Below are 57076 nucleotides of genomic sequence, written 5' to 3' on the forward strand. Positions count from 1 at the left end.
TCGAGCGATGACCCGGCGCCGCCGCCGGTTGTTCGGGGTCTTCGGAGAACCTGCGACTAGCGAACCGCCTGCGCCTGCGGTTGCGACTGTTCGACGACGCCGTCGGAGACCTGCGAGTCGAAGTCACCGTGGTACCGCTTCTTGACGATCACATAGAGGCAGAGCAATGACGCGGCGGCCAGGAGGGTGAGGAAGAGCCCCACGCGCCAGGCGTTGTCCGGGTTGCCGTTGATGATCGCGACCATCACGAACGGTGCGAACCCGCCGACGATCGCCGAGATCTGATAGCCCAGGGACGCGCCCGAGAAGCGGATCTCGGGCGGGAACAGCTCGGCGAAAAGGGTTCCCTGCGTGCCGGTTTGAAGAGCCATCGCCACGACTCCGACGAGCACGGCCACCGCGAACGGCCAGATGGACGACGGTGAGGATGCGCCGATCAGCAGCCACATCGGGATGGCCCAGATCATCATGGCCGCCGAGCCGATGGCGAAGACCAGCTTCCGGCCGATGCGGTCCGACAGCCAGCCGAAGGCCGGCACCAGCGGCACCATCACGACGCAGGAGATCAGAATCCAGGTGAGGACGGTGGATCTCGCGACGTCGAGATAGGTCGTCACGAACTGCACCGACCCGGTGATCATGATGTAGAAGAAGACGATTCCGATCGTGTTCGCACCGGCGGCCATCAGGATCGTCCCCGGGTTGCGGCGGATGACGTCGAGCATCGGTGACCGTTGCACTTCCGGCCCCTGGGCGATCTTGGCTGCCACGGCCTTGAATTCCGGTGTCTCCTCCAGGAAGCGATGGATGGCGAAGGCGACCGGGAGCATGATCAGGCTGATCCAGAACGGGATTCGCCAGACCCAGGACAAGAACGCGTCCGAGCTCGACAGGCCGGTGGCGAGCAGGAAGGCCACATTGCCCAGCACCAGGCCGATCGGCACACCGAGCTGCGCGAAACTGCCGTAGAAGCCGCGGAGATGAGCCGGTGCATTCTCGGTGGCGATCAACACGGCGCCTCCCCACTGGCCGCCGACGGCCAGACCCTGGCAGATGCGGAGGATCACGAGGAGAGTGGGTGCGAGCCAGACGGTCTGGGTGTTGGGCACGCAACCGATCAGGAAGGTGGCGACGGCCATCAGGCAGACGGCGCCGACCAGAACGGGTTTGCGTCCGTAGCGATCACCCAGCTGGCCGGCCAGTATCCCGCCTATCGGACGGGCGATGAAGCCGACGGCGACCGTGGCGAAGGAGTTCAGCGCGGACACGACGGTGCTGTCGGTGGCGAAGAACGTCACGTTGAACACCAGCGCCGCGGCGGTGGAGTAGATGAAGAAGTCGTACCACTCGAGTGAGGTCGAGATCGCGGCGGCGATCGACGCTCGAGCCGAACGTTGGGCCGGCCGTTCGCCGGTGTGATCTGTGGGCACGGACATGCTCCTGGCTCAAGGGGGGTGTCCGGCCGACGGGAATCCGAGCCACGGTCGTCTTCCAGGGGTCACCGTGCGGTTGTCGAAGATGCGGCCGTCGGGCCGGATGGGGTGTCCCCGGACACAGTCGGCGCCGAGTGTCGATCACGTCCTAGCTCCGGGTAGCAGGAGATTAGCCAACACAGATCGAAACAGTCAACCCGTACTCTTACGTCGGCGAGGAGGCGATCAGGCCTCGAGGAGGATGAGGGCGGTGTCCGTCCACTGGGGCAGGTGTGGGTCGCGACGTGGATCACGGCGATCGAAGGCGTATGCCAGCGCGACTCCCCGCATGCTCGTGAAGAGGATCTCGCGCAGCTGCGCGTAGCGAGGGTGGCCCACCAGCTCAGGTCCCCACATCCGGTCGATACTCGAGCGGATCACACCCCCGAGGTGTCGTTCCACCGGAAGCAGGGCGCCGGCGATCCACTCGTTGGTGCGTGCTGCCGTCCACAGTTCGACCGCAGCCCAGAAATGTGGCTCGTGAAACGACATCCACATCATCTCAACAACATTCGTGACCCGTGCGGCGCCCGTCACGCCGTTGTCGACCTCGGCGACCACGCGCGCGGTCGTCGCCTCGACTCGTTCGGCGGCGAGGTGCCGGGCGGCGGCCACGAGCAGATCCTCCCGGGAAGGGAAGTGGTGCAGCAACCGGCCGCGGGAGACCCCCGCCCGTGCCTGGATGGCCGACGTCGTCGCCCCGGCGAAGCCGTGCTCGATCAAGCAGTCGACCGCCGCCTCGAGGATGCGTCGCTGACTGGTGATGGTTCGCTGCTCGCGGCGGGTGGGCATCGCCTCGGTGGGTGCGGCCTCGGTGGGTGCGGCCTCGGTGGGTGCAGCCTCGGTGGGTGCTGCCGGGTCGGCCGGCGGCTCGGGTGGACTCACGCTGTCAATATACAAGTCAGTATTGACTTGTTCACGGTGATTGCGGTTGGTACCGCATGATGCCCAATGCATAGTCGACGTATTCGGCCGCCAGTTGTTCGGGAGTGAGCCGGCCGTCCGGCTGCCACCACGTGGGGAGCGCCGTGCACATCGTGACGACGGCGCGCGCCGCGTCCTCGGGATGCGGCGGACGGAAATGTCCGAGGGCGCCCGCGGCCTGGACCTGCTCGTCGACCAGCGCCTGCTGACGGTTTCGACGGCGGCTGACAACTCGCTGGTTCGACGCTTCGAGCGCTCGTACCTCGCTGGAGCCGAGGAACCCGAGCCGGCGCCGGTGGGTGTGGTAGAGCGCGAGGTTCTCGACGAGCGCGCAGAACTTGCCGACGGCGTCGTCCTCGCTCGCCGCCGCGGCCTCGGCCCGCCACTCCAGGTCCGCCATGGTGCGATCGAGGATGTCGACCAGGATGAGCTGCTTGCTCGGGTAGTAGTTGTAGATCCCCGGCACCGACATCCCGCACCGTGTGGAGATCCGCCGCATCGTCGTCCCGTGGTAGCCGACCGCGAGGAACTCGTCGACGGCCGCCAGCAGGATGGGGGAGAAGTCGAGCGGACCGTAGTGTCGCCAACGCTTCGGTGACTGCGCCGCAGCGGCGGAGTTCGGGGGTTTTCCCGCCGCCCGGCGTGGCACCGTCCCCTCGATGATCTCCGTGACGCCGACCCCGAGGGCAGCTGCGATCGCCTCGAGCCGATCGACGCGCAGGCCCGTCTTCCCGTTCTCGATCTGGCTCAACGTCGCGGGACTGACGCCGATCGACGAGGACAACGACCGCAGACTCACACCCGCGGCCTCCCGCGCCCGACGGACCCGCACCCCGGCGGCGGACGGGGCCGAACCGTCGGATGCGTGGACGTCGATCGACTCTGGCCTGGGCACGCACCGCAGTTTAGTTTCTCCGGACGAGCGCGGTGGACGGTCGTTCGCGGTTGTTCTGAGGCGTATCGGGTCCGGCGACGACACGTTCGCTCTCGGCGTAGCCGTGGGGGAACACAGCCCCGGCCAGCGCAGTTGTACTGTGCACATCCCCGCCGCAGCGGTGGATTGATGCACTCTGCGCAGGCGTTAACTGCAGGTGCACCCGAGACGACCTCTAGAGTGGAAGCAGGCTGGTCGTCGTCTATCCGCACCGGTTGTCCTCCGGGACCTCCGAGGTGGTCTCCGCGGCGGCCGGGGCGCTAGCAATGTGAGGGAGAACAATGTTCGAACGGTTCACCGACCGCGCGCGTCGGGTTGTGGTTCTGGCCCAAGAAGAAGCGCGCATGCTCAACCACAACTACATCGGTACCGAGCACATCCTCCTCGGCCTCATCCACGAGGGCGAGGGCGTGGCCGCCAAGGCACTCGAGTCGCTCGGGATCTCCCTGGAAGGGGTCCGCAGCCAGGTCGAGGAGATCATCGGCCAGGGCCAGCAGGCACCGTCGGGACACATCCCGTTCACCCCGCGCGCCAAGAAGGTGCTGGAGCTCTCCCTGCGTGAGGCCCTGCAGCTCGGCCACAACTACATCGGTACCGAGCACATCCTGCTCGGCCTGATCCGCGAGGGCGAGGGCGTCGCCGCGCAGGTGCTGGTGAAGCTCGGCGCCGACCTCAACCGGGTCCGCCAGCAGGTCATCCAGCTCCTCAGCGGATACCAGGGCAAGGAGCCGCAGGAGGCGGGTACCGGCGGCCGCAGCAGCGAGTCCGGCACACCGTCCACCTCGCTGGTCCTCGACCAGTTCGGGCGCAACCTGACCGCTGCCGCCTCCGAGGGCAAGCTCGACCCGGTCATCGGCCGGGAAAAGGAAATCGAGCGTGTCATGCAGGTGCTGTCGCGCCGCACCAAGAACAACCCGGTGCTGATCGGCGAGCCCGGCGTCGGCAAGACCGCCGTGGTCGAGGGCCTCGCGCAGGCCATCGTCAACGGCAAGGTCCCCGAGACGCTCAAGGACAAGCAGCTCTACACCCTCGACCTCGGTTCGCTGGTCGCGGGCAGCCGCTACCGCGGTGACTTCGAGGAACGCCTCAAGAAGGTGCTCAAGGAGATCAACACCCGCGGCGACATCATCCTGTTCATCGACGAGCTGCACACGCTCGTCGGCGCGGGTGCCGCCGAGGGCGCGATCGATGCCGCCAGCATCCTCAAGCCGAAGCTGGCCCGTGGCGAGCTGCAGACCATCGGTGCGACGACCCTCGACGAGTACCGCAAGTACATCGAGAAGGACGCCGCCCTCGAGCGCCGGTTCCAGCCGGTCCAGGTCGGCGAGCCGTCGGTCGAACACACCATCGAGATCCTCAAGGGTCTGCGCGACCGCTACGAGTCGCACCACCGCGTCTCGATCACCGACGGCGCGCTGGTCGCCGCCGCGACGCTGGCCGACCGCTACATCAACGACCGGTTCCTGCCGGACAAGGCGATCGACCTCATCGACGAGGCCGGTGCGCGCATGCGCATCCGCCGGATGACCGCGCCGCCAGACCTGCGCGAGTTCGACGACCGCATCGCCGATGCGCGCAAGGAGAAGGAAAGCGCGATCGACGCGCAGGACTTCGAGAAGGCCGCCAGCCTCCGCGACAAGGAGAAGCAGCTGGTCGCCGAGCGCGCTGAGCGTGAGAAGCAGTGGCGCAGCGGTGACATGGACGTCGTGGCCGAGGTCGACGACGAGCAGATCGCCGAGGTCCTGGGCAACTGGACCGGCATCCCGGTGTTCAAGCTCACCGAGGAGGAGACCACCCGGCTGCTCCGCATGGAGGACGAGCTGCACAAGCGGATCATCGGCCAGGAGGATGCCGTCAAGGCGGTGTCGAAGGCGATCCGTCGTACGCGTGCCGGCCTGAAGGATCCGAAGCGTCCGTCGGGCTCGTTCATCTTCGCCGGCCCGTCCGGTGTCGGTAAGACCGAGCTCTCCAAGGCGCTGGCGAACTTCCTGTTCGGCGAGGACGACGCCCTGATCCAGATCGACATGGGCGAGTTCCACGACCGCTTCACCGCATCGCGCCTGTTCGGTGCCCCTCCCGGGTACGTCGGCTACGAAGAGGGCGGTCAGCTCACCGAGAAGGTGCGCCGCAAGCCGTTCTCGGTGGTGCTGTTCGACGAGATCGAGAAGGCGCACTCGGAGATCTACAACACGCTGTTGCAGGTCCTCGAAGACGGTCGCCTGACCGATGGCCAGGGACGTACGGTCGACTTCAAGAACACCGTGCTGATCTTCACCTCGAACCTCGGTACGTCGGACATCTCCAAGGCCGTGGGCATGGGCTTCTCGTCGAGCGACGGCACCAAGTCGAACTACGACCGGATGAAGCAGAAGGTCAACGACGAGCTCAAGAAGCACTTCCGCCCCGAGTTCCTCAACCGTATCGACGACATCGTCGTGTTCCACCAGCTCACGCGTGAAGAGATCATCCAGATGGTCGACCTCATGCTCAACCGGGTGGAAGGTGCTCTGAAGAACAAGGACATGGCTCTCGAGGTGACCGACCGTGCGAAGTCGCTGCTGGCCAAGCGCGGTTTCGACCCGGTGCTGGGTGCGCGTCCGCTGCGTCGCACCATCCAGCGCGAGATCGAGGACCAACTGTCCGAGAAGATCCTTTTCGGCGACATCGCTCCCGGCCAGATCGTCCTCGTGGACGTGGAGAACTGGGACGGCGAGGGCGAGGGCGACGAGGCCCGTTTCGTCTTCACCGGCTCGGAGAAGCCGCGCATGGTTCCCGACGCACCGGTCGAGCTCACCAAGGCCGGCGACGCCGACGCGAGCTGAGGCCAGGCCCGTCTGAGCTGATCTGACACAATCGACGGCGGCGTCACCCGACAAGGGTGGCGCCGCCGTTGTGTTGTTGCAGGTCTCGGGGGGGGGGGGCATGTCCACAGAAATCGCGTCCACAAGAATCGTGACAAGGGGAATGACGGCCTACTTCATGGTGGTGCTTGCACTTACTGGGATGACTCTCATGCTGGCTCTGCTGGTCGTCCCGCCGATGCTCGAGGAGCCGGTGCACAAGGGCCAGCACTGCGCTGCGGTCCTGGCATTCGGTGACCAGAGCGACGCGGTCGACAACCTCTGTGTCCGGAAGAGGGACGAACGGGTCGGCTGGGCAGTCTTGCTGGCGATCCCGGTTAGCGCACTTGCTGGCGGTGCGATCGGCGTCGGCGTCGCCGGTTCTAGGCGGGCTCGCCCTACAGCGGATTGACACAGCCGGCGCGGAGTGTCCCAGCCCCGGATAGCATCGACCCTGTGACGAGCGATACATCAGAGGTCGGGCGCAAGTCCCGACAGGACCAGCCCACCATCACCGTCGAGCGGGACGGGGAGATCGCGATCTTCCGGCTCAACCGGCCCGACAGACTCAACGCCTTCACCATGCAGATGGGGGAGGAGCTCCGGGCCGCATTCGACGACACCGACGCCGACGACTCCGTGCGCGCCGTGGTGATCACGGGCAATGGACGCGCGTTCTGTGCGGGCGCTGATCTCGAGGCGGGCGGGTCGTCGTTCGATGCCTCGTCTGCAGTCACCTCCGGTGAGGTGCCGGCCGATGAGGGCGGCAAGCTCACGTTGCGGATGTTCGCGTCGCTCAAGCCGATCGTGGTGGCCGTCAACGGTCCGTCCGCGGGTGTCGGGGTCACCATGACGCTGCCCGCCGACGTCCGGATCGCCTCCGAGGATGCGAAGTTCGGGTTCGTCTTCGCGGCTCGCGGCCTGGTCCCCGAGGCCGCGTCGAGCTGGTTCCTTCCCCGGCTCGTCGGACTGCCCACCGCATTGCAGTGGACGGTAGGCGCCAAGATGGTGCCGGTCGCCGAAGCCTACGAACGCGGGCTGATCCAGCAGGTCGTCCCGAAGGATCAGGTTCTCGAGACCGCGATCGCCGTCGCCCGCGAGATGACCGCGAACAGCGCGCCCGTGTCGGCGGCACTGACCCGGCAACTGCTCTGGCGAATGGCCGGTGCGCCCAGCCCGCTCGACGCCCACCATGCCGATTCCAAGGCGGTCTTCTACCGTGGGCAGTCCGGAGACGTCTACGAAGGCGTCATGTCGTTCTTGGAGAAGCGTCCGGCGACCTACCCCAACACGGTGTCGGCGGATCTGCCCGAGATCTTCTGATCCGCCTCAGCCGAGGGTTCCGGCCTGACGACCGATCTCGAGCACCACCGGGATCATGATCAGCTGGATCGCGCAGCACCAGAGCGCGGCCGGCCAGGCCGGGGTCCGTCGGCGGACCTTCCGGACGACCAAGGTCACCGATGTGACCAGCAGAATCACGGCTGTGACGATGGCCGTGCCGACGGCGACCTCGACCCACACGGGATTCCCGCAGGCCTGGTAGCCGCAGGGATCGGTGACGAAGGCGGTGAGGATCGCGGTCAGGAACGCGATCAGTGCCAGGACCGCCTGGATCAGCCACAGCATGATCGACACGGAGAGATCGACGGACCGCAGAGGTGGCCGAACCGCGGGGCGGTCGGGTGGTGTCTCCTCGGTGGGCACCCGCCGACGATAGCGCCGACAGCTGCTCCCGCGGAGCCGGCGCGCGGAGTGAAAAAGTCCTGCAAACAACCCATGTGAACTGGGTGAACATCCGAACACGCCGGACATAAACGGTGGCAGTGCCCATCGACCACGGTTATCGTGGCGACAGAGCAGGCCAGACCAACGAAGGAGGTGACGCAGATGTCGATGGGTGACAAGGCTTTCGCCGGCGAGTGGCGAACGACCCCATCCGACCGTCCGTGCGGACTGAAATCCGCCGGTAGGCCGGGACCGATCACATCTCGCGTCACCAGTTCCTGAGGTCATGAACCTCGGTGGTCGGCGCAACACTCGCCCACGCATCGAGGAGCTGTCATGACCATCTTCGTCACCAATGCCGGACTGCAGATCCTGGCGCGCGTCACCTGGCGCCGCGCCGCGGTCTTGTTGACCACCGAGGTCGCGCGGAACGTCGAGGGCACGCCGTTGGTTCGCGTCGTCCATTCCCCGACGCTGTCCTTGCCCATCCACAAGGTGGTGGCGATCAGGCGGGACGCTTATCGTCCGTTCGCGGGAAAGACGATGGACTCCTACGCGTCGAACGCGACCATCCTGCGGCGCGATCAATGGATCTGTGCCTACTGCGACGGTCCCGCCGACACCGTCGACCACATCGTCCCGGTGTCCCAGGGCGGCCCGAGCACTTTCGGCAACCAGGTCGCGGCGTGCAAGTCGTGCAACGGATTCAAGGCCAACCGGACGCCTCGCAAGGCGGGGATGGGTCTTCGGCACGCGCCGTTCGTCTACGACCCGTGGGCCGCGGACCAGAAAGAGGTGTGGGAGATGTTCACCCTGCATCCCAAGACCGATTGAGGCGTGGCGCCGATCCGTTCCGACCGACGGTCAGGTCGGCAACGGATCGGCCCCGCGCTCTTTGAGCAGCATCGTCATCTGACCGATCTCGTCGCCCTGGTCGCCGATCATCATGAGCGCCAGGTCCTTCGTCGCAGACGTGGTACGCACGTCGTTGTACGCCGCCTGGGCCATGGACATCCCACCGCGGTGATGTCGGATCATCAACTGCAGGAACAAGATCTCTGCCTGCTGCGGTGGCTGGAGGCTCAGGCGGCCGATCTCGTCGACGCTCGCCATGCCCGGCATCGGCGGTTGAGCGTCGTCGTGCCCGTCGTCATGGTGGGCGCCGTGCTGGTCGTCCTCGCCGGACATCCAGGACATCGGTTCCGTTGCGGTCAACGGGTGGCCGAACCACTGCAGCCAGCCGCGCATCGTCGCGGTCTCGGCGGTCTGTGTGTGCACTATCCGGTCGGCGACACCGCGTACCTGCGGTGCGACGCCGGGTGCCGCGCTGATCGTCCTCGACATGAGGATCGCCTGGTCGTGGTGTGCCGACATGTCCTGCGCGAAACCGATGTCGGACAGGCTCATCGATGATGCGTCCTGGTCGCGTCCCGACCACACCGCACCGACGACGATGCCCATGGTGAGCAGCAGCGCGGCGGCCGTGGCCAGGACCACCGCCCGCACCAGCGGCGAACCGGGCCGGAGTGCGCTCATCCGATCGAGGAGTCCTGGTCCGGCGGCGGGGTGTACACCGCGGAACTCAGCCGTAGAACCTGAAAACCGCCGTCGGAACAGGTGACCCGCAGCTCGTTTCCCCGGAATTCGGGTGGGGACATGCACCAGTCGGTCGACATGTCACCCCCGACGACCATTCCGCTTCGGGGACCGACCATCTCGTTCAGCCGCACCTTGCCGTTCGCGATGGACATTCCGAGACTGAGGAATTCGACGGCAGGAACGCCCAGCAGTGAACCGACGACGTGCGGCGAGTTGGGCGTCTCCAGGAGCGTGGTGCCCTTGCGGGCGGGCGGGTTGTAGTACGCGATCTCGCGAATCCGGTCGAGGTCGCGGATGTCGAAGACCCGGATGCCCGACGACTCCCAGCCGCAGGCGAGCGCGGTGGGGTCGTTCGGCCGGTCGACCGCGCAGTAGTGCGGATTGCTGCTGAACAACGAGCCGCCACTCGACGACCGTAGGTTGGTGTCGAGGTGCTCCGGAAGGTTGATCTCGAGCTTGATCTGTGCGCTGTACCGGGGCTTGTTCACCCTCGTCACATCGAAGATCTTGACCCCGCCGGAGCCCCCCTCGTCCGCGGTGACGATGTGGGGTCGGCCCCGATAGGTGATGGGGATCGAGTGCTGGTTGAGCTGACCATCGGGCCACAGGTACGCGGCGATGTGGGGGACCTGCGGGTGTGGGCGTCGCCGCTGGACGTCGCTGATGTCGAGCACGGTCACCCCCGCCATGTTCGACAGGAACATCCGGTTCCCGTCCGGGGAGATCCCGAAGCCGTGCCCGAGGAACGAGTGCAGCCCCTGCCAGATCACGCGGGGCGACCGCGGGTCGGAGATGTCGATGGCGCTGAGATGTCCGGGGAAGACCCCCGACGCCCAGTAGGTGCGGCCGTCGGGCGAGAAGCCGCCCTCATGCGAGGTGAACGGCAGGGGTGTCGAGGTGCCTGGACCCTTGTTCAGGAGTTTGGGCCGGGTGCAGTCGGAGATGTCGTACACGGCGAAGAATCCACCGCCCCACAGCAGCGGCACCGATGTGGCGGCGAGGAGCTTGCGTTCCTTGTTGACCTTCAGGGTCTCCCACGTGCCGCCGCGCATGGCCGGGTCGGTCAGTGACCCGACCACCCGCGGCGCGCGCGGGTTCGAGGCGTCGATCACCTGAACCCCGGGCGGGTTCACCCAGTTGTTCCCGGGAAAGAGGCTGCCCGTGTAGCTGCAGTGCTCGAAGGTCGCCGACACGATGCCGCCGCCGGCGCCGCGAACACCGCCGAGCCGGGTGATGTTGCAGCGGTAGCCGCGCATGCTCCGCCCGGACAGGCGATCTTCGGCGCTGACGTCGCCCTGCAGACCCGGTTCGGGGAGCGAGCCGGGCCCGCAGTCCGCCTCGGGAACCGAGACCTCGGAGATGTCGGGGAAGAGATGATTGGCCGCGTCGGCGGGTGCGGCCACGAGCATCGTGGAGAGAAGCGTCGCGCCGGCGACAAGACAGGTGACGGGACGGAACCGTCGGCGCCACCGCGCTCGCGAACGGACCGCACGTCGCGCGTCGAACTCAACTGGCATCATCGCATCCCCCGATCGTGATCTGAGCCACGCTAGCGGGCGACGTGGGGCGACACGGCGAAATCGTCGATTTCATCTCCACGGCAGTGGCCGGCCCGAAAAGCGCCCCGGGGGTGCACCCGCCACAACGCCGGCGACGTCATACCGTCGCCGCCGGCAATACAGAGGGCGCATCCCTGGGGCGCTTGGCGATGAGGACACCGGATCCGTGCCGTACCGACGACCGACTACCGTTTGTCGTACCAAACGACTTCGGAGGTTCACTGTGCAGCAGATCGGCGTCATCGGCGGAGGCACCATGGGTGCGGGCATCGCGGAGGTGTGCGCCAAGTCGGGCAGCGATGTCGTGATCGTGGAGGTCAAGCAGGAGTTCGCCGACGCCGCGCGTGCGCGGGTGGAGAAGTCGCTGGCCAAGGCGGTCAGCCGGAACAAGCTGGCCCAGGACGACGCCGATGCCGCGCTCGCGCGTCTGCGGGTGACGACCGACTACGCCGACCTCGCCGACCGCGAACTCGTGATCGAGGCGGCTCCCGAGATCGAGGAGCTCAAGCGCGAGATCTTCGCGAACCTCGACGAGGCGACCGGCGCGGACACCATCCTCGCCACCAACACGTCGTCGATCCCGATCATCAAGGTCGCGACGGCGACGAAGACCCCTGAGCGGGTCGTCGGGGTGCACTTCTTCAATCCGGTGCCGGTGATGCCGCTCGTCGAGATCATCTCCACGCTGACCACCGCACCCGAGACGGCCGACGCCGTGAGCGCATACGTCACGGACACCCTCGGCAAGACCGCGGTCCGCGCGGGTGACCGATCCGGATTCATCGTCAACGCGCTGCTCATCCCGTACCTGTGCCAGGCCATCCGGATGTTCGATTCGGGATACGCCTCGGCCGAGGACATCGACCTCGCCATGAAGGGCGGCTGCGGCTACCCGATGGGCCCGCTGACGCTGCTCGACACCATCGGCCTCGACGTCACCCTGTCCGCCGCGGAGTCGCTGTACGAGGAGTTCGCTGAGCCGCACTACGCGCCGCCGGCGCTGCTGCGTCGCATGGTCGACGCCGGCCGCCTCGGACGGAAGACCGGGCGAGGGTTCTACACCTACTGATCCGGGAGAAGACCGACTACGAACCCCGGCTCACACACTGTGAGCCGGGGTTCGGCGCGTTCGGGGCGGGTCGCCCGTGCGGTGTCGTCGACCGACGAGCCGGCAGGCGCTAAGCTGTCAACCAATTAGACAACGCGTGTTATCAGAATGGGTGGCCCATGACGTACGGCGATCAACGCATGTCGCGTGTGGAGATGGACAACATCGACAGCAGTTTCTTCGCGCAATCGCTGCTGTCGATGGGGCAGACGATGAGCACGACGAACGTCATCATGCAGCTCGCCAATCCGGCGGTCGGATACGGCGTCGCGCACAGCAAGGTCGAGAACGGGCGGCTCGACCGCCATCCGATCAAGCGCGCGCGGACGACCGCGTCCTATCTCGCGGTGGCGATGCTCGGCAACGCCGACGACCGCCGCAGATATCGGCATGCCGTCAACCGGCAGCACGCGCAGGTGCGCTCGGACGAGAACAGTCCGGTGGAGTACAACGCGATGAACACCGACCTGCAGCTCTGGGTCGCGGCGTGCCTCTACGTCGGCTGGGAGGACATCTACGAACGGGTGCACGGTCGGCTGCAGGGCGAGGATCGAGAGAAGTTCTATCAGCAGGGCAAGGTCTGCGGGACGACGCTGCAGATGCCCGCGGAGGCCTGGCCCGCCACGCGTGACGAGTTCACGACGTACTGGGACGACCAGGTCTCGCGCATCGAGATCAGCGACGAGATCCGTGACTTCCTGCTCGACATCGCCAACTTCGGCTACGCGCCCAACCGGATCCAGGAGAAGTACGGTCCGGTCAAACTTCGTCGGACGATCGGATACCTGCCCGAGCCGTTCCGGGTCGCGCTGCGCGTGGATTGGTCCGAGGAGGACCAGGAATGGTTCGACGACTACGTCGGTCGCCTCGTCGAGGAGGAGCGGCGCAAGCCCCTGTGGTTGTCGCAGTTGAGCTTTCGACTACTGCTGGCCGATGTGCGGCTTCGGGTCCGGATGGGACGGCCGCTCGTCTAGGGCAGCGCGGCGCCGCTCCGGCGTGCGGCGACAAAGGCGAGTGTGCCGGCAACCAGACACGCGACGGCTCCGACCGCGAGACCGACCCGGGCATCGAAGGTCTCGATGATCGCGCCGACGATCGGCCCCCCGATCGGTGTGGAACCCATGAACGCCACGGACCACAAGGCCATCACTCGTCCGCGCATCTGCGGTTCGGAGTTGAGTTGCAGCGTGGCGTTTCCGGTCGACATGAACGTGACGCTCAGCCAGCCGACGAGGAAGAGAGCACCTATCGCGGTCGGGAGATCGGGTGCGAGGGCGGTCGCCCCGACCGCGATGCCGAAGCCGAAGGCGGCCAGGGTGAGTGGGCGTAGCCCGGTGGTCCCGCGGGCCGCGACCACGAGTCCGCCGACCACCGCGCCCACTCCCATCGCCGACGTCATGAAGCCGAGAGCCTCCGGCCCGCCGTCGAACACGAAGTCCGCGACGGCCGGCAAGGTCACGGGGAAGTTGTACGTCAGCGTGCCGACAAGAGCCATCGTTGCCAACGGAATCCACAGCGAGGGGCTGCCTCGTACGTATCGAAGCCCCTCGCGCAGCTGGCCTTTCGCGCGCGGGATCGGCGTCTCCGCGGTGATCTTCGACGAGTCGAGCGCGAGCAGCGACGCCACCACGGCGATGAAGCTCACCGCGTTGACCGCGAAGCACAGACCCGAACCGACGAGTCCCAGGACGACGCCTGCCACCGCAGGCCCCACCGCTCGGGCCGCGTTGACCATGACCGAGTTCAGGGTGACCGCGTTGCGGATCAGGTCCTTACCGACGATCTGGTGGATGAACGCCTGCCGTGCCGGCTGTTCGAAGGCGTGCCCGAGCCCGAGCATCACCGCGAGCACGCCCACGTGCCAGACCTGCACCACGCCGGTGAGCGTGATGGCGGCGAGCACGGCTGCCAGCAGCCCCATCATCGACTGCAGCACGATGAGCAGCCGGCGGCGATCGACGCGGTCGGCGATGACCCCTGCGTACGGCCCGACGAGCAGGACGGGTAGCGCCTGGAGCGCGACGATGAGTCCCAGTACCGAGGCTGAGCCGCTCAAGGTCAGGACGAGCCACGCCTGGGCCGTCGCCTGCATCCACGAACCCGTCATCGAGACGGCCATCCCCGAATAGAACAGGCGATAGTTGGGGATGCGCAACGACGCGAACATGCTCGTGCGGTCGTCGGTCATCGACGACCATCGTAGGCGCGTGGCCGGTCAGTCCCGGTCGGGGTCGGGGTGACCGGAACGGATGGGACCGGGACGGTATGTCAGGGCGTCGTCGATGACGTCCATCAACTCCAGTGGCTTCTCCAGCGGAATGTGGTGACCCGCACCCGGTAGCTCGACGATCCGTGCCGGCGACTCCAGTCCGGCACTCACGCGGCGGGCCATCTCGGCGGTCATCACACCGCGCTCGCCGTGCACCACGGTGAGACGGCAGGTGGAGGGCGGCATCGGTGGGAGGTCCAGCAGGTCGTCGGCGAACCCGCGATCGAACTTCCAGCGCCAACCGTGGTCGTCCTCGACGACCGACTGGCGCGCGACGTGCGCTCGCACATAGTCGAGGCTCGGATGGTCGGGGACCAGCCGGTATCGCTGGATCGCCGCGTCGATGGTCGGGTAATGCCTGCTTGCGCGCGGGATGCCGTTCTCGGCGGCGTCGGCCCGGATGCGGTCCAGGTTCTCGGCGTCGATGAGCCGCGAGTCGATGAGCATGAGGTCACCCACCAGATCGGGGTGCCGACGGGACGCCTCGATGCCGGCGAGGCCGCCGAGGCTGTGGCCCACGAGGACGGCGTCCCGCTCCGCGCCGGCCGCTCGGGCGACGGCGGCGATCTCGTCTGCCCAGGTCCGGAAGCTGTAGGTGTTCCGCCACTCACTGTCGCCGTGGCCCGACAGGTCCAGCGCGACGACGCGGCGGTCACGTGCGTACCTGGGTGCGATGTGATCCCACCAGCCCGCGTGCGCGGCCCCGCCGTGTACGAGGAGCAGACCGGGCGACCCCGGATCGCCCCAGGTCCGATAGGCGACACGTGCGCCGTCGACGGTGAGCGAGCTGCGATCGGGGCAGGTGGCCACGGCGTCGCGGAACCACAGGGGGACGTCGGTGGCTGTGGTCATCGGGCCTCGGTCTCTCAGTGGGAACGACAAGGACATCCGTACCACCTCCAGTAGGGTCGGCGACACCACGCGACGATGTCGTGTCGGTACTTCGGGTGACGAGGGACAGGTGGGATCGGATGACGCAGACGGTGATCGTGTCGGGTGGAACGGGCGGCCTCGGGTCGGCGGTCACCCGTAAGTTGCTCGACGACGGTCGGCGCGTGGTGGTGCCCTGGATCGCCGAAGCAGAGTTGTCGCGTCTCCCCGAGTCGGACCGGTTGATCGGGGTTCGGGCCGATCTCTTCGACGAGGCGTCGGTGGCCGAGGTGGTGGAGATCGCCGCGGGTGACGCGTCGGCGCCGGTGACCGCGGTGGTGAACCTGGTCGGCGGGTTCGCGATGGGCGACCGGGTCGACGCGACGCCTGTCGACGAGTTCGAGCGACTTCTGCGGCTCAACCTGCGGCCGCTGTATCTGCTGTCCGCGGCGGCGATCCCGAAGCTCGTCGAGGCCGGCGGCGGGTCCATCGTCGGGGTGTCGGCGAAGGCCGCGTTCGCGCCCTTTTCCGGTGCGGCAGGCTACATCACGTCGAAGGCGGCGGTGTGGGCGTTCATCAGTGCGCTCGCCGCGGAGTACAAGACCGACGGCATCCGCGCGAATGCGATCCTGCCGTCGGTGATCGACACCCCGGGCAACCGGGCGAGTCAGCCGGACTCGTCGCGATCCGGCTGGGTGTCGCCGGAGTCGATCGCGGAGACGATCGCGTTCCTGGTCTCCGACGCGTCGAGCGCCATCACCGGCGCGCAGGTGCCGGTGCCGGGGGTCGGCTGAGCCCGGACGCACGGTCGACGGGAACGGACGCACAGTCGACGGGAACGGACGCACAGTCGACGGGCTGCGAAAGCTGTTGCAGTGCCGTGGATCAGATGTCAGTCGTGCGTCCGGTCGGGTCGCGCGTGCACATACGCTTCGACGACGGTCCGCATCACCGGTTTGTCGTCGGCGTTGCGGAGCTCAGCCGACGAGGTGATTAATGCACGGGCGCGGTCGTCGAACTCGATCGCGTCGATGACGGTCGATCCGGTGAGGGTGTCACCGGGGCGGACCGGGCGGAGGAACTCCACGTCGCCGAGCCTCTTGCCCGCGATGACCCGCCAATTGTCCAGCACCCCGGTGACATTGAGCCGCTGGTAGATCGACATGGTGTGCAGCCCACTGGCGATGAGTCCGCCGTAGGGGCCGCGCTCGGCAACATCTTTGTCCACGTGGAAATCCTGCGGATCCCACGCGCGGGCGAAGTCGAGCAACTCGTCCTCGCTGACGAAATGCGTACCGAACGCGAAGATCTGACCCACGGAGAGGTCATCGGCCCACAGACGGTCCGATCCGTCGCTCACCTCAGGTCTGCCGCGATCTTCGGCCAGGTGGTCTCCAGGTCGCGTTCCCAGTAGCCCCACGAGTGGGTGCCGCCCGGCCGGAAGGTGACCTCGTACGGCACCTTGAGGGCGCGCATGCGCGAGACCATCTGCTTGGTGCACTCGTTGACCGCGGCCTCGATGATCCCGCCGATGACCATCTGGTTGGCCAACGTCAGCGGATCGCCTGCCACCAGCGGGGCTTCGAGTCGATCGAACTGGCCGGGCAGGCCGGTGCCGCTGGTCATGTAGACCTTGGTGCCGCGCAGCTTGTCCGCGTGGATGTACGGATCGTTGTCACGCCACCCGGCCGAATTGACCGGCCCCCACATGTTGTTCAGGTTGCCCTGTCCGCGGTCGGCGACGACCATCCGGATGTAGGCCTGTCCCACGGGATCACTGGTGCGGGCGCAACCGCTGTAGGCGGCGGCCGACCGGTAGAGCTTCGGTGCGGCGATCGCGAGATTGAGGACCGACGTGCCCGCCATCGAGATGCCGGCGATCGCGTTGACGCGGGTGGTGTCGAATTCCTTGTCCACCAAGGGCGGGAGCTCTTTGGTGAGGAAGGTCGTCCACTTGTTGCGGCCGAGCACCGGATCGTCGTTCTGCCAGTCGGTGTAGTACGAGAACGCGCCACCGATCGGCGTGACCACGTTGACCTCTTTGTCGGAGAAGAACTTCGCGTACTGGGTCTTGGCCGCCCAGGTCGCCGAGTCCTCGCCGCCGCCTGCACCGTTGAGGAGGTAGAGAGTGGGCCGCGACTTCGTGGTGTCCTTGGGACGCAGCACGTTGACGGGGATGAGTTTGCGCATCGCGGCCGAGTAGACGATCAGGGTCGACTGCTGGGCCGAGTCGTGGACCACGGTGTCGATGCGGGCGCGATCGGGATCGGGTGTGGGCTCGGCGAGCGCGGCCGGGGCCCATCCGGCGGTCGCGACCGCCACGGCACATCCGCCGACGCACAGTCGTCGCAACCAGGAGGATCGCACCACTAGCCCCTTCTGTTAACAAATTTCTCAGACGTAACAAAGGTAGCGGAGAACATCGAGGGGTCCCAACCCGAGAAGGTCCTCGTCACCCAGTTGTGACGTCAGTTTCGAGGGGAGTGGGGAGTTGCTACTTGACTCGATCTTTGAGCAGCAACCGGACGGTCAGCTCGAGTCGATTGGTGACGTCGGTGGCCGACGCGCGACGGGTGAGCCACTGCACCAGGTTCGACATCCACACGTCGGAGAGGACGCGGGCGATCGCGAGGTCTTCTTCGGTGGGTTCGCCGTCGTCGACGATGGCCCCCGCGAGGAGTCGGTCGATGATGCCGGCGACCTGGTCGACCTCGGCGGTCGCCGACGCATCGGCGAACATGAACGCGCGCGTCATCGCCTCGGTGAGAAGCGGATCGCGCTGCATGGCGAAGGTGATCATGTCCAGGACGTGACGGAGGCGGTCGATCGCGGTGTCGCCCCGCAACTGTGAGCGGTCCACCTTCGACTCGACGCGCTCGAACTCGCGGGCCAGCGCGGTGACCAGGAGGTGAACCTTCGACGGAAAGTAGCGATACAGCGTGCCGACGGCGACATCGGCCTTGTCGGCGACGGTGCGCATCTGCACGGCGTCGTATCCGCCCTTGGATGCCAGCGCGAGGGTGGCGTCGAGGATGCGGCGACGGCGTTCGCGCTGTGCGGTGGAGCCGGCTTCGGGCGAGGCGGCAGATGCCGCGGCCCCGTTGGGAGCGTCGACCGTGGCGTTGCCGGGTGCAGAACGTGCCATGTGCTCTCGAACATCCTCACGTGATCAAACGTCTCTTCGGGTGGATCGTGGGTGGCTACCCGATCCGAGTACACCCATGGCATATTAGAACAGGTTCTAATTATTCGTCACAACTCGACATACAGGGATTGCCAGTGACAATCGCCACGTCCTCCGAGCAGATCGCGGTGCGTGACAGCATCGCGTCCTGGGCACGCTCCTCCAGTGTGACCGACCTCGTCCGTTCCGACATCGACAAGCCTCGCGACCAGTGGACGCAGCTGCTTTCCCAGATCGCGGATCTGGGCGTGTTCGCCGCAGCGGTTCCGGAGGCGTCCGATGGCCTCGGCGCGGGCTTCCTCGATGTGGCCGCCATGCTCGAGCAGTGTGGGGTCGATCTGGTTCCCGGGCCGCTCGGGCCGACGGTGACCGCAGCGATCGCGCTCGCGGGTGTGGCGGGTGGGGGTGACACCGACCGGGCAGCCGCCCTCCTCCAGGACGTGCTGGTCGGTTCGGTGCCGGTGACGACCCCGGCGTCGAGTTACGTCGGGTCGGTTCTCGAACTGTCCGGCGGCGGCCTCGACCTCGGGCTCGTCGGCGGTTACGTCGAGGGCTGCGCCGTTCTGGCCAGGTTCGGAATCGCCGATCGGGAACGGTCGTGGTGGATCATCCCGCCGGGTGCCGGTGTCGCCGACGTCGCGCCGCAGACCCCGCTCGACGGCACCGCGTCGGTCAGCCGCGTGCGCGTGTCGGAGCTCGCGGTCGAGGATCTGATCGAACTCGGGGACGGGCCCCTCGTCGCGGGTCTGTTGTCGGCGACGCTCGCCGCGTATCAGAGCGGCGTCGCACGATGGGCCCTCGACACCGCCGTCGACTACGCGAAGGTCCGCACCCAGTTCGGTGTGCCGATCGGATCGTTCCAGGCGATCAAGCACATCTGCGCCGAGATGCTGTGCCGTAGCGAGCGGGTCACCGCGGTCGCCTGGGACGTGGCCTGCGCGGTCGACGACGTGCTCTCGGCCGGGGCGGACGAGCTCGCCACCGCCCGGGAACAACTCGAGATCAGCAGGCTGGCCGCCGACGTCGTCGTGGGCCGCGACCCGGTTGCCAACGCCAAGGACTGTGTCCAGGTCCTCGGCGGGATCGGCTTCACCTTCGAGCACGACGCCCACCTCTATCTCCGCGCGGCGCTCGCCGCCGCGGCGACACTGGCGAACGCCTCCGAACACGCCGCCGCACTCGCCGGACTCGGACTCGCGGGGGCGCGGCGCCGCTTCGGTCTCGACCTCTCGCAGGTCGAGGACCGACGCGACGAGGTCCGGGCCACCGTCGCCAGGATCGCCGACGCCGACCCGGATGATCGCCGCCGGCTCCTCGCCGAGACCGGCTACCTGACCCCGCATTGGCCGGCTCCGCACGGCCTGGGCGCGGACGCGGCCCTGCAGCTCCTGATCGACCTCGAACTCGACTCGGCGGGCATCGAGCGGCCCGACCTGGTGATCGGCGCGTGGGCGATCCCGACGATCCTGGAGCACGGCACCGACGCCCAGCGCGAACGGTTCGTCGCCCCGACCCTGGCCGGCGACATCGTGTGGTGCCAGCTGTTCTCCGAGCCCGAGGCGGGTTCTGACCTGGCCGCGCTACGGACCCGGGCCGAGCGCGTCGACGGGGGCTGGCGGCTGGACGGGCAGAAGATCTGGACATCGCAGGCCCACAACGCGCAGTGGGCGATCTGTCTCGCGCGCACCGACCCCGGCGCGCCGAAGAACAAGGGCATCACGTACTTCCTCGTCGACATGAGTTCGTCCGGCATCGACATCCGGCCGCTACGCGAGCTCTCCGGGCGGGCCAACTTCAACGAGGTCTTCCTCGACGGTGTCGTCGTCCCCGACGACTGTGTGGTCGGTGAGGTGAACGGCGGCTGGCGGCTGGCCCGCACCACCCTCGCGAACGAGCGGGTGGCGATGGGCGGGACCGGTCTGGGCAAGGAGATGGAGTCGCTGCTGTCGCAGGTGCGGTCCATGGATCGTGAGCTGACCGCGGAGGAGCTCTCGGCGGTCGGCACCCAGCTCGCGGACGCACATGTGGGCCGGGTCCTCGACGCGCGCGCGGCGACGAGGCAGCTGGCCGGACTCGATCCCGGCGCGTTGTCGAGCGTGCGCAAACTGATCGGCGTCGAACACCGGCAGGCGGTGCCCGATCTCGCGCTGCGCCTTCTGGGGGTCGCCGGTCTGGCGGGGTCCGAGGCATCCGACGCGGTCCTGCAGAACCGCTGCCTGTCGATCGCGGGCGGCACGACCCAGATCCTGCGCACGGCCGCTGCGGAACGCATTCTCGGTTTGCCCCGGTCCTGACTGCGGCCGAAATGCCGAAACCGCAGATAGGCGCCGATTCCGACACCCTTGCGCACGGATTCTGATACAACTAGAACAGGTTCTAGTTCTTGACGGGTTCATGGTGAGGGAGGCACAGGGTGGACTTTGCCCTGGACGGCACTGCGATCGCGGTTCGCGACGTCGCCGAGGACGTGTTCGCACGACGACAGCCCGACTGGGAGTCGACGTTCGGTGGGCACGATCCCGGGGGGACGGACGCGACCCGCGGAGGGTTCGAAGCCGAAGGCTGGCAGGCACTCGTCGACGCCGGGCTGCTTGCGTTGCCGTTGCCGGCTGCGCTCGACGGCGACGATGTCGACGAGTCGGGTCTGCTCCCGTTGTTCCGCCGGATGGGCCGCGCCGCGTCCGTGACGCCCGCGCTCGGGTCGCTGACCGCGGCGCTCGTGTTCGGCAGAGCCGACGCCCAGTCGGGCGAGGGGTCGGTGTGGTCGCGTTTCGGGAGGTCGCTCACCGGCGGGAGTTGGGTGTCGGTTGCGATCGGCGAACACGGCGACGCCCTGACCGCCACACCGCGGACGTCTGTCCGTGACGGTCGGCTCAGCGGCACGAAGGTCGGGGTGTTGCACGCCGACGGCGCCGCGCTGTTCCTCGTGGCCGCCGACGCCGGCGTCGTGGCCGTCTCGCCCGACGCCGATGGCGTCCGGGTCACACGCACGCCGACCTCGAGCGGCTGGGGCGAGTACACGGTGACCTTCGACGACGTAGCCGTGGACGACGCCGACATCGTGGTCCGCGATCTCGCGATCCTCCGCGATCGATATCGCCTCGCGCTGTGCGCCTACGCGGACGGCCTGGTCGCCGGTGCCACCCGACTGACCGCCGATCATGTCTCCACCCGTGAACAGTTCGGCAAGCCGATCGCCCTGTTCCAGGCAGTGGGTCAGCAACTGGCCGACATCTACGTCGTCGGGCGGTCGATGGAGCTGGCAACCACCGCGGCGGCCTGGCGACTGTCCGAAGGGCTCGACGCCACAACCGACCTCGCGATCGCCGCCTACTGGCTCGCCGAGGAGATCCCGCCGACCACGCGGACGATGACCCACTTGCACGGCGGCATCGGCGTCGACATCACCTATCCGCTCCACCGCTACTTCTCCCTCACCAAGGACTTGGCACGCCTGGTGGGCGGAGCGCACGTGCGGCTCGACGAACTCGCCGACATCACCGACGTCCCCACCGACGACACCCGTATCGCAGAGGTGCCCGATGTTCATTGATCTCACCCCGGAACAGCGCGCGTTGCGCGCCGAACTGCGCGAGTACTTCGCCGACCTGGTCACTCCCGACGAGGCGGCGGTGATGCTCACCGAACGCCACGGACCGACCTATCGCAAGGTGATCAAGCGGATGGGTGACGACGGCTGGCTGGGAGTCGGCTGGCCGAAGGAGTTCGGCGGCAAGGGATTCGGTGAGATCGAACAGCAGATCTTCACCAACGAGGCCGTGCGCGCCGATGTCCCGCTGCCCTCGGTCACGCTGCAGACCGTCGGACCGACGCTGCAGGTCCACGGCACCGAGGAACAGAAGCAGAAGTTCCTGCCGGCGATCCTGGCCGGCGACGTGCACTTCGCGATCGGCTACACCGAGCCCGAGGCCGGCACCGACCTCGCCTCGCTGACCACCAGCGCGGTCCGCGACGGGGATCACTATGTGGTCAACGGGCAGAAGATCTTCACCACGGGCGGCCACGACGCCGACTACATCTGGCTCGCCGTACGCACCGATCGGGATGCGCCGAAGCACAAGGGCATCTCGATCCTCATCGTCGACACGTCCGATCCCGGTTTCACCTGGACGCCGATCATCACCGCCGATGGCGCGCACCATGTGAATGCCACCTACTACCAGGATGTTCGGGTGCCGGTGTCGATGCGCGTCGGCGACGAGGGCGGTGGCTGGAAACTGATCACCACGCAGCTCAATCACGAACGCGTCATGCTCGGTCCCGCGGGCCGGATCGACGGCCTCGCGGCGCGGGTCCGCGCCTGGGCGCAGCGGCCCGGTCCCGACGGAACGGTCATCGCCAAGCACCCGGACGTGCGCCGGGCACTCGCCACCATCGACGCCTACGGTCGTATCAACGAGTTGCTCAACTGGCAGGTCGCCGCCACGGGTGAGGCCATCTCGATGGCCGATGCGGCTGCCACCAAGGTGTTCTCCACCGAACGCATCCAGGCCGTCTGCCGGATGGTCGACGAGATCATCGGGCGCTACGGCGATTTCACCGATCCGGAGACCGCGGCCCTGGTGAACTGGCTCGACGTCCAGCAGAAGCGGCATGTGGTCATCACCTTCGGCGGCGGGGTCAACGAGGTCATGCGCGACATGATCGCGACAGCCGGTCTCGGGCTCCCGCGGGCCAAGCGATGAGCGCGCCCGAACTCGCCCGCGACGGCGTCGCCGGTGACGAGGCGATCCGAGCGGCCGCGCAAGAGATCATCGACGCCGGACCGAGTGCGCCGGTGACCGGCCGGGACCCGATCAACCAGCCGATGATCAACAACTGGGTCGAGGCGATGGGCGACGCGAACCCCGTCTACACCGATGCCGGCGCCGCACGGGACGCCGGCCACCCCGGCATCGTCGCGCCGCCCGCGATGGCACAGGTGTGGACGATGCGCGGTCTCCACGGCGTGCGGACCGCCGATGACCCGCTGGGTCGCGCGAGCGAGCTCTTCGACGAGGCGGGCTTCACCTCCGTGGTGGCGACCAACTGCGACACCGTCTACCACCGCTACACCCGGCCCGGCGAAGAGGTTGCGCTGTCGGCCGAACTCGTGGAGGTGGTGGGGCCCAAGAACACCGCCCTCGGCGAGGGCTGGTTCTTCACCACCCGGAACGTGTGGTCGGTGAGGGGTGAGAACGGGACCCCGGAGGTCATCGCCGAGATGCGGTTCCGCATCCTCAAATTCCGGCCCGCCGCCCGGGCCGCGGCACCCGAGCAGGTGCCGGCCGCCGACGTTCCCGACGATCTGGACCCGGCGCGATTGCTCAAACCCAGCGCTTCCCGGGACACCGCCTTCTTCTGGGAGGGAGTGGCCGCGCACGAGTTGCGAATCCAACGTGACGGCGACGGCGTCCTGCGTCATCCGCCCGTGCCGGCGACCTGGAAACCGCGTGCGGCCGACGGCACCGTGCCCCCGACTGACTACACGGTGGCGGCCGGAACCGGCACCGTCTACAGCTTCGTCGTCCACCGCGCCCCGAAGGTGCCCGGGCGCCGGTTGCCGTTCGTGGTCGCGCTCGTCGAACTCGACGAGGGCGTCCGCATGCTCGGTGAACTCCGGGGTGTCGAGCCGGACGAGGTGTCGATCGGCATGCGTGTGCGCGCGACCTATCTGGACTTCCCGGCCGACGAGGAGAGCGGGTCCGTGGCGTGGACCCTGCACGCGTGGGAACCGGTCACGACCACGGAAGAGGAATCCGCATGACGAGCGTTGCCGCATACCCCGCGGCCGTCGGAACGACACTGCCGCCGTTGACGATCGAGGCGACACCCACGTTCGTGGTGGCGACCGCACTGGCCACGCGTGATTTCCAGGACGTGCACCACGATCGGGACCTCGCGCAGGCCAAGGGGTCCAAGGACATCTTCGTCAACATCCTGACCGACACCGGGCTGGTGGAGCGGTTCGTCACCGACTGGGCCGGTCCGTCCGCCAGAATCCGCTCGATCGCGCTCAAACTCGGTGTCCCCTGGTACTCCTACGACACCGTCACGTTCACCGGCGAGGTCACCGAGGTCGACGACGCCGGGGTGATCACGGTGGCCGTGACCGGGACGAATTCGCTCGGTAAGCACGTCATCTCGACGGTCACGCTCACCATCGGCGCCGCCGATCCCGCCGCTGGGGGATCGACCTCGGCGGGTCGAGGGGAGGGGCTCTGATGGGGTCATTGTCCGGTCAGGCGGTCATCGCCGGCATCGGTGCCACCGAGTTCTCCAAGGATTCCGGACGCAGCGAGCTCCGCCTCGCCGCGGAAGCGGTGTCGGCGGCGATCGCCGACGCCGGCCTCACCCCGGCCGACGTCGACGGTCTCGTCACGTTCACGATGGACACCAACAGTGAGATCTCCGTCGCCCGAGCCGTGGGTATCGGTGACCTGACATATTTCTCGCGGATTCACTACGGCGGTGGCGCGGCGTGCGCCACGGTCCAGCAGGCCGCGATGGCGGTGGCCACAGGTGTCGCCGATGTCGTGGTGGCCTACCGGGCATTCAACGAGCGATCGGGACTTCGCTTCGGACAGGTGAATTCGGCTGTGGCGAACCAGGAGAACTCGTCGGGTACCGAGAACGCGTTCACCTACCCGCACGGGTTGTCCACCCCGGCCGCGTTCGTCGCGATGATCGCCCAGCGGTACATGCACGACTTCGGTGCCACCAGCGAGGATTTCGGTCGGATCGCAGTCGTCGACCGTAAGCACGCGGCGGTGAACCCCGACGCGTTCTTCTACGACAAGCCGATCACCCTCGAGGATCACCAGAACTCGCGATACATCGCCGAGCCGTTGCACCTGCTCGACTGCTGCCAGGAGTCCGACGGTGGCGTCGCACTGGTCATCATGTCACCGGAACGCGCAAAAGACCTGCCGCACAAGCCCGCCGTGATCGCGGCAGCCGCGGCCGGCAGTGCTGCTGATCAATACATCATGACCAGCTATTACCGGCAGGAGCTGGCAGGTCTGCCGGAGATGGGGCTCGTCGGCCGTCAGCTCTGGTCGCAGTCGGGACTGGGGCCCGACGACATGGACATGGCGATCCTCTACGACCACTTCACCCCGTACACGCTCCTGCAGCTCGAGGAGCTGGGGTTCTGCGGGCGCGGCGAGGCCAAGGACTTCGTCCGCGAACCGGGAGCCCTCGAGGTCGGTGGTCGGTTGCCGCTGAACACACACGGTGGCCAGCTGGGCGAGGCCTACATCCACGGGATGAACGGGATCGCCGAAGGGGTCCGGCAGATCCGCGGGACCTCGGTCAACCAGGTCGAGGACGCGGAGAAGGTCGTCGTCACCGCCGGGACCGGCGTTCCGACAAGCGGATTGGTGCTGACCGCATGACAGCTGACGATCCGATGACCCCAGACGACCCTTCGAGGCTCGTCGCTATCGCTCCTCGCACCTCAGGGAGCAGATGGTCGACCGCTATCGCTCCTCGCACCTCAGGGAGCAGATGGTCGACCGCTATCGCTCCTCGCACCTCAGTGAGCAGCTGGCGAAACCCCACCAATCCACTCCGTATGTCCAAGGAGCGCGCACGATGAAGTTCAACCTCGCCGATGTCTTCGAGACCGTGGCCGACTCGGTGCCCGAGCGGATCGCGCTCAGCTATCAGGGCAGGCAGATCAGCTACGCCGAACTCGACACCCTGTCCAACCAGGTGGCACATCTGTTCGCCGGTGCGGGGCTGGGCGCGTTCGACAACGTCGCCCTGTTCCTGAAGAACAGCGTCGAGCACGTGACCAGCCTGCTCGGCCTCCTCAAGGTCCGCGCGGTTCCGGTCAACGTGAACTACCGCTACACCAACGCCGAACTTCAGTACATCTTCGACAACTCCGACTCCCGCGCGATCATCGTCGAACTGCCCGAGCATCAGCGCAGTGTCGCCGAACTCCTCGCGGAGATCCCCACCGTGCGCACGGTGTTCGTGATCGGCGACATCGTCGAGGAGCTGGCGACAGCGGCGGCCGCGCTGCCCGACGGACGCACCGTGGAGATCGTCTCCTTCGCCGACGCGGAGTCCAAGCCGGGCGGCCGGGACTTCGAGCCGCGCAACGGTGAAGAGCTGTACCTGCTCTACACCGGCGGCACCACGGGTTACCCCAAGGGGGTCATGTGGCAGCACGACGATTTCTTCCGCAAACCCCTCTCCGGCGGCAACCCCTACGGTGAAGCGCGGAAGGATCTCGACGAGATCGGTACAGCGGTCAAGGATTTCCCGCCCATCGCCTTCCTGCTTGCGGCTCCGCTCATGCACGGCGCCGCGTCGTACTCGCTGTTCACCTTCTTCACCCTCGGTGGGCGCCTGGTCATCCAGCGGGACTTCGACCCGGAGGCCATCGTCACCGAGGTCGAGAAGGAGAAGGTGAACATCATCCTCATCGTCGGCGACGCCATGGGTATGCCGCTCGTCGAGGAACTCGAGAAGCGCAAGGACGCCGTCGACCTGTCGTCGATGTTCTCCATCACCTCCGGCGGTGCGATCTGGTCGCAGCACGTGCGTGACCGGATGCTCGCGGTGAAGCCGGATCTGGTGCTGCGCGACAACTTCGGCGCGTCGGAGTCGGGCAACGACGGCGAGATCATGATGGACGAGAACGGGAACCTGAAGGTCCCGCCGACCGACCGGATGATGGTCGTCGACGAACGGCACAACAAGATCGAGCCCGGCTCGGGCGAGGTCGGTTACATCGCGCGCATCGGCAACGTACCGCTCGGCTACTACAAGGACGAGGAGAAGACGGCGAAGACCTTCCCGACGCTGGCCGACGGAACCCGGATCTCCATCCTGGGTGACATGGGCACGGTGGAGGCCGACGGGTCGATTGTCTTCCTCGGACGCGGCTCGCAGTGCATCAACACCGGCGGGGAAAAGGTCTACGCCGAGGAGGTCGAGGCAACCCTGCACGGGCATCCCGCGATCGCCGACGCGCTGGTGGTCCCGGTCCCCGACGAGCGATACGGGCAACGCGTTGCCGCGGTGATCAAGGTCGCCGACGGGGCCGACGAGCCGTCGCTCGAGCAGATCCAGGACCACTGCCGCGAGAGTCTCGCCCGCTACAAGGTCCCGCGCACCGTCGTCTTCGTCGACGAGGTCAAGCGGACCCCGGCCGGCAAAGCCGACTACCGATGGGCCAAGGCCGCCGCCGCGGCGCACGAGACCGCCCCGGTCTGATCAACCCTCGAGTGCGAGACGCACTCCGAGCCCGATCAACGCGACTCCGCCGATCGCTTCGACGCGACGGCGGATTCGTGCGCTCTGGAGCCATCCCGCGATACGCCCGGCGGCGCCCACCAGCACGGTGAAGTACGCCGCGGTCAGTGCGATGTAGATGGCCCCCAGCCCGAGGGTCGTCCATCCCATCGCGTAACCGTCCGGCACGAAGCCGGGCAGGAGGCTGATGAACAGGATGCCGATCTTGGGGTTGAGGATGTTGGTGAGCAGTCCGGCGGTGAACCCGGAGAACAGCAGGCCTGCCTTCCGCCCCGCGGGCGGCACGTCCCGGTGAGCCGCGGCGAGGTCGGGCGCGGCCCGTAGGAGGGCGCGGACCGAGCTGATGCCCATCCACACCAGGTAGCAGGCACCGACGATCTTGAGGATCTCGTACCCGGTCTCGCTGGCCTGCAGCAGTGCCGACAGACCCAGCACGGCTGCGGTGACCCAGGCCATCAGACCGCACACGATGCCGGCGGCGGTGCGCAGTGCCTCCGGGCGTCCACCGCGCACCACCCCGCGCAAGACCACCAGCGTGTCCGGACCCGGCAGCAGCACGATCAGCGTCGCGGTGACGACGAAGGACAACAGTGCGGCGAGCATGTGGTCATGGTAAGAATCCGCGCGAGTTGTGGCGCGCCGGGTCCGCTCAACCACCGACAGGCGCGAACCGCAGCACGGCCCAGAGAGCGACCACCGCGACGACGAGCGTCGCCGGCACGGTGAGGGCGCCGAGTCGGAGGTACTCACGTGAGGTCGGGGCGGCCCTGCCCTCGTGCGACCCGTCGCGATGCATGATGTCGCGCCACAGGAGGTTGGCCAGCGATCCGAAGTAGGCGAGGTTGGGGCCCAGGTTGACGCCGAGGAGCATCGCGAGAACCAGGCCGGGGTCGTGGGCCACGAGTGGGATGAGCAGCAGGGTCGCCGGCAGGTTGTTGACCAGGTTGGCGAGGATCGCGGCCAACGCGGCGACCGCCAGCAGCGCGACCAATGTGGATTCGCCCGGGATCAGCCCGCCGATCCAGTCGCCGATCGGGCCGGTCCGGACCGGGAGGATGACGACACCGAGCACAGCCACGAATCCGAGGAACGGGATGTTCAGGGCGGTCAGGGTCTCCCGCAGGGTGGACAGCGGGGCAATGAGCAGTCGCGGCACCGTGAACACGACCGCACCGACGCCGGCCACCGCGGCCAGCGGGATGCCCAGCGGTTCGGTCACGACGAAGGCGACCAGCAGCAGGCCCAGCATCGCCAGCATCAGGGTGGGGCGAGGAGGATCCTCCGCCGGTTGCTCGTCGAGGCTCGAACCGGACGCAGGACCCGTGCGTGCGAGTGAGTCGGCGAAGTAGACCCGGAAGATGAGGTACTCGACGACGATCGCGGCCACCCACGGCGCCAGCATCACGCCGGTGAAACCGAGAAAGCTCAGCCCGGTCGCGGAGAACGCCAGGAGATTGGTCAGGTTCGACACCGGCATGAGCGTGGACGCCGTGTTGGCCAGGTGAGCGTTCGCGAACGCCACCGGGGTCACCCGCGCACCGATCCGCCGCGCGGTGGCCACGGCAACCGGCGTCAGCAACACGATCGTGGTGTCGAGGCTGAGCACCGCGGTCGTCACCGCCGCCGCGAGGAAGACGATGCGTAACAACCGATGTGGTGAGGCCCGGCTCCAGCGGGCCAGGAGCGACCCGATCCAGGTGAACACCCCCGCCCGGGCACAGGCATCGGCGACGACCAGCATCGCCGCCAGGAAACCGATCGTCGGCGCCATCGTGGTGATCTCGTCCGCGGCCTGCCCGAGGTCGGCGAGACCGAGCGCGATCAGCAGCCCGGCAATCGGCGCGGCCACCACCACGGCCGGGATTCGCTGAGCGACAACGGTCGCGACGATCACCACGAGCAAGGCGGCGACGCCCACCACGGTGCCGGCGACGCTGTCCGCGGTGAGTACCACCGGGACAGGCTACGTGACCCGGTAGCCGGTGTCGGTGTCAGTCGCGGGCGAAGGTGTCGTCGCGCTCCTGGCCGGTTTCATCGACGGTCGGCGGCACCTCGACCACGCGCCGGGGCGTCAGCCACAGCAAAGCGACCGAACTGACCAGCATGATCGCGCCCAGGACCAACGACGCGTGCTCGAACGGGACGTAGAAGGCATCCCGGCTGCCCTCGGCGATGGCCTCCGCGAGCTCGGCGGCCTGACCGGACAGCCTGTCCACGACGACCGTCGACTCGGCGAGGGATCGCTCGATCAGCGTCCCGGCCTGCTCGGCCTCGGCGATCATGGCCTGGCCGCCTGCGGTGTCGCCGGCGGCGATGCGCTGCTGACCGGCCGCGGTCAGCTGATCACGGGCCAGCTGCGCGGTCTCGCCGATCCTCGACTGATACCCCGCGGCGACGATGCTGCCCGCGATTGCGATACCGATCGCCGCGCCGATCTCGCGGGCGGTGTCGTTCACTGCCGAGCCGACGCCCTGGTTGTCGAGCGGGGTGTTGGACATGATGGCCGTGGTCGCCGGCGCTGATGCCAGGCCGATGCCCACGGCGATCACCGCCACGACCCCGGCCAGCGCCCAGTAGCTCTCGTATCGGAACGAACCGAGGAGGATCAGCCCGACACCCGACAGCACGGCGCCGCCGGCAATGACGAACTTGAGTGAATCCAGGCGCACCGCAAGCCAGTTCGCGATCAGGGTGGTGATGCCGACCCCGGCCACGAATGGCATCAGGGCGAGGGCGGACTGCAGCGGGGTGTAACCGAACACCAGCTGTAGCAACTGCAGCAGCAGGTAGAACATGCCGAACGATGCCAGGAACTGCACCGCGACCGACAAGGACCCCGATCCGAAGGCGCGGTTGCGCAGGAGCCGGACGTCGAACAGCGGGAACTTCGACCGCAGTTCCACGACGACGAATGCCGCGGCGAGCGCCACGCCGCCCACGATGCCGACCAGGACCAGCGGATCTGCCCAGCCGCGGTGCGGCGCCTCGAGGAGTCCGAGGACCACGCCGGTGATGGCGAGGACCGAACACAGGGTTCCCGGGATGTCGAAGCGGCTGGGGTCGCTGTCCTTCGAGGTCCCGATGGTCAGGCACAGACCGGCCGCGACGGCCGACGACGCAGCGAAGGTGATGAAGATCGAGTGCCATGAGAAGAACTCGAGGAGCAGGCCGGTGACCAGGAAGCCGGCGATGGCGCCACCGCCGGCGATTGCCGACCAGATGCTGATCCCGACTGCGCGTTGACTTTCGGGGATACCGGACGTGATGAGTGACAGCGTGGTCGGCATGATCAGCGCCGCTGCGGCGCCGGCGAAGCATCGCGCGAGGATCAGTTGCGTCGGGCTGTCGACCCAGATGGCGACGAGGGACGCGAGACCGAACAGCAGGAGGCCCACGATCAGGACTTCGCGGCGTCCCAGCCGATCGCCGATCGCTCCTGCGGGGAGCAGCAGCGCCGCGAGCGCGAGGGTGTAGCCGTCGACGATCCAGGTCATCTGACCGGCGTCGGCGCCGGTGTCGATCGCGATGTCGGGCAGGGCGGTGTTGAGGGCCGCCATCGCGGCCACGACCATGCTGACCGACAGACAGGCGACGAGGACGAGCCAGGCGGACCTCGCGTCGAGGCGGATGGCAGACGGTAATCTCATTCGGCGTCCTGCGCTTTCGGGGTCTGCGTGCGGCGAAAGGCGCCGGGCCGTGGTCGGCATCGTGTTGCGATTTCGTTATCGCGACACGCTATGTGGGCGCCGACGCTACTCGCGTAACTTGTGACACATTTATCACTGCAGTACCGATACCGGGCGAACGCGAGACCGCGCCGGTCCCCGTTCGCCCCGGACAACCGAAAGTGGTGACAGGTCATGGCCTCACCCCGAATCGCACGAACCCCCGCCGCTGCTACTCCCGCCGTCGCGACCCCGGTCGCGTCGCCAGACGTCGCCCCGAACGGGACCGAGATCTCGCCCGCCCGCGTCCATGTGTGGCGTGTGCTGTCGATGCTCGCCGCACTCATCGGCGTCGTCGTGGCCCTCGTGGCCATCGCGTCGTCAGCGGTCTGAGACTCCTGACCGCCGACGACGCGCGCACCGACTCCTAGGCGGCGTGCCGCTCGACTGCGGCACCGAGGCGCGGCAGTGCCGCGATGACGTACTTCTTGCCCTTGCCGCGTAGCGAGTTGTACGCCTTCGCCAGCGCGGGCTTGGCGGTCTGTGCCTGCTCGTCGGTGACCGACAGCAGGGCCTCGGCCGCGGCATCGCCATTGGCCGAGAGGTGATCGCCGAAGGCGACACCGGCAGGCTTGGAATCCCAGAACGGCGCGAGCGCCTTCAGGAAGTCCTCGGCCATCTGATCGGTGGCGCTGTGCACGACACCGGGCTTCACCTTCTGCACCGCGGAGTAGGCGGTCTTCACAGCAGCGCCGCTCAGACCCGACTGGTCGGCCACCTCGGCATCGATGACACCGACGAGGTCGGTCACCAATGCGCTGCGGTTGTCGGCGAGTAGGGGCGTCAGCGAATCGCTCATGGGCGTCTCCTCGGGGATATGCGACGTGGAACCTGCGGGCCGCCTCGCGGTCCGCGTGTGTAGCGTACTGGCCCCTCGAGACAGCGTCTCCGGGCTGCGTCCGAGTCGTCGTGGCTCCGGGACTCAGCGACGTTCGCAGATCACATTGCCGAGGGCCTTCGCGCCGTCTCGTTCGACGACGGTGGCGGTGGCCAGCAACCGGGAGCCGTCTTCCCAGATCTCGACCGCGAGGGTCTCGCCGGGGAACACGACGCCCGCGAACGATGCCGAGTAGTCGGCGACCGCGGTCACGTCGCCGCCGAGGACGTCGTCGACGATCGCGCGGCAAACGGTGCCGTAGGTGCACAGGCCGTGCAGGATCGGCCGGGGAAAGCCGGCGCGGGAGGCGAACTCGGGGTCGGAGTGCAGGGGGTTGCGATCGCCACACAGCCGGTAGAGCAGAGCTTGCTGCGGGAGCGTCGCCACCGTCAGCCGATGGTCCGGCGCGCGATCGGGGTAGTCGACCTTGGACGACGTACCGCGTTCACCGCCGAAGCCGCCCTCGCCCTTGGCGAAGATCGACGAGCGCGAGGTCCAGAGTGTCTGACCCTCGTCGTCGGAGGTCGCCGATTCCTGCACGATCACCGCCGCCGAGCCCTTGTCCTGGATCTCGGCGATCCGGGTGCGGGTGGTCGCCTTACCGCTGGCCGGGAGGGGCCGGTACGCGGTGACCTGCTGGCTGCCGTGGACGACCTTGGCGAGGTCGATGTCGATGCCGGGGAACGAGACCTTCGGGGGTTCGGTGGTGTGGAAACCGGCGGCCACGGTCGCGAAGGTGGGAAGCAGCTTCGGCGTCGAGTCGTGGATGTACTCGAGCCCGGTGGTGTCCATCGGGTCCGAAGCGGCTCCGACCGCGAGGTTGTACAGGGCGGCGTCGGAGGCCGACCACTCGAAGCTGACCTCGGGCAGTTCGGCGCCGAGGGCGACGGAGAGATCGATGGGCATGGCTCAGACTCCCGTGGACGCGGTCGCCTTGGCGGCGATGTCGGTGGCGGCGAGGTAACCGAAGACCATCGCGGGTCCGATGGTCGCTCCCGGGCCGGCGTAGGTGTGTCCCATGACCGGCGCGCTGGTGTTGCCGGCCGCGTACAGGCCTTCGATGACCGATCCGTCGGCCCGCAGCGCGCGACCCGAGGCATCCGCGTTCAGACCGCCCTTGGTGCCGAGATCGCCCGGGACCATCTTGACCGCGTAGAACGGGCCCTTGCTGACCTCACCGAGGCTCGGGTTGGGCTTGTTGGTGATGTCGCCGTAGTAGTGGTCGTAACCGCTTGTGCCACGGCCGAAGTCCTCGTCGACACCCTTGCGGGCGAAGCCGTTGAACCGCTCGGTGGTCGCGGTGAGTGCGTCGGCCGGTACACCGATCTTCTCGGCGAGCTCGGCGATGCTGTCGGCCTTGACGACGACACCCGACTCGTACCACTTCTTGGGCAACGGCTGTCGGGCGTTGATCCCGGCGAAGAGGTAGCGGTTGCGACACCGCTGGTCGAAGACGAGCCACGACGGCACGTTCTCGCCGGGACCCTCGCCCTGGCCGAACTCTCCGCCGTACATCTGGTGCACCGCCTCGACGTACGGCAGGGACTCGTTCATGTAGCGCTGTCCGCGTGTGTTGACCATGAACGTTCCCGGGACCGCTCGCTCCGACAGCGCGAACCACGGACCGCGCGGCAGCGGGATCGTCGGACCCCACCAGGCGTCGTCCATCAGGGATACCGCAGCACCGATCTTGAGGCCGGCGGTGATGCCGTCGCCGGTGTTGGTCGGTGCGCCGGTGGTCCACTCCGAGCCGATCGGATCGCGCTGGTACTTCTTGCGCATCTCGTCGTTGTGCTCGAACCCGCCGCAGGCGAGGATCACGCCGTGGCGGGCGCGGATCTCGACGCGCTTGCCGTCGGACTCGGCGATCACTCCGACGACGCGGCCGTCTTCGGTGATGAGGTCGGCGAGGCCCGTGTTCAGCCGGATCGGGACGCCCGCCTCGCGGACACCGAGAAGGAGCTCCGCGGCCAGCGCGGCGCCCATGGCGATCAGCTTCTTGCCGCGACTGCGGGCCCAGAAGAACCGGCTGCCGACCTTGGCCATCCGCAGCGGACCGCGCCAATGACGCAGGCCGGTGTTGAGCCAGCGGTAGTCCGACTGCAGCACGACCATGTTCAGGGGTGCCTTGGTGTACTGCGGGTGCAGGGTCTTCAGGTCGTCCCCGAGGCGACGCGCGTCGAACGGGCGCGGTTCCACCGAGCGGCCGCCGATGCGGCCCCCGGGTGCCTCCGGGTAGTAGTCCGAATAGTTCTTCACCCACTCCAGGTCGAGGGGCGCATGTGCCATCAGGAAGTCGAGGGCCTCGGGCCCGCGGTCGATGTAGGCGTCGATGCGATCGGCCGGTGCGTGTTCGCCGATGATCGCGTGCACGTACTCGCGTGCCTTGTCGGGGGTGTCGGTCACGCCGTCACGACGCAGCACCGAGTTGTTCGGGATCCAGACGCCGCCGCCCGATCGCGACGTCGAACCGCCCCAGTACGGCGATTTCTCGATCAGGACCGTCGACAAGCCCTTCTGAGCTGCGGTGATCGCCGCGCTCAGGCCCGCGCCGCCGGCGCCCACGACGACGACGTCGAAGGTCTCGGGTCCAGGGGTCTCGGGTTGGGTACTGGTCTGTTCTGGTTCGGTCGAGCCGGCCATGGGGTCCCCTTCGTGCGCGCAGGTGGAACGTGTTCTACCTGAATTAGAACACGTTTCAGAAATGGGGCGCCAGGGGTGCACCCCGTTCCCGTCGACCGTGCACCCGTTTCCGTCGACCGTGCGTTCGGATCCGTCGACTGTGCGCCGTCGATCATCCAGTGTGCGTTGGGAGGGCCGGCGGTGATGTCCCGTTCAGCGGACGACGGTCTGTCGTCGGGCCGAACCCGCTGATTCGATGACGTGAGCCCTTCCATGGGGTCGCGCAGAGGCCGTGGTGGATGCGCGAAACGATTCGACAGGAGTTTCATGTCTCCCTCAACCAATGAGATCCGTGATGCTGTTGCCGGGTACGTAGCAACAGTCAGCACCGGTACGTCGGCCGAGATCGCCGCGTTGTATGCCGAGGATGCGACGCTTGAGGATCCGGTCGGCTCCGAGATCAAGGTCGGTCGAGCGCAGATCGAGAAGTTCTACAGCGCGCTGGACTCCATCGATTCGACTGCGGAGTTGCTGACCGTCCGATCCGGCGGGTTGACCGCGGCCTTCCACTTCCGCGTCACCTCGCATCTGCCCGGCCAGACGGTTGTCGTGGAGCCCATCGATGTCATGACCTTCGATGACGATCTCACGATCACGAGCATGCGCGCGGTCTGGGCGCCCGAGGACGTCATCGCCGGCCAGCAGTGACGATCCCCGGCGGTCCTTTGCCGTACATCGCCAGTGCCGGGCTCCAGGATCCACGAGGCACACTCCCGTGGTCTGGACACCAAGGAAGCAATCATCGAGGGCTTCTCGCGGTCGGGTCCGGTCGTCGTCGCAGCGGCGGCGATCATGGCCGCAGTTTTCGCGGGATTCTGCTTGAGCGGCGACAGCCTCGTCGGCTCCATCGCTCTCGCGCTGACCGTCGGTGTACTCACCGACGCATTCGTCGTGCGGATGCTGATCATGCCCGCAACGCTCGCGCTGTTCGGCAACCGGTCGTGGTGGCTGCCGGCCAAGCTCGACCGATTGCTCCCGAGGATTGATGCAAAAGGTCTGTCGATCGAGGACTCCGACACAGGTGACAGACTCCGAAAGAACCCGGTGGACTCGACAATCGGTGGATAGACCCGATCCGTCATCATGGCTTGGGCCGGCGATCGCATCGCCGGCCCAAGCCCTCCGGTCAGCGCCCGAAGGTGGCGACCGCGTTGTCGATCACGACTCCCTGAGGTCCGGACACGACGAACCCGTCTGTCGGGGAGTCGGTGACGTCGATTCGAAGCTCGTCGCCCGGAAGAACCACCGACCGGAAACGTCCCGAGAGCGAGGCCAGATCGGCGGGATGAGCGCCACGATGCCGCGCCAGTGCCACGACCGAGGTGGAGAGGGTGGCCAGGCCGTGCAGGATCGGACGGTCCTGGCCGATCGCACGTGCGGCCGCCGGGTCGATATGGATTGCGTGACGATCCCCGCACAGTCGGTAGAGCGCCGCTGCGTTCTCAGCGGTGCGCACCGAGGTTGCGGGTGAGAGTGCCTCGGCGACAGCCACACCCGGCCCGCGGTCGCCACCGAAACCGCCGCAACCCGGGCGAAGATGGACCACACGGCGGTGAAGTGATCACAGCTCACCCTGACGTCGAAGATCGCCGCCGAACCCTTGTCCCACACGTTGTCGACTCGTGCGGAAAGCGTCGCCTGACCCGCGGGCGGCAGCTCGTCGTGGACGATGAGCTGCTGGGAGCCGTGAAGCGACGTCCCGACGGGAAACGCTCCCTGTGAGCCGAGCTCGTCCGGGGCCCACTGACCGAGGGTGAGTCCGAAGGTCGGGAGCACGCGGAGCTCCCGCTCGTACACGAGGTCGAGATCATCGGCGCGCGCACCGACAGCCAATGCGAACAAGATCGCGTCGCGTTCGTCCCAGTGCACGGTGCGCGAGCCCAGATCGCGACCTATCCAGTCGACTGCCGAGTGTGTCGAAGTTGTCATCACGGTCCCTTTTCGTTGTCCTAAAGCGCTATTCGCCTACGGTCTCGTCGATTCCCTCAGAAGATCAGGAGCCGCAGATTCTGGGCTACACAGGCCGGTTCGGTCTCACCCTCGATCTCAACCCTGGTGGTGATGATCAGTCGGACGCCCTTCGGTGTTTCCTCGACCGAGGTGAACACCGCGTTCGCGCGGACACGAGCGCCCACTCTGACCGGGTTCGGAAACCGAAGGCTGTTGATTCAGTAATTCAGTGTCAGCCTCGGACCTTCGATCGCGAAGATGCCTCCGATCAGCGACGACAGCAACGACATGGTCAGATTGTCGTGTGCAATGGTGGTCCCGAATGGGCCCGCCGCCGCCCTGTCTGGATCGACATGAATCCATTGGTGATCGCCGGTCGCGTTCGCGAACGCATCGATGCGTTCCTGCGAGATCTCCAGCCAGGCGGTGGGACCGAGTTCTTCCCCGATGGCCGATCTCATCTCGTCGAGGCTGGTGAACGTTCGCATGGGCGGGTCACCCTTCCGATCCCGAGCTGTTGCTGGTCAGTTGTCAGCGTGATTCGAAGCGAGATCACGGTGGGCAGCGCCTACCGGTCTCGGCAATGTCAGCGCCATCAGCAGCCCTGCCACCGCGACTGCGGCGATGAAGAGGTAAACCGTGGTGAATCCGGACGAGTCGTAGAAACTCGCGCCCTCGGCCACCACGGCTATGTGAGAGTTGTTCAGTACCGCGAATACCACCACGGTGATGACGGCAGTGAACACTCCTTGGTTCACCGACATCACGCTTGCCGTTGTCGCCTGGTGTCTGGGATCGACGAATTCGATGAGGAGATTGGGGACGGATGCGTATCCCATTCCCTGCCCGAATCCGCATAGTCCGGCGCCGATCACGATGGTCAGCAACGAGTGATGGTCGACAGCCAACAATCCGAATCCGCACGCGCTGAGCGCAAGCCCGACAACAACAGTGAGGCGCGGACGAAGGCCGCGCGTCACCAGCCAGCCGACGAGTAGACCGCCCACCACAATCGCGATGACGACGGGAAGTTTGTAGATGCCGTAGGTCGTGGTGTCGTAACCCCAGCCATATCCCAGTTGGAGGGACGGTGGAGTCATGATCAACAGCGGTAGCAACACGCCGGTGAGTCCGGAGACGCCATAAACCACACCGGCGATCAACGTCGTCAGCAGCACGGGTCGTCGCGCGAGCACGTATGTGTCGATCAGCGGCTCGGGCAGCACGCGGGAGGAGATGAACCATCCGCACAGAAGGGCGATTCCGCCGAGCAGGAACGCCAGCGTCGGGCCCGATGCCCAACCCCACGAAGGGCCGAAACTCACTGCAACGAGAACGCCCGCGATACCGGCGCCGAGCAGGGCGGCCCCAGTCGTGTCGACTCGCGCGTGCACGCGCACCGGAGATTCCGGGACCATCAGGCGCACCAGGGCGGCGGACGGCACCATTGCGCACAACATGAACCAGAAGATGCTGCGAAAACCGAAGGTGTCTATCAGCCAACCGGTCAGAAACGGTGCGGGAATCGCTACGAGTCCCAGGCCGCTGGTGACGATACTGATGGCAAGAGGAACGGTGCGGGCCGGGAACACATCGCGGATGAGTAGGTAGCTCAGGAACATGCACGGGACGAAGAAGCCGAAGAGGGTACGTCCGGCAACCATCATCGCGTAGTTTGCCGCCACCGCCGAAACCAGTGCGCCCAGCGCGGCGATCGCCATAGAGACAAGCAACATCAATCGTTTGCCATGAAGGTCCGCGAGCTTGGCCACGATGGGCGACACCACTGCGCCGGCCAGCATGAACGCTGTCACCATCCACGCTGTTTGCGTGGTCTGGAAGCTGCGACTGATGGCGGGTAGCGCTGTCGAGACCATCATGTAGGAAATGGAGCAGACCTCGAGGAGTGCCACGATCGCGGCGAGCCCTAAGCAGACTCGAGGCGACCATCCCGGAGCTCGCCAGGAATTGACGACTGCGGGTTGAATCTGACTGTTGTTGTCTGAGTACGGAAGTGACGACACGGATTGGCCCTCCGCTTTGTCGGATGAGGAGAATGACATCGTGCTGGTGACCAGTGCATTCGATCGCGGGGGACGGTCGGCGTCGAGCGACACTTCCGCTGACCGGGACAGGACTCGATGCCGAAGTCTGCGCTGCGAGAACGTCGTTCGTTTTCTCCCGGTGACCGGACACCGGGGCCGCGGCGAGCGGACCTCCGGAAATAGCGTCCGACGTATGGCAAACACATGGACAAGACAGGAACTCGAAGACGCGTATCAGACGTGGTTCGCCACCATCAATCGTGCGGGTTCGGGGGAGGGGAGCTGGCGGGACTTCCTCGACCTGTTCACCGACGATGTCGTCTATCACGAGCAGATGGCGGGGGAACTGAAGGGCAAGGAGGGAATCTGGGCGTGGGCCGAACCGAGCCTCGCGACGTTCCCGGGCTCGCACACCGAGAGCTTCCCCGAGTACTGGCACGTCATCGACGAGACCAACGGGACGATCGTGGCGCGACTCGACAACGTGATGAGAGATCCCGGTGACGGAAGTCGCTTCGATGCACCGCACATCAGCGTTCTCACCTACGCGGGAGACGGGAAGTTCTCGCAACAGCGGGATGTCTATGACGTCACGAGTTTCCTGGATCTGATCAAGGCCTGGGGCCGGCGGGCGATGGAACTCGGCACCTTCGACGACGAACAGCGAGCGTGGTTCGCGCAGGTCTACCCCGAGACCGTCCCCGACTGAACGGTTCCAAGCGGCGCGGGGCGGCGGTCGGCGTCCACTGAATGGGACGCCCCCGGCCGCCCCGCCGCCAAGCACCTAGTGTTCGTCCCGTGCGCATCCCTGTGACCCAGTTCACGGTTTCCGGCGACAAGTCGGGCGGGGTATGGGCGACGCGAACCGAACGTCGAGAGCAACCGGGGGCGGCGGAAACGGATCACGCCGTGACGGCCCGCGCCGCCGACCGCCGGGACGCTCACCGACTCTCGCACAACAGTTGTCAACAGTTCGACCCCACGGAAGGTTCACCGATGACCAGTCCCGTCGATACCGTCGCAGCGGCCGTTGCCGCCGCGGACGCGCCCACCTTCGAGGCCCGCAAGATCTCGACCGGGTACTCCTGGCCGGAATGCCCGCGCTGGCACGACGGTGCCTTCTGGTTCTCGGACATGTACACCGGGACGCTCAAGACCCTCGACGCCGAGGGCAACGCGACCGTGGTCGTCGACGCCACCGGGCGGGCCGCGAACACCGACGTCCCCATCGTCCTGGGCGGGTTCGGATGGCTGCCGGACGGACGCCTCATCGTGAACTCGATGCACGAGCAGAAGGTCCTCGTCCACGGCGGCAACGGGCCGGACGATCTCACCGAGTACGCCGACGTCAGCGAGTTCGCGATCAAGGCTGTCAACGACATGGTCGTCGACGCCGAGGGCCGGGCGTACATCACCCAACTCGGCTTCGACATCTTCCAGGGGGAGACCCCGATCACCTCGCCGCTGATCGTCGTCGACCCCGACGGCACCGTCTCGAAACCCGCGGGCATCCCGGAGATGAACTGCGGCAACGGTATCGCGATCAGCGCCGACGGCACCAAGCTCTTCGTGGCCGAGGTGATGGCGCAGAAGATCACCGTGATCGACCGCACCTCCGACGGAACCCTATCGAATGCACGGGATTTCGCCACCTGCCCGTTCATGCCGGACGGCATCGGGCTCGACGAGGAAGGCGGGGTCTGGGCAGCCATGCCGGGTGGCGGTTACGTCGCCCGCTTCACCGAGGACGGTCTGACCGACGCAGTCCCGATGCCCCTCGAGGGGGGTATTGCGTCCGCGTGCCTGCTCGGCGGACCCGATCGCAGCACGCTCTACATGACGGTCGGGTACGAGGTCTTCGACTTCGAGAAGTCCGCCCGTGAAGCTCTCGGCGGGATCTTCGTCGCCGACGTCAAGAACCACGGCGGCCAGACGCGCCCGTGACCCGGGCACCCCGGCAGGGAACTCTCATCGCTTCGACCCCACCGATCTCCACCGTTTCGACCCAGGCAAGGACGACAAATGACAGCACAACTCGACTTCACCGATCGCGTCGTGATCGTGACCGGCGCGGGTCGCGGCATCGGCCGCGCTCATGCGCTCCTGCTGGCCTCGCGCGGCGCCTCGGTCGTGGTCGGCGACCTCGGCTCGACCACGGACGGCTCCGGGGTGGAATCGGGTGATCCGGCCGCCGACGTCGTCGCGGAGATCGCCGCTGCCGGCGGCAAGGCGGTCGCGGTGAACTCCGACATCACGACCGACGAGGGTGCAACCGCGCTCGTCGCCGCCGCGATCTCGAACTTCGGCCGGCTCGACGCCGTGATCAACAACGCGGGAATCGTGCGGGCGGCACCATTCCGTGACGTGCCCGACGAGGAGTACCAGCGCCACCTCGACGTGCACTACCTCGGACCGATGCGGCTGCTGCGCGCCGCGTGGCCGCATCTGCTCGAGTCTCCGGCCCCGCGCGTGGTCAACACGATCTCGCAGGCAATGCTGGGAAACCCCGGCATGTCGCATTACGGCGGGTCGAAGGGCGCGTTGTTCGGCCTCACCCGCAACCTCGCGCTCGAGGGCCTCGAAGCGGGCGTCAAGGTGAATGCCATTGCCCCCGGCGCAGGTACCCGGATGGCCGAAGCCGCCGCTGACACGCTCTCGCCGGAAATCATGGAGTACATGCGAACTCAGCTGCTCCCAGAGCACGTCGCCCCGGTGGCCGCGTTCCTGGTACACCCGTCGTGCGAGACGACCGGAGAGGTGTTCAACGTCGCCGGCGGCATCGTGAACCGGCTCGCCCTCGTCAACACCGTGGGCATCCACGATCCTTCGCTCACAGTCGAGACCGTCGCCGAGCAGTGGGAACAGATCATGGCCGTCACCCCCGACGCGATCCCGCAGATCGTCGCACCCGCCCAGATGCCGGTCTCCTGACCGTCCGAACAGCCCCGATTTCTGGAGTACCGACATGAGCACAACCGAAGCCACCCCGACGACGAACACCGAGTATCCGTTCGCCGCCGTTCCGCCGAACGAGGCTGCCGCGCGGTACCGGGCGATCGCCGCCGATCGCCCGATGACGAAGATGACGATGCCCTACGGCGGGGACGTCTGGGTCATCCACCGCAACGCAGCTGCCCGCGAGATGCTCGGTGACGGACGGTTCGTCCGCAAGCCGTTCCGCACCGGCGAGCGGGTGGTCCCGTACTTCGTCGAATTTCCCGACTTCCTGAAGTCGACCCTTCAGTTCGAGGACCCGCCCCACCACACCAAGTTGCGAAAGCTGGTGCAGCGGTCCATCTCCCCGAAGCGGGTCAAGGCCATGCGGGATTCGGCGATCGAGTATGCCAACCAGCTGATCGATGCGATGATCGACAAGAGGAGCGAGAACCTCGACCCCGTCGATCTCGTCTCCGAATACGCTGTCGCGCTCCCGATCCAGATGATCTCGAACCTGCTCGGGGTGCCCCCGGAGGACCGGGCGAAATTCCAGAAGTGGAGTTCGGCGAGTTTGTCCACCTCGAACATGTCCGAGGACGAGGTCATGTCGAACATGGCCGAGCTGTTCGGATACATCGTCGAGCTGATCGAGAAACGCCGACAGGACCCGCGCGAGGATCTGATCAGCGACCTCGCGAATGCCCGCGACAAGGACGACAGCCTCACCGACGGCGAAATCCTGCCCATCGCGATGCTTCTCGTGATCGCCGGATTCGACAACACCGCGAACTTCATCTGCTTGGGCGTACTGACGTTGTTGCGTAACCCCGATCAGCTCAAGGTCTTCTTGGGTGACCCGGACGGTTTGGCACCCACGACCGTCGAAGAGGTGCTTCGTTTCGGTCGCTTCGCCATCGACGACAAGATCGCCGGGGGGAGCGGTTTGGTACCGTTCGTCGCCACCGAGGATGTGGAGATCGACGGGCACCTCATCGCCGAAGGCGAGGCCGTCCTGGTCGACCCGGCATCCACCAATCACGACGGGATCGTGATCGAGAGTGATGCTGAGCCCTTCGACGTCACCCGTCCCAACAATCCGCATCTGACCCTGAGTTACGGACTGCACCACTGCCTCGGCGCGCCGCTGGCACGGATGGAGATGCAGGTGGGTCTCGCCGAACTGTTCAAGCGCTTCCCGGAGTTGAGACTCGCCGGCGAGGTCGTCGTCGACGACACCAACCTCACTCAGCCGGTCACCAACCTCCCCGTCACCTGGTAGGAGGACCTCGTGCCCAAGGTGTTCTACACACAACCAGACGGCGCCGAGAAGATCATCGACGCATCGGTTGGTGACTCGGTGATGGCGACAGCAGTCCGTCACGGCGTCACCGGGATCGTCGGTCAATGCGGCGGGACGCTGTCGTGTGCGACCTGTCACGTCTACCTCGACGCGGCCGAGATGGACAACTTCGCCGCACCGGGTGAGGACGAGGACGACATGCTGGAGTGCACGGCCTCGGATCGGGAGGAGAACTCGCGACTCTCCTGTCAGCTCATCCTGTCCGAGGGCGTCGATGTTCATGTCACCATTCCGGACGAGCAGGTCTGACGTGACCGTCGGACCTGACCACTTCACCGGTTCCGAGGCGTCTACCCCGCGCAGTGTTGCGGTGGTCGGCGCCTCGCACGCCGCCGTGCACCTCGCCGACCGGTTACGGGCGGTCGGATACACCGGAGAGATCACGCTGATCTCGCAGGAGACCCACCTGCCGTACCAGCGGCCGCCGCTGTCCAAGGCGATGCTCACGGGGGAGGTCTCCGCGGACTCGGTGCTGCTGCGAGATCCCGCGTACTACCGTGACAACCGGATCGAGCTTCGCACCGGGACCGAGGTCACCGGGGCCGCGCGCGCCGAGGGCGGTTACATGCTCGAGATGATCCGCGAGAACCGTAGGGAGACACTCTCGGTCGACCGACTGGTCCTGGCGACCGGGGCGCGCGCACGAACCCTCGACCTGCCGGGGGCAGACCATCCCGACGTCTTGGTGCTCCGAGAGATGGACGACGCGCATCGCCTGCTGTCGCGAGTGGCACGGGGTCCGGTTGCGGTGATCGGCGGGGGTTTCATCGGGCTCGAGGTCGCCGCCACCGCCCGCGGACTCGGTGCCGACATCACGGTGATCGAAGCAGGCGACCGTCTGCTCGCACGGGCGGTCGGGCCGTCGACAGCCGAGACCCTGCTCTCCGCCCACCGGGCGATGGCGACCGACGTCGAACTGGGAGCCGTGCCGGTCGAGATCGTCGCCGACGGCGGACGTCTGATCGGGGTTCGCCTCGACGACGGTCGGTTGATCCGAGCCGCAACGGTTCTCGTCGGCGTAGGAGCGTGTCCGCGCACCGAGATCGCCGATCAGCTCGGTCTCGACACCGATGGCGGTGTCGTGGTCGACGGCAACTGCCTTGCGTCGGACGGACAGACACTCGCCATCGGCGACTGCACCATCCATGTCTCCGAGAGCGGTCGGCGATTCCGACTGGAATCGGTCGACAACGCCACCGAACAGGCAGCCGCCGCGGCGAGCGTGATCGCCGGCATAGAGGTCCCGCCGCGCGGCGCGCCGTGGTTCTGGTCGGATCAGGGCGATCAGAAACTGCAGATCGTGGGACTCATCGGCGGGCACACATCGGTGCTCGTACGGGTCGATCCCGAACGTCCGCGTCGCCGCGTAGCGCTGTACTTCACCGACGACGCGTTGGTTGCGGCCGAGTGTCTGAACTCGCCGGCCGACTTCGTCGCGCTCCGGTCGGCCCTTGCTCGGGGGTTCCGTCCGTCCGCGGCGATGCTGGCCGATACGTCGGTGCCACTCAAGAAGCTGCTGGCGCCGGTTCGGGCCTGACCCTCCTCGCTGCCACCGGCTCTGCGCGACACCGATTCGCCTCCCGACGTCAGGACGTCTGGGAGGCGAATCGCGCGGCGACCAGTGCGCCGACCTCGGCCATCGCCAGGCGAGCCCGCGCCACCGACGCGGTCTGCATCGCAAACCCATGTCCGACACCGGGATACCGCAGTTGTGCGACCTGGACTCCCGCACCGCGCAGCCGGTCGCCGTAGCGCTCGACGCTGTCGCGAATCGGGTCGCCGTGTCCGACGGCGATGATCGCCGGCGGGAGACCGGCCAGGCTCTCGGCGATGGCCGGCGTGCCGTATTCGTCGTCCCGCGAGGGGTCCTCACCCAGGTACATGTTCTTCATCCAGTCGATGTCCTCGGCGGTGAGGAACACGCTGTCGCCGAACTCGCGCATCGACGCGGTGTCCTCGCGGCGTGCGACACCCGGGTAGAACATCACCTGCTGGGCGATCCGAGGGCCACCGGTGTTCCGGCTGCGTAGAGCGGTGGATGCGGCGAGTCCGCCTCCGGCGCTGTCGCCACCGACCCCGATTCGCGATGGGTCGACGCCGAGATCCTCCGAGCGGCGGTGTGTCCATTCGAGTGCCTCATAGGCATCGTCATTGCCTGCGGGATAACGATGTTCGGGAGCGAGGCGATAGTCGACGTTGATCAGGACCGCGCCGGTGGCATCGGCCACATCGCGCGCGAGTCGGTCGAAGGAGTCGAGCGAACCCATGATCATGCCGCCGCCGTGATACCAGACCAGCGCGGCCGCACCGACGGCCGGCGCGGCGTGGGGGCGGTAGATCCGCAACGGAATCGGCCCGTGTGGGCCGTCGGCGGTCGCGTCCTCCACCGAGGCCATGTCCGGACCCGGTGGCCGCACTATCGATTCGAGCATCTCCCGGGTCTTCTCGACGCCGCGCTGCCATGACGCGGGGGCGCCTGCCGCGATCATCCGGTCAACGATCACGGCGACGTCCGGATCCCAGGGCGGGCCGGCGTCGTGCGGTGTACTCGCGATCATCTCTGGTGTCACCTCGGTCATGTTGTGCAGCAGGTTGCCCGGCGACTGCGGGGGTTCGGGTGTGGTCGTCGACGGGGCGTCACAGGTTCGGTCGCTCGCCCGAGTGTCTCGGTGACGTGGCGTTCAGCATCACGCCCGTGCTCGTCTCACCGCCCTTGCGGTGGACGTTCATCAGCTCGATCAATCGGTTGTTGTCACCGGCGACGAGTGCCTCGACCATGTCGTCGTGCTCGGCGCACACCTTGCGTCGTACGTCGGCGTCGTACAGATAGGCGGCGTGATAGGGCATGGCCAGGTTCCAGAGCCGCCGCAGCTCCGCGACCACCAGGGACAGGGGCGACCGTTCGAAGACCGCGAAGTGGAACGTCTGGTTGCGCAGTCGCATCTCGAGGATGTCGGCGGCCTCGGCCGCTTCCGCGACGAGGTCGCGGAGTTCGCTGATCTCGTCGAGCGCGGCATCGTCGAGTCTGGGCAGCACGGCCAGGACCTCACGCTCGAGAGCGGCTCGCATGAGGTAGATCTGGTCGAACTCCGACTGGTTCAGCCGCGCGACGGTGTAGCCGACATTGTGCTCATGTTGAACGAGTCCTTCGGAGGTGAGCTGGCGGAGTCCTTCACGGACGGGCAGCCGGCTTACACCGAGGCGCTCGGCCATCAATTCTTGTCGGATCGGCTGTCCGGGAAGCAGTTCGCCGGTGACGATCATCCGCTCGAGTTCGGCGACCACGCGAGTGGCCGCGCGTGACACCGCGGGCTTGCCCGAGCCGTCGCCCATCGCAACTCCGGTCATGCCTCACCGAACACCCCGGCCGTGCGGAGCATCGACAACCGCTCGGCGTCGTATCCCATGGCTTCGAGGACCTTGCCGGTGTGCGCACCCCTGGCCGCCGCCGGACGTGGAGGCCGGTGGCCTGCGTCGCTCAACGAGATCGGCACGCCGACACCACGATAGGTGTCGGTCTCCAGAAACAACCCGCGGTGCCGGACCTGCGCCGAGGTGAGAGCTTCGTCGATGGTGTTCACCGAACTGGCGGGCACCCCCGCGGCTTCCAACCGGGCCGCGAGGTCGGCGCGATCGTGCTCGGCGATGCGTTCTCCCAATGTGGCAGCGAGGATCTCACGGTGGGCATAGCGGTCCTTGTTCGAGGCGAAGCGCGGGTCGTCGGCGAGATGTGCGACGCCGAGTGTCTCGACCAGCGACCGGAACTGCCGGTCGTTGGCGGCGCTGACGAAGAAGTCGCCGTCGCGGGCGGGAAACACCTGATACGGCACGACGGTGGGATGGAAGTCCCCGGTGCGCTGCGGGACTCCGCCGCCGGCAATCCAGTTCGCCGCATGGGGATGGAGAAGCGAGATGACCGAGTCGAGCAGGGTCATGTCGATGAGTTGTCCGCGCCCGCTGCGTTCGCGCGCGAGCAGAGCCAGCAGGATGCCGCTCACCGCCATGTTCGCCGCGACGATGTCGACGATGGGGACGCCGACGCGCAGCGGACTGCCGTCGGGGTAACCGTTGATGCTCATCAGGCCGCCGAACGACTGGAGTACCGCATCGTAACCGGGAAGGCCGCCCATAGGTCCGTCCACGCCGAAGCCGGTGATGCGGCAGTACACCAGGCCGGGATGCCGCTCGGCGAGGACCGTCTCGTAATCGAAGCCCCAGCGGGTCATGGTGCCCGCCTTGAAGTTCTCGATCACCACGTCGGCCCCCGCGAGAAGGTCGGCGAGGATCGCGCGTCCTTCCTCGGTCCGCAGATCCAGGCAGATGTTCTCTTTGCTGTGGTTCAGGCTGTTGTAGTAGGCGCTGCTGGTGCCGTCGTCGACGAACGGCGGTCCCCAACCGCGGGTCTCGTCACCGCTGGGAGCCTCGACCTTGATCACCTCGGCACCGTGGTCGGCGAGCGTCTGCGCGCAGTAGGGCCCGGCGAGCACCCGGCTCAGATCGAGGACGCGGACGCCGGTCAGTACACCGTTGTCCTCGGTGGTGTCGGCGGTTCGCCACGCCCCCCGCGGGTCGACCGCGGGCGTCGGCTCCGGCGCGGTGTCGTCGCCGACTGAAATCGTCGTGCTCACTACGAAGTCCGTTCTGTCGATACGGGTTCGGTGCCCGAAGTAGTTGCGGTTCCCGTGATCAGGTCCCACGGGTCGGAATCGTCGTCGAGGATCTGTGCGGCGATCACGTCCGCCCACTCGTGCTCGGTGCCGTAGCGGTCGCGCCACGCCCACAACGCGGTGGTCGAGCGTCCGAGCGGGTGCTCGGAGGTGAAGCCGATGGCACCGTGGATCTGATGACTCGCCGCAGCGACCTCGTGGCTGTAGAGCGATGTGACGACTTTCGCTGCCGCAGTGGCACTTCGCGCGGGTCGCGGATCACTCGACGCCACCGCGGCGGCCCGGCGACACGCGATCTCCATCATGGTCGTCGATGCGGCCATCGAAGCGAGTCGTTGCTGGATCGCCTGGAACTTGGTCAGCGGCCTGCCGAATTGGGTCCGCTCGGAGGCGTAGTGCACGGTCCGGTCGCGGACCGTTCCGGCAGCTGCCGCCATCGCGGCGGCATAGACGAGCGCACCGCGCTGTCTCAGGTCGGCGGCGGTGACCAGGCAGTCCGCAGTGGTCGCCGGGACAGAGTCCAGGGTGACGGTGCCGATCGAGGCGCCCAGGAGGTCGCTCCCTCCGGTCACCGACACGCCGTCGTGGGCCAGCGAGATGGTCGCCACGCGGGCGCCGGAGTTCTCGGTCTCGGGGACAAGGATGACGAGCGATGACGCCGGGGACACGTGGACGACGTCGCGGACGGTGCCGGTCACGCGCAGTGGCTCGAAGGATTCGTCGACGACGAATCCGGCGTCGGCCACCCCGATCGTCGCGGTGCCCTGACCGAGTTCATGTCCGGTCGTTCCGGACAACCACGCGGCGAGCATCGCATGTTCGATGAACGGGACGAGCGCGCCGCTCCCGATCACCGTGGACAGCACCGCGATCGCGTCGGCGGTGTCGCATCCGTGACCGCCGGCCTCGGTCGGGACGTCCACCGAGGTGAAGCCCGCCTCGACGAGCGCAGCCCAGAGTGCGTCCGACACCCCCCGAGCGGGGGTCTCGGTGTCGATGTCGATGCGGTCCAGCATCGAGCGGGTCGCCGCGATCAATTCATCGGCCAGGTCGCTCATCGAATCCCCAATCCACGCGCGACGATCCCGCGCAAGATCTCGTTCGTTCCGCCCCGCAGGGTGAACGCCGGTGTGTGTAGGACACTCTGCGCGAGCAGGCGCTCGAACGGGGTGCCTCCGTCGCGGCGGGCGATGGTCCCGGAGGAGCTGCGGATCGCATTGACCAGATCACCCTCGAAGGTGGAGCCCAGGTCCTTGACCATCGCGGCGAGGACATCCGGCTTGCCCCCCGCGGACAGCTCATCGGCCACCTGCAGCGACATTCCGCGCAGTGCCCACGCCACGGCGGTGAGCGTTCCGAGTGTCGTGCGTTGCTCGGGTGTCGCGCCATGTGCACGCAGTTGGCCGGCCCAGGCGCGGAGCAGGGGCATCGTGCTCAGGTACCGCTCCGGTCCGGAACGCTCGAAGGCGAGTTCGCCCATGACCTGGGCCCAGCCGCAGCCGCGTTCGCCGAGTAGCGCCGACTTGTCGACGACCGCGTCGTGGAAGATGACCTCGTTGAAATGCGCCTGCCCGTCGATGCTCCGGATGGGCCGGATCTCGATGTCCGGGTGGGGGAGGTCGACAACGAGTTGGGACAGCCCCTGTTGTCGGTCATCGGGGACGCCGTCGGTGCGTGCCAGCAGCACCATCGCGTGCGCGAGGTGGGCGCCGGTGGTCCAGACCTTGGTGCCGCTGACCGTCCACGAGTCACCATTGTCGACGGCGCGCGTGCGAACGGCGGCCAGGTCGGAACCGGCGTCCGGCTCACTCATGCCGATGGCGAAAAAGATCGTGCCGGAGGCGATCCCGGGCAGGTATCGCCGCTTCTGCTCCTCGGTTCCGTTCGCGAGGATGCCCGGTGCCATCTGGCGGTCGGCGATCCAGTGGGCGGCCACGGGGGCGCCGTGTGCGAGCAGCTCCTCGGTGACCACGAAACGTTCGACCGGCGTGCGGCCGTGGCCGCCGTACTCGGTCGGCACGGTCATACCGACCCACCCACGCTCGCCCAGGCGGCTACTGAAGCCGGGATCGAATCCGGTCATCCAGCTGTCGACATCGGGGACGAAACCGCCACTGTCGATCTGGTCGCGTAGGAATGCGCGAACGTCGGCCCGGAGTGTGTCGAGTTCGTCGGCGGTCACCGAGCGCCGCGGCGAGGAGGTGGTCGTCACTGCTTCGGGCCCCGCGACGACCAGGCCTGCTGCCCCTTTCGGGACATCGACCACATCTGCACTCCGCGTTCGATTTCCAGGGCCGACGACCAGCTGACCGCCGGCGGACCGAGTTCGAGTCGGGCGCTGGTCATGATCCGACGTGTCAGTTCTGGATCGCGTGCGGCCGGCCCGGTCAGCCCGTCGACGAGTGCGGGCAGTTCCTCGGCGGGGACGGCGGCGTGCGCGAGACCCTTCGCGACCGCCTCGGCGCCGGTGAGGCTCTGTCCGCAGGCGGCCATGGCGATCGTCGCCGACCAGCCCACCGCTCGCCCGAGCAGGGACAGGTGTCCGCCACCGGGATGGATGCTGCGCGCAAGGAACCCACTGTCGAGAATCGCGTCCGGTGTCGTGATGAGAATGTCGGTGGCCATCGCCAGATTCAGTCCGGCTCCGACGGCACCGCCCACCACCACGGAGATGGTCGGCACGGGTAGCGACCCGACCCGCACGAACGCGCCGTAGACCGCCGACGTGCGTGAGACCGCCTCGGGCGAGGCGGGATCTGATGAAGAGGTCGCCAGATCGCGGGTGTCCGCGCCGCTGCAGAAGTACTGGCCCGCCGCGTCGACGACCACGGCTCCGATCGTCGGATCGTCGGTCACCCGGTCGCAGAACTCGTCGATCGCCGCTGCCATCGTGAGACTGATCGCGTTCTTTCGTCGCGGGTTGTTGAGGGTCAGACGCGCGACGCCATCGGTCACCGAGGTGAGAACCGACGGAGCATCGGCGTCAGGCTGGGTACTGGTTCCTTCTGACGTCATGTCGCCGACCCTAACAAGATGGGATCAGAAATTGTATCCAATCACGAGGGTCTGCTCATTGTCCCCGGTAGGACGCGTTCGGGTCGCCCGCTCAATGGGACGGACCGACCGGCAGAGGTCGGGAACGGCACTACTGTGCGGCGAACGACGTGGCTCAGCGCAGGTGGGCTATCGCGTGGCGACAGAAGGAGCAATCAGGTGTTCGATTTGACCGGACGGACCGCGTTCGTGAGCGGCGCGGGACAGAGTGTCGGCGAGGGAATCGCGAGAGTTCTCGCCAGGCAAGGAGCTTCGGTGATCGTCAACGACCTGCACGGTGATCGCGCGGAGAAGGTCGCCGCGGCGATCGTCGAGGAAGGCAACCGCGCCGTAGCCGCACCCTTCGACGTCGTCGACTACGGCGCCACCGTCGACAGCATCCGTGCCGCCGAAGCCGAGCTCGGCGGGCAGGTGAACATCGTGGTGAACAATGCCGGCGTTGCGGAAGGCCGGATGATCAAGCCTTTCCGTGACCTGGCGCCCGAGGAATGGCGAGCCCCCATCGACCTCAACATCTTCGGCGCGATGAACTGCATCAAGGCCGCGATCGATGGAATGTGCGACGCCGGGTGGGGGCGGATCGTCCAGATCTCGTCCGGCTCGGCGCGCACCGGTCAGAACATCAACCAGACGATGTACGCGACTGGGAAGAGCGGTATCGAGGGGTTCATTCGGCATCTGGCCGCCGAAACGGGCCAGTACGGCATCACCGCCAACATCGTGGCGCTGGGTCATCAGAAGAACCTCGAGGGGAAGATGCCGCCGGAGATGATCGAAGCAATCCTGAAGACCATTCCGATCGGCAGGCTGGGTGACCCGATCGAGGTCGGGGCGTTCTGTGCGTACCTCGCCTCCGACGAGGCAGGCGGCATCACCGGCCAGACCCTCGACTTCAACGGTGGGTCGCAGACGCGATGAGCGGCGGCGCGGTCACTCTCTCGCTCACCGCGATCCGGGTCGGCGATCTGACGAGGTCGGTCGAGTTCTACACGAGAGGTTGCGGTTTCGAGATGGAGCGCGAGTTCACGACGCCCTCGTTCACCGCGGCGATCGTCCGCGCCGGCTCGGCGGGCCTCGAACTCATCCTGCCCGCCGACGCCACGGCCTCCGCACCCGCCGATCACGGTGACATGCTGCGCAAGTTCGTCCTCAACACCGACGACCCGGCGGCGATCATGAGCCAGGCCTGCGGGCTCGGTGGCAGGGTGATCACCGAGGCCACCGAGTATCCCGAGTACGGCATGACGATCGGAGTGATCGCCGACCCGGACGGATACGAACTGGAATTCGTCGGGCCGGTGCAGCCCGCAGGGTGACGAGGACCACTGAGCGGGAACGGCGCGGTATGGGTCACCGTGAGGCCATTAGCGTGGCCGCTGCCGGTGGCGATCAGGAGCTCGGCCGGCATGAGATCGACATCCGCGCACGCCGGGACGGCCGGTGCGGCGCAAGAACACGGAGTGCGCAATGACTTGGAACAGCAGTTTCGACGTGGTCGTCATCGGGTCGGGCGGGGCCGCACTGGCCGGCGCGCTCGCGGCGACGTCGCGCGGGCTGACGGTGTGTGTGGTGGAGAAGTCGGACCGGTTCGGCGGGACCTCGGCCTACTCGGGCGGCAGTGTGTGGTTGCCCGGTAATCACGTCCTCGCGCGCGACGGGGTCGACGACTCGGTGGAGACCGGGCTCACCTACTTCCGCAACACCGTCGGCGACCGTACCGATCCCGATGTGCAGCGCACGTTCATCGAGACCGGGCCGGTTGTCGCCGAGTTCCTGGAGAACGAGATCGGGATCCCGCTCGAACACCGGCCGTTCCCCGACTACTTCGCGGCACCGGGTCGAAAAGACTACGGGCGCAGCATCTTCGCCAAGCCGATCACCGCCGACGAGGTGGGGACTCGACTCCACGACATCCGATCGATGGTCCCGGCAGATCAGTTCGGCATCGAGATGGACCGTGCGGTGCTCGACGGTGGTCAGGCGTGGATCGCGCGAATGCTGTTGGCGCTGGACGAGTCCGGGCGCGCCGAGCTGTGCACCGAGACCGCGGCCGAGTCCCTGGTCGTCGACGATTCCGGGCGGGTCACCGGCGTCGTCGTTCGCAGCGCCGACATCGAACGCCGGCTGCAGGCGCGGGGCGGGGTGCTGCTCGCGGCCGGCGGTTTCGAACGCAACGCCGAGCTGCGACATGACCTTCAGCAGATGCCCTCGTCGAAGTGGACCTCCTCGCACCCGGACACGGGATCGGGCGACGCCCTCGCGATGCTCCGGAGCGTCGACGCGGCACTGGATCTGCTCGACCAGTCGTGGTGGTGCCCGGCAACCCTCTTCCCGAACGGTCACGCGGTGTTCACGCTCGGTTTGCGGGCGGGGATCATCGTCGACGAGACGGGCAGCCGCTTCGCGAACGAACTGCTCCCGTACGACCAGATGGGTCGCGCGATGCGCGAACGGATGCTGGCCGGAAAGGGCGATGGGTTCTGGTACATCTTCGACGACCGATCCGGCGACGACCTCCCGGCGATCTGTGCGCCTTCCCCGGACCGAGCGGAGATGACCGCGGCCGGCTTGTGGCACACCGCATCGTCGATCGACGACCTGGCGTCCGCGATCGGGATCGACGCCGCGGCGCTCACCGCAACGGTGGATCGCTTCAACCAGCTGGCCGCGCAGGGCAGCGACGACGACTTCCAGCGTGGCGAGGACCCATACGGCCGGTTCTTCCTCGGTGCGCAGACGGCCGCCCAATGCCTGGTCGCCCTCGACGGATCGCGCTTCCACGCGGTCCGGATGGTGCTCGGTGATCTCGGCACGAAGGGCGGGGCGGTGATCACCGGCGACGGTGCGGTGCTCCGGACCGACGGTAACGGCGTGGTGCCCGGCCTGTATGCGGCCGGCAACTCCACGGCCTCGATCTCAGGGGAGGTCTATCCGGGTCCGGGGACACCGCTCGGTTCCGGGATGGTCATGGCCTACCGTGCCGTTGCGGACATGGCCTCACAACTCGCCGACGCGGGACGGGCAGCCGAAACCGCCTGACGTCGAAACGATCTGGGGCTTGCTCCGGAACGCAATGTTCCACAAAGACTCCGGGCCGTGGTGCGGCAGAATGCGCGCCACGGCCCGGCTTCATGTCCCGCTCAGGTCGATCGACGAACCCGTTTCAGAGGTGACTACCGCCGTCGATGCGGATCTCGGTGCCGCTGATGAACGCCCCGTCGTCGGAGGCCAGCATGGCCACGACGCCGGCGACCTTCTCCGGTCCGGCCATGCCGGGGACGGCCGACGGTTCAGAGTTCTCGATCCGGACCACCGGCTGCATCTTCATGAACAGCGACACGTCGGAGTCCTCCGGCAACCCCGGGGCCGAGGTCATGCCGGACGAGATGCTGCCGGGCGCCACCGACACGGCGCGGATCCCCTGCTTGGCGAACTCGAGCGCGATCGTGTGCGTCATCGACTGGATGCCGCCCTTGCTGGCCGCATAGGCGGCCATATAGGGGTGCGCGAAGCTGGCCGAGGTGGAACTGAAATTGACGATCACGCCGCGGCCGCATTCGATCAACGCCGGCAGCGACTCCCGGATCATCAGAAAGGTGCCGGTCAGGTTGATGCGGATGATCTGATCCCACTCCTGCAGCGTGACCTGCTCGGTGTGTCCACTGCGGAGAATTCCGGCGGCGTTCACCAGTACGTCGAGTCCGCCGAGGTGGCCGGTGGCGAAAGCGACGCCGTCCCGCACCGAATCCTCATCACCGATGTCGATGGCGCGCGAGACGAACTGGTCGGGTTTCGCGACGTCGGCTGCGGCCTGCGCGGTTGCGACGAGCCCGTCGCTCGAGACGTCGGCCCCGACCACGGTGGCACCCTCGGACAGCAGTCGCAGCGCGGTGGCCCTGCCGATCCCCGAACCCGCGCCCGTGATCAGGACCCGTCGGCCGTCGAATCGATTCATTCGTTCCTCCTTCTCGTCGCCCTGTCCGGTGCACGAGGGCTCTGGGCCTCGATCGTGCCCCGAGGGGAGGGTCGCGTCGCCCACGTCTCCCACTCGGTGGGCGGTGACGACAGTGGAGAACCGCGGGTCAGTGATCGGCCAGATCGGCGGCGACGCACCGGTCCCAGATCTCGCGCGCTGCGATCCGGACCGGGCCGAGGAGTTTGCGATGATCGATGGCTCCCACCGGACCGCAGATGGAGAGGCCGGCCATGTTGCCGTAGATGTGGTCGGGGGGCCCGATCGACACACCGACGCAGGCGATCCCCGGGAAAGCCTCTCCCCGATCGAACGCGCCACCACGATCACGGATCTGCGCGAGCTCGCTGTCGAATCGCGACGCCGTTGTGATGCTGAGCGCGGTGCGCCGGACGAGTGCACCGTCCTCGTCTGTGTGCAGACCTCGAGGTGAGTTGCGTCGCGGCGAGATCTCCGCGTAGGCGAGTACCACCTTCCCGAGCGCGGTCAGGTGTGCTGGGATGCGATGACCCACGGCGGTCGGGGTAGGGCCCGACAGTCGCCCGTTGACTTTTGCGAGGTAGACCGTGTCAGCGCCGTCGACGACGCCGAGTTGCATGGTGTAGCCGGTGCGCTGCGCGAACGCGTGCATCACCGGCCGGGCCCCTCTGAGCAAGCGGTTCTGGTTGAGTGCGGCCTGCCCGAGTTCGTAGGCCTTGACCCCCAGCTCGTAGGTCTGGTCGGGTGACCGCGCCAGCCAGCCCGCCTGGGCGAGCTGCTCGAGTAGACGATGGACCGACGACCGCGGCAGCTTTGTGCGGGCGGTCACCTGGGCCAGGGTCATGGGCCCTGCTCCGTTGAACGCCTCGAGCACCGTCGACACCCGATCTACCACCGAAATGGGGGTGTCACCCGTCTGTGTCGTCCTCACCTGACCTCCTTGATGTGACACTGATCACGATACCCCCGCGCCGGCGGACGTCCTCCGCCACCGCTGTTGAGCGACACCGACCGTCTCAGGCGAGGCGACCTCCTGTCGCCTCGTGCTCCCGGCCAGCGGAACGAGCCCCCAACGGAGCGGATCCGCCTGTCTATCCTTCGCGGAATGTCCGCGTGGTCACGGACGGTTCGCGCGAGAATGCGGCCGCGATCCCGCTTGAGAACCGATGAGGAGGCTCATGTCCAGCGATGCGATCGCCGACGCCGATGTGGTGACGCTGCCGGCAGTCGGAGCGACCGCCGAAGGAGGTCGTGGCCGACGTGTCCGCGTGGTCGGTGTCATCGACGAGACCGCCGACGCCCGGTCGATCGTGGTGCGTCCCCGGCCCGAGGACGCCGCCGAATTCGAGTATGCCCCCGGTCAATTCCTGACGGTTCGGATACCCGACGTCGGTACGGGCAGTGCACGGTGCTACTCGCTGGCGAGTTCGCCGCAAGCGGACACCGACGTGAAATTCACGGTGAAGCGGGTCCTCGGCGGACACGGCTCGAACTGGATCTGTGACACCGTCGGAGTGGGGGACGAGCTCGAGGTCCTTCCGCCCGCAGGCACCTTCGGTCCGCGCTCGCTGACGGGGCCGGTGGTGCTGGTCGCCGGCGGCAGTGGCATCACGCCTGTCATCTCCATTGCCAAGTCGCTGCTCGTCAGCGGTACCGGTCACGTCTTCCTCGTCTACGCGAATCGCGACGAGGAGTCGGTGATCTTCGCTGCCGAACTTCGTTCGCTGACCGAGCGGTTCGCCACGCGACTGACCGTGGTCCACATACTGGAGTCGGTCCAGGGATACCCGACCCGGGAGGGGCTGTCTGCGTTGTTGCGGCCGATGACCGATCGCAACGTCTACGTCTGTGGACCCACCCCGCTGATGGATCTCACCGTGGACGTGTGTGCGGAGGTCGGCTTCTCACATGACCACGTCCACACCGAGCGATTCCTGTCGTTGCACGGCAATCCGTTCGACAACGTCGAGTCGTACGAGACCACCGGCTCCGACGCCGGTGAGGTTGTCTGCGCGGTCGAGGTGGATCTCGACGGCGAGCGGCGCACGGTCGAATGGAAGGCACGGCAGA

General features: G+C 67.2%; 53 protein-coding genes and 2 pseudogenes (1 of these 55 cut by a window edge). 27 read left to right on the forward strand and 28 right to left on the reverse strand.

The window, feature by feature from the left end:
• Positions 1-56 precede the first annotated feature (56 nt).
• From ACFW3F_RS01755 to ACFW3F_RS01765, 3 genes are all read right to left on the reverse strand, one after another.
• Positions 57-1430: an MFS transporter gene (locus ACFW3F_RS01755; RefSeq protein ID WP_388053704.1), complete on the reverse strand. Its 1374-nt coding sequence runs from the start codon at positions 1428-1430 to the stop codon at positions 57-59.
• A 228-nt stretch (positions 1431-1658) separates the two neighbouring features.
• Positions 1659-2357, reverse strand: a complete 699-nt coding sequence (locus ACFW3F_RS01760) for a TetR/AcrR family transcriptional regulator (RefSeq protein WP_388053706.1) — start codon at positions 2355-2357, stop codon at positions 1659-1661.
• A 31-nt stretch (positions 2358-2388) separates the two neighbouring features.
• On the reverse strand, positions 2389-3291 hold the full coding sequence (locus ACFW3F_RS01765; protein WP_388053708.1) for a helix-turn-helix domain-containing protein: 903 nt from the start codon (positions 3289-3291) through the stop codon (positions 2389-2391).
• Between the two features lie 320 nt (positions 3292-3611).
• Between ACFW3F_RS01765 and ACFW3F_RS01770 the strand changes: the two genes are divergently transcribed.
• The 3 genes from ACFW3F_RS01770 (at position 3612) to ACFW3F_RS01780 (ending at position 7493) form a co-directional block, all read left to right on the forward strand.
• A complete protein-coding gene (locus ACFW3F_RS01770; protein WP_388053710.1) occupies positions 3612-6152 on the forward strand; it encodes an ATP-dependent Clp protease ATP-binding subunit in 2541 nt (846 codons plus the stop codon).
• 100 nt (positions 6153-6252) lie between these two features.
• On the forward strand, positions 6253-6582 hold the full coding sequence (locus tag ACFW3F_RS01775) for a hypothetical protein (RefSeq protein WP_388053712.1): 330 nt from the start codon (positions 6253-6255) through the stop codon (positions 6580-6582).
• A gap of 44 nt (positions 6583-6626) precedes the next feature.
• Positions 6627-7493 carry an enoyl-CoA hydratase-related protein gene (locus ACFW3F_RS01780; RefSeq protein ID WP_388053713.1) on the forward strand — a complete coding sequence of 289 codons (867 nt, stop codon included), beginning with the start codon at positions 6627-6629 and terminating at the stop codon, positions 7491-7493.
• A gap of 6 nt (positions 7494-7499) precedes the next feature.
• Here ACFW3F_RS01780 and ACFW3F_RS01785 read toward each other — a convergent pair whose 3' ends face one another.
• Positions 7500-7877 (reverse strand): hypothetical protein, encoded by a 378-nt coding sequence (locus ACFW3F_RS01785; RefSeq protein ID WP_388053715.1) that lies wholly within the window; start codon positions 7875-7877, stop codon positions 7500-7502.
• 357 nt (positions 7878-8234) lie between these two features.
• On the opposite strand from ACFW3F_RS01785, the gene ACFW3F_RS01790 reads away from it, so the two are divergent.
• Positions 8235-8732 carry an HNH endonuclease gene (locus tag ACFW3F_RS01790; RefSeq protein ID WP_388053717.1) on the forward strand — a complete coding sequence of 166 codons (498 nt, stop codon included), beginning with the start codon at positions 8235-8237 and terminating at the stop codon, positions 8730-8732.
• A 30-nt stretch (positions 8733-8762) separates the two neighbouring features.
• Here ACFW3F_RS01790 and ACFW3F_RS01795 read toward each other — a convergent pair whose 3' ends face one another.
• Positions 8763-9434: a DUF305 domain-containing protein gene (locus tag ACFW3F_RS01795; RefSeq protein ID WP_388053719.1), complete on the reverse strand. Its 672-nt coding sequence runs from the start codon at positions 9432-9434 to the stop codon at positions 8763-8765.
• Positions 9431-11017: an LVIVD repeat-containing protein gene (locus tag ACFW3F_RS01800; RefSeq protein ID WP_388053721.1), complete on the reverse strand. Its 1587-nt coding sequence runs from the start codon at positions 11015-11017 to the stop codon at positions 9431-9433. Before ACFW3F_RS01800 ends, ACFW3F_RS01795 begins: the two co-directional genes overlap by 4 nt.
• Positions 11018-11279: 262 nt before the next feature.
• Here ACFW3F_RS01800 and ACFW3F_RS01805 point away from each other — a divergent pair, with 262 nt between their 5' ends.
• Together ACFW3F_RS01805 and ACFW3F_RS01810 are read left to right on the forward strand one after the other, a co-directional pair.
• Entirely contained in the window at positions 11280-12125 is an 846-nt protein-coding gene (locus ACFW3F_RS01805; protein ID WP_388053722.1) for a 3-hydroxybutyryl-CoA dehydrogenase, read from the forward strand.
• A gap of 158 nt (positions 12126-12283) precedes the next feature.
• Positions 12284-13138 (forward strand): oxygenase MpaB family protein, encoded by an 855-nt coding sequence (locus ACFW3F_RS01810; protein WP_388053724.1) that lies wholly within the window; start codon positions 12284-12286, stop codon positions 13136-13138.
• Here the strand turns inward: ACFW3F_RS01810 and ACFW3F_RS01815 are convergent.
• Positions 13135-14352 (reverse strand): MFS transporter, encoded by a 1218-nt coding sequence (locus tag ACFW3F_RS01815; RefSeq protein WP_388053726.1) that lies wholly within the window; start codon positions 14350-14352, stop codon positions 13135-13137. The two genes, ACFW3F_RS01810 and ACFW3F_RS01815, sit on opposite strands and share 4 nt — an antisense overlap.
• A gap of 27 nt (positions 14353-14379) precedes the next feature.
• Positions 14380-15285, reverse strand: a complete 906-nt coding sequence (locus tag ACFW3F_RS01820; protein WP_388053727.1) for an alpha/beta fold hydrolase — start codon at positions 15283-15285, stop codon at positions 14380-14382.
• 119 nt (positions 15286-15404) lie between these two features.
• Here ACFW3F_RS01820 and ACFW3F_RS01825 point away from each other — a divergent pair, with 119 nt between their 5' ends.
• Positions 15405-16097 (forward strand): SDR family NAD(P)-dependent oxidoreductase, encoded by a 693-nt coding sequence (locus ACFW3F_RS01825; RefSeq protein ID WP_388053729.1) that lies wholly within the window; start codon positions 15405-15407, stop codon positions 16095-16097.
• Positions 16098-16195: 98 nt separating this feature from the next.
• Here ACFW3F_RS01825 and ACFW3F_RS01830 read toward each other — a convergent pair whose 3' ends face one another.
• The 3 genes from ACFW3F_RS01830 to kstR all read right to left on the reverse strand — a co-directional run bounded on the left by ACFW3F_RS01830 (position 16196) and on the right by kstR (position 18448).
• Positions 16196-16663 carry a MaoC/PaaZ C-terminal domain-containing protein gene (locus ACFW3F_RS01830; RefSeq protein WP_388053731.1) on the reverse strand — a complete coding sequence of 156 codons (468 nt, stop codon included), beginning with the start codon at positions 16661-16663 and terminating at the stop codon, positions 16196-16198.
• Positions 16660-17670: an alpha/beta hydrolase gene (locus tag ACFW3F_RS01835; RefSeq protein WP_388053733.1), complete on the reverse strand. Its 1011-nt coding sequence runs from the start codon at positions 17668-17670 to the stop codon at positions 16660-16662. Before ACFW3F_RS01835 ends, ACFW3F_RS01830 begins: the two co-directional genes overlap by 4 nt.
• Before the next feature lie 127 nt (positions 17671-17797).
• Entirely contained in the window at positions 17798-18448 is a 651-nt protein-coding gene (kstR, locus tag ACFW3F_RS01840) for a cholesterol catabolism transcriptional regulator KstR (RefSeq protein WP_388053735.1), read from the reverse strand.
• 134 nt (positions 18449-18582) lie between these two features.
• Here kstR and ACFW3F_RS01845 point away from each other — a divergent pair, with 134 nt between their 5' ends.
• The 7 genes from ACFW3F_RS01845 (at position 18583) to ACFW3F_RS01875 (ending at position 27718) form a co-directional block, all read left to right on the forward strand.
• Positions 18583-20781 (forward strand): acyl-CoA dehydrogenase family protein, encoded by a 2199-nt coding sequence (locus ACFW3F_RS01845; protein ID WP_388053737.1) that lies wholly within the window; start codon positions 18583-18585, stop codon positions 20779-20781.
• Between the two features lie 119 nt (positions 20782-20900).
• On the forward strand, positions 20901-22040 hold the full coding sequence (locus ACFW3F_RS01850; RefSeq protein ID WP_388053739.1) for an acyl-CoA dehydrogenase family protein: 1140 nt from the start codon (positions 20901-20903) through the stop codon (positions 22038-22040).
• Complete coding sequence (locus tag ACFW3F_RS01855) at positions 22030-23193, forward strand: acyl-CoA dehydrogenase family protein (protein WP_388053741.1); 1164 nt, start codon at positions 22030-22032, stop codon at positions 23191-23193. Before ACFW3F_RS01850 ends, ACFW3F_RS01855 begins: the two co-directional genes overlap by 11 nt.
• The gene (locus ACFW3F_RS01860; RefSeq protein WP_388053743.1) at positions 23190-24254 is read left to right on the forward strand and encodes a bifunctional MaoC family dehydratase N-terminal/OB-fold nucleic acid binding domain-containing protein; all 1065 of its coding nucleotides are present in this window, start codon (positions 23190-23192) and stop codon (positions 24252-24254) included. The genes ACFW3F_RS01855 and ACFW3F_RS01860 overlap by 4 nt, the downstream gene beginning before the upstream one ends.
• Entirely contained in the window at positions 24251-24712 is a 462-nt protein-coding gene (locus ACFW3F_RS01865; protein ID WP_388053745.1) for a MaoC family dehydratase, read from the forward strand. Before ACFW3F_RS01860 ends, ACFW3F_RS01865 begins: the two co-directional genes overlap by 4 nt.
• The gene (locus tag ACFW3F_RS01870; RefSeq protein ID WP_388053747.1) at positions 24712-25884 is read left to right on the forward strand and encodes a lipid-transfer protein; all 1173 of its coding nucleotides are present in this window, start codon (positions 24712-24714) and stop codon (positions 25882-25884) included. The genes ACFW3F_RS01865 and ACFW3F_RS01870 overlap by 1 nt, the downstream gene beginning before the upstream one ends.
• Positions 25885-26083: 199 nt before the next feature.
• On the forward strand, positions 26084-27718 hold the full coding sequence (locus ACFW3F_RS01875; protein WP_388053749.1) for an acyl-CoA synthetase: 1635 nt from the start codon (positions 26084-26086) through the stop codon (positions 27716-27718).
• Here ACFW3F_RS01875 and ACFW3F_RS01880 read toward each other — a convergent pair whose 3' ends face one another.
• Genes ACFW3F_RS01880 through ACFW3F_RS01890 form a run of 3 tightly spaced genes read right to left on the reverse strand, consistent with a single transcriptional unit; the run spans position 27719 to position 31404 of the window.
• Positions 27719-28360 carry a LysE family translocator gene (locus ACFW3F_RS01880; RefSeq protein ID WP_388053751.1) on the reverse strand — a complete coding sequence of 214 codons (642 nt, stop codon included), beginning with the start codon at positions 28358-28360 and terminating at the stop codon, positions 27719-27721.
• Positions 28361-28406: 46 nt separating this feature from the next.
• On the reverse strand, positions 28407-29711 hold the full coding sequence (locus tag ACFW3F_RS01885; protein WP_388053753.1) for an SLC13 family permease: 1305 nt from the start codon (positions 29709-29711) through the stop codon (positions 28407-28409).
• A 37-nt stretch (positions 29712-29748) separates the two neighbouring features.
• On the reverse strand, positions 29749-31404 hold the full coding sequence (locus tag ACFW3F_RS01890) for an MFS transporter (RefSeq protein ID WP_388053754.1): 1656 nt from the start codon (positions 31402-31404) through the stop codon (positions 29749-29751).
• A gap of 213 nt (positions 31405-31617) precedes the next feature.
• Between ACFW3F_RS01890 and ACFW3F_RS01895 the strand changes: the two genes are divergently transcribed.
• Positions 31618-31815: a hypothetical protein gene (locus ACFW3F_RS01895; protein WP_388053756.1), complete on the forward strand. Its 198-nt coding sequence runs from the start codon at positions 31618-31620 to the stop codon at positions 31813-31815.
• 34 nt (positions 31816-31849) lie between these two features.
• Here ACFW3F_RS01895 and ACFW3F_RS01900 read toward each other — a convergent pair whose 3' ends face one another.
• From ACFW3F_RS01900 to kstD, 3 genes are all read right to left on the reverse strand, one after another.
• Positions 31850-32281 (reverse strand): DUF6918 family protein, encoded by a 432-nt coding sequence (locus tag ACFW3F_RS01900; protein WP_388053758.1) that lies wholly within the window; start codon positions 32279-32281, stop codon positions 31850-31852.
• Between the two features lie 123 nt (positions 32282-32404).
• Complete coding sequence (locus ACFW3F_RS01905) at positions 32405-33265, reverse strand: MaoC/PaaZ C-terminal domain-containing protein (protein WP_388053760.1); 861 nt, start codon at positions 33263-33265, stop codon at positions 32405-32407.
• 3 nt (positions 33266-33268) lie between these two features.
• The gene (kstD, locus tag ACFW3F_RS01910) at positions 33269-35002 is read right to left on the reverse strand and encodes a 3-oxosteroid 1-dehydrogenase (protein WP_388053768.1); all 1734 of its coding nucleotides are present in this window, start codon (positions 35000-35002) and stop codon (positions 33269-33271) included.
• A 306-nt stretch (positions 35003-35308) separates the two neighbouring features.
• Here kstD and ACFW3F_RS01915 point away from each other — a divergent pair, with 306 nt between their 5' ends.
• Together ACFW3F_RS01915 and ACFW3F_RS01920 are read left to right on the forward strand one after the other, a co-directional pair.
• Positions 35309-35689, forward strand: a complete 381-nt coding sequence (locus tag ACFW3F_RS01915) for a nuclear transport factor 2 family protein (RefSeq protein ID WP_388053770.1) — start codon at positions 35309-35311, stop codon at positions 35687-35689.
• A 33-nt stretch (positions 35690-35722) separates the two neighbouring features.
• Complete coding sequence (locus tag ACFW3F_RS01920; RefSeq protein ID WP_388053772.1) at positions 35723-36109, forward strand: MMPL family transporter; 387 nt, start codon at positions 35723-35725, stop codon at positions 36107-36109.
• A gap of 58 nt (positions 36110-36167) precedes the next feature.
• On the opposite strand, the pseudogene ACFW3F_RS01925 reads toward ACFW3F_RS01920, so the two are convergent.
• From ACFW3F_RS01925 to ACFW3F_RS01935, 3 genes and pseudogenes are all read right to left on the reverse strand, one after another.
• A pseudogene (locus tag ACFW3F_RS01925) lies at positions 36168-36970 on the reverse strand (MaoC/PaaZ C-terminal domain-containing protein).
• A gap of 56 nt (positions 36971-37026) precedes the next feature.
• Positions 37027-37479: pseudogene (locus ACFW3F_RS01930) on the reverse strand (MaoC family dehydratase).
• A gap of 36 nt (positions 37480-37515) precedes the next feature.
• Complete coding sequence (locus ACFW3F_RS01935; protein ID WP_388053774.1) at positions 37516-38904, reverse strand: MFS transporter; 1389 nt, start codon at positions 38902-38904, stop codon at positions 37516-37518.
• Positions 38905-39229: 325 nt separating this feature from the next.
• Here ACFW3F_RS01935 and ACFW3F_RS01940 point away from each other — a divergent pair, with 325 nt between their 5' ends.
• From ACFW3F_RS01940 to ACFW3F_RS01965, 6 genes are all read left to right on the forward strand, one after another.
• The gene (locus tag ACFW3F_RS01940) at positions 39230-39745 is read left to right on the forward strand and encodes a nuclear transport factor 2 family protein (protein WP_388053776.1); all 516 of its coding nucleotides are present in this window, start codon (positions 39230-39232) and stop codon (positions 39743-39745) included.
• 287 nt (positions 39746-40032) lie between these two features.
• Positions 40033-40980 (forward strand): SMP-30/gluconolactonase/LRE family protein, encoded by a 948-nt coding sequence (locus tag ACFW3F_RS01945; RefSeq protein WP_388053778.1) that lies wholly within the window; start codon positions 40033-40035, stop codon positions 40978-40980.
• Positions 40981-41058: 78 nt separating this feature from the next.
• Entirely contained in the window at positions 41059-41967 is a 909-nt protein-coding gene (locus ACFW3F_RS01950) for an SDR family NAD(P)-dependent oxidoreductase (RefSeq protein ID WP_388053780.1), read from the forward strand.
• 34 nt (positions 41968-42001) lie between these two features.
• Positions 42002-43252: a cytochrome P450 gene (locus tag ACFW3F_RS01955; RefSeq protein WP_388053782.1), complete on the forward strand. Its 1251-nt coding sequence runs from the start codon at positions 42002-42004 to the stop codon at positions 43250-43252.
• A 9-nt stretch (positions 43253-43261) separates the two neighbouring features.
• Positions 43262-43582 carry a 2Fe-2S iron-sulfur cluster-binding protein gene (locus ACFW3F_RS01960; RefSeq protein WP_388053784.1) on the forward strand — a complete coding sequence of 107 codons (321 nt, stop codon included), beginning with the start codon at positions 43262-43264 and terminating at the stop codon, positions 43580-43582.
• A 1-nt stretch (position 43583) separates the two neighbouring features.
• Complete coding sequence (locus ACFW3F_RS01965; protein ID WP_388053786.1) at positions 43584-44870, forward strand: NAD(P)/FAD-dependent oxidoreductase; 1287 nt, start codon at positions 43584-43586, stop codon at positions 44868-44870.
• Positions 44871-44919: 49 nt separating this feature from the next.
• On the opposite strand, the gene ACFW3F_RS01970 is transcribed toward ACFW3F_RS01965, so the two are convergent.
• From ACFW3F_RS01970 to ACFW3F_RS01995, 6 genes are all read right to left on the reverse strand, one after another.
• Positions 44920-45891 carry an alpha/beta hydrolase gene (locus ACFW3F_RS01970; protein WP_388053788.1) on the reverse strand — a complete coding sequence of 324 codons (972 nt, stop codon included), beginning with the start codon at positions 45889-45891 and terminating at the stop codon, positions 44920-44922.
• A gap of 79 nt (positions 45892-45970) precedes the next feature.
• Positions 45971-46681, reverse strand: a complete 711-nt coding sequence (locus ACFW3F_RS01975; protein WP_388053790.1) for a GntR family transcriptional regulator — start codon at positions 46679-46681, stop codon at positions 45971-45973.
• Positions 46678-47961 (reverse strand): CaiB/BaiF CoA transferase family protein, encoded by a 1284-nt coding sequence (locus ACFW3F_RS01980; protein WP_388053792.1) that lies wholly within the window; start codon positions 47959-47961, stop codon positions 46678-46680. The genes ACFW3F_RS01975 and ACFW3F_RS01980 overlap by 4 nt, the downstream gene beginning before the upstream one ends.
• Positions 47961-49058 (reverse strand): acyl-CoA dehydrogenase family protein, encoded by a 1098-nt coding sequence (locus ACFW3F_RS01985; protein ID WP_388053794.1) that lies wholly within the window; start codon positions 49056-49058, stop codon positions 47961-47963. Before ACFW3F_RS01985 ends, ACFW3F_RS01980 begins: the two co-directional genes overlap by 1 nt.
• Positions 49055-50212 carry an acyl-CoA dehydrogenase family protein gene (locus ACFW3F_RS01990; protein WP_388053796.1) on the reverse strand — a complete coding sequence of 386 codons (1158 nt, stop codon included), beginning with the start codon at positions 50210-50212 and terminating at the stop codon, positions 49055-49057. Before ACFW3F_RS01990 ends, ACFW3F_RS01985 begins: the two co-directional genes overlap by 4 nt.
• Positions 50209-51015, reverse strand: a complete 807-nt coding sequence (locus ACFW3F_RS01995; RefSeq protein WP_388053798.1) for an enoyl-CoA hydratase-related protein — start codon at positions 51013-51015, stop codon at positions 50209-50211. The genes ACFW3F_RS01990 and ACFW3F_RS01995 overlap by 4 nt, the downstream gene beginning before the upstream one ends.
• A gap of 198 nt (positions 51016-51213) precedes the next feature.
• On the opposite strand from ACFW3F_RS01995, the gene ACFW3F_RS02000 reads away from it, so the two are divergent.
• The 3 genes from ACFW3F_RS02000 (at position 51214) to ACFW3F_RS02010 (ending at position 54093) form a co-directional block, all read left to right on the forward strand.
• Positions 51214-51972 (forward strand): SDR family NAD(P)-dependent oxidoreductase, encoded by a 759-nt coding sequence (locus ACFW3F_RS02000; protein ID WP_388053800.1) that lies wholly within the window; start codon positions 51214-51216, stop codon positions 51970-51972.
• A complete protein-coding gene (locus tag ACFW3F_RS02005; RefSeq protein ID WP_388053802.1) occupies positions 51969-52370 on the forward strand; it encodes a VOC family protein in 402 nt (133 codons plus the stop codon). Before ACFW3F_RS02000 ends, ACFW3F_RS02005 begins: the two co-directional genes overlap by 4 nt.
• A 151-nt stretch (positions 52371-52521) precedes the next feature.
• Complete coding sequence (locus ACFW3F_RS02010) at positions 52522-54093, forward strand: FAD-dependent oxidoreductase (protein WP_388053804.1); 1572 nt, start codon at positions 52522-52524, stop codon at positions 54091-54093.
• Between the two features lie 124 nt (positions 54094-54217).
• Here the strand turns inward: ACFW3F_RS02010 and ACFW3F_RS02015 are convergent, their stop codons facing one another.
• Both ACFW3F_RS02015 and ACFW3F_RS02020 read right to left on the reverse strand, forming a co-directional pair.
• Positions 54218-55009, reverse strand: a complete 792-nt coding sequence (locus ACFW3F_RS02015; RefSeq protein ID WP_388053806.1) for an SDR family NAD(P)-dependent oxidoreductase — start codon at positions 55007-55009, stop codon at positions 54218-54220.
• A gap of 127 nt (positions 55010-55136) precedes the next feature.
• Positions 55137-55937 carry an IclR family transcriptional regulator gene (locus ACFW3F_RS02020; protein WP_388053808.1) on the reverse strand — a complete coding sequence of 267 codons (801 nt, stop codon included), beginning with the start codon at positions 55935-55937 and terminating at the stop codon, positions 55137-55139.
• A 247-nt stretch (positions 55938-56184) separates the two neighbouring features.
• On the opposite strand from ACFW3F_RS02020, the gene ACFW3F_RS02025 reads away from it, so the two are divergent.
• Positions 56185-57076, forward strand: the 5' portion of a protein-coding gene (locus tag ACFW3F_RS02025; protein WP_388053810.1) for a 2Fe-2S iron-sulfur cluster-binding protein. Its footprint extends 206 nt past the window's final position; 892 of the gene's 1098 nt are visible here — the first part of the coding sequence; its start codon is at positions 56185-56187; its stop codon lies off the right edge, out of view.

Source organism: Gordonia sp. NPDC058843 (assembly GCF_042743165.1).
Classification (GTDB): Bacteria; Actinomycetota; Actinomycetes; order Mycobacteriales; family Mycobacteriaceae; genus Gordonia.

Excerpts from the sequence above, each read along its gene's own strand:
- ACFW3F_RS01770 (WP_388053710.1), top strand. The coding sequence starts at position 3,612 with ATGTTCGAACGGTTCACCGACCGCGCGCGTCGGGTTGTGGTTCTGGCC.
- ACFW3F_RS01775 (WP_388053712.1), top strand. The coding sequence starts at position 6,253 with ATGTCCACAGAAATCGCGTCCACAAGAATCGTGACAAGGGGAATGACG.
- ACFW3F_RS01790 (WP_388053717.1), top strand. The coding sequence starts at position 8,235 with ATGACCATCTTCGTCACCAATGCCGGACTGCAGATCCTGGCGCGCGTC.
- ACFW3F_RS01795 (WP_388053719.1), bottom strand. The coding sequence starts at position 9,434 with ATGAGCGCACTCCGGCCCGGTTCGCCGCTGGTGCGGGCGGTGGTCCTG.
- ACFW3F_RS01800 (WP_388053721.1), bottom strand. The coding sequence starts at position 11,017 with ATGATGCCAGTTGAGTTCGACGCGCGACGTGCGGTCCGTTCGCGAGCG.
- ACFW3F_RS01810 (WP_388053724.1), top strand. The coding sequence starts at position 12,284 with ATGACGTACGGCGATCAACGCATGTCGCGTGTGGAGATGGACAACATC.
- ACFW3F_RS01815 (WP_388053726.1), bottom strand. The coding sequence starts at position 14,352 with ATGACCGACGACCGCACGAGCATGTTCGCGTCGTTGCGCATCCCCAAC.
- ACFW3F_RS01820 (WP_388053727.1), bottom strand. The coding sequence starts at position 15,285 with ATGACCACAGCCACCGACGTCCCCCTGTGGTTCCGCGACGCCGTGGCC.
- ACFW3F_RS01825 (WP_388053729.1), top strand. The coding sequence starts at position 15,405 with ATGACGCAGACGGTGATCGTGTCGGGTGGAACGGGCGGCCTCGGGTCG.
- kstR (WP_388053735.1), bottom strand. The coding sequence starts at position 18,448 with ATGGCACGTTCTGCACCCGGCAACGCCACGGTCGACGCTCCCAACGGG.
- ACFW3F_RS01855 (WP_388053741.1), top strand. The coding sequence starts at position 22,030 with ATGTTCATTGATCTCACCCCGGAACAGCGCGCGTTGCGCGCCGAACTG.
- ACFW3F_RS01860 (WP_388053743.1), top strand. The coding sequence starts at position 23,190 with ATGAGCGCGCCCGAACTCGCCCGCGACGGCGTCGCCGGTGACGAGGCG.
- ACFW3F_RS01865 (WP_388053745.1), top strand. The coding sequence starts at position 24,251 with ATGACGAGCGTTGCCGCATACCCCGCGGCCGTCGGAACGACACTGCCG.
- ACFW3F_RS01870 (WP_388053747.1), top strand. The coding sequence starts at position 24,712 with ATGGGGTCATTGTCCGGTCAGGCGGTCATCGCCGGCATCGGTGCCACC.
- ACFW3F_RS01875 (WP_388053749.1), top strand. The coding sequence starts at position 26,084 with ATGAAGTTCAACCTCGCCGATGTCTTCGAGACCGTGGCCGACTCGGTG.
- ACFW3F_RS01880 (WP_388053751.1), bottom strand. The coding sequence starts at position 28,360 with ATGCTCGCCGCACTGTTGTCCTTCGTCGTCACCGCGACGCTGATCGTG.
- ACFW3F_RS01890 (WP_388053754.1), bottom strand. The coding sequence starts at position 31,404 with ATGAGATTACCGTCTGCCATCCGCCTCGACGCGAGGTCCGCCTGGCTC.
- ACFW3F_RS01895 (WP_388053756.1), top strand. The coding sequence starts at position 31,618 with ATGGCCTCACCCCGAATCGCACGAACCCCCGCCGCTGCTACTCCCGCC.
- ACFW3F_RS01900 (WP_388053758.1), bottom strand. The coding sequence starts at position 32,281 with ATGAGCGATTCGCTGACGCCCCTACTCGCCGACAACCGCAGCGCATTG.
- ACFW3F_RS01905 (WP_388053760.1), bottom strand. The coding sequence starts at position 33,265 with ATGCCCATCGATCTCTCCGTCGCCCTCGGCGCCGAACTGCCCGAGGTC.
- kstD (WP_388053768.1), bottom strand. The coding sequence starts at position 35,002 with ATGGCCGGCTCGACCGAACCAGAACAGACCAGTACCCAACCCGAGACC.
- ACFW3F_RS01915 (WP_388053770.1), top strand. The coding sequence starts at position 35,309 with ATGTCTCCCTCAACCAATGAGATCCGTGATGCTGTTGCCGGGTACGTA.
- ACFW3F_RS01940 (WP_388053776.1), top strand. The coding sequence starts at position 39,230 with ATGGCAAACACATGGACAAGACAGGAACTCGAAGACGCGTATCAGACG.
- ACFW3F_RS01945 (WP_388053778.1), top strand. The coding sequence starts at position 40,033 with ATGACCAGTCCCGTCGATACCGTCGCAGCGGCCGTTGCCGCCGCGGAC.
- ACFW3F_RS01950 (WP_388053780.1), top strand. The coding sequence starts at position 41,059 with ATGACAGCACAACTCGACTTCACCGATCGCGTCGTGATCGTGACCGGC.
- ACFW3F_RS01955 (WP_388053782.1), top strand. The coding sequence starts at position 42,002 with ATGAGCACAACCGAAGCCACCCCGACGACGAACACCGAGTATCCGTTC.
- ACFW3F_RS01970 (WP_388053788.1), bottom strand. The coding sequence starts at position 45,891 with ATGATCGCGAGTACACCGCACGACGCCGGCCCGCCCTGGGATCCGGAC.
- ACFW3F_RS01975 (WP_388053790.1), bottom strand. The coding sequence starts at position 46,681 with ATGACCGGAGTTGCGATGGGCGACGGCTCGGGCAAGCCCGCGGTGTCA.
- ACFW3F_RS01985 (WP_388053794.1), bottom strand. The coding sequence starts at position 49,058 with ATGAGCGACCTGGCCGATGAATTGATCGCGGCGACCCGCTCGATGCTG.
- ACFW3F_RS01995 (WP_388053798.1), bottom strand. The coding sequence starts at position 51,015 with ATGACGTCAGAAGGAACCAGTACCCAGCCTGACGCCGATGCTCCGTCG.
- ACFW3F_RS02005 (WP_388053802.1), top strand. The coding sequence starts at position 51,969 with ATGAGCGGCGGCGCGGTCACTCTCTCGCTCACCGCGATCCGGGTCGGC.
- ACFW3F_RS02010 (WP_388053804.1), top strand. The coding sequence starts at position 52,522 with ATGACTTGGAACAGCAGTTTCGACGTGGTCGTCATCGGGTCGGGCGGG.
- ACFW3F_RS02015 (WP_388053806.1), bottom strand. The coding sequence starts at position 55,009 with ATGAATCGATTCGACGGCCGACGGGTCCTGATCACGGGCGCGGGTTCG.